The organism is Vibrio sp. 99-70-13A1, assembly GCF_013114625.1.
Lineage (GTDB): Bacteria > Pseudomonadota > Gammaproteobacteria > Enterobacterales > Vibrionaceae > Vibrio.
The window spans coordinates 1-57671 of the sequence record NZ_VTXD01000015.1 but is presented as its reverse complement, the minus strand read 5'-3'; the positions used below and the strand labels follow the sequence as shown (position 1 = coordinate 57671).

General features: G+C 41.3%; 51 protein-coding genes and 2 pseudogenes (1 of these 53 running past the window's edge). 21 read left to right on the top strand and 32 right to left on the bottom strand.

Features of this window, described 5'->3' with window-relative positions:
* From F0226_RS11510 to F0226_RS11500, 3 genes are all read right to left on the bottom strand, one after another.
* Positions 1–753, bottom strand: partial view of a hypothetical protein gene (locus F0226_RS11510; RefSeq protein WP_171735776.1) — the 5' portion only. Its footprint begins 570 nt before the window's first position; 753 of the gene's 1323 nt are visible here — the first part of the coding sequence; the start codon lies at positions 751–753; its stop codon lies off the left edge, out of view.
* Positions 754–867: 114 nt separating this feature from the next.
* The gene (locus F0226_RS11505; RefSeq protein WP_171735775.1) at positions 868–1179 is read right to left on the bottom strand and encodes a DUF3861 domain-containing protein; all 312 of its coding nucleotides are present in this window, start codon (positions 1177–1179) and stop codon (positions 868–870) included.
* Positions 1180–1324: 145 nt separating this feature from the next.
* A complete protein-coding gene (locus F0226_RS11500; RefSeq protein ID WP_171735774.1) occupies positions 1325–1834 on the bottom strand; it encodes a DUF2798 domain-containing protein in 510 nt (169 codons plus the stop codon).
* Between the two features lie 97 nt (positions 1835–1931).
* Here F0226_RS11500 and F0226_RS11495 point away from each other — a divergent pair, with 97 nt between their 5' ends.
* Positions 1932–2363, top strand: a complete 432-nt coding sequence (locus tag F0226_RS11495) for a MarR family transcriptional regulator (RefSeq protein ID WP_171735773.1) — start codon at positions 1932–1934, stop codon at positions 2361–2363.
* 106 nt (positions 2364–2469) lie between these two features.
* Here F0226_RS11495 and F0226_RS11490 read toward each other — a convergent pair whose 3' ends face one another.
* Entirely contained in the window at positions 2470–3369 is a 900-nt protein-coding gene (locus F0226_RS11490; protein ID WP_171735772.1) for a LysR family transcriptional regulator, read from the bottom strand.
* Between the two features lie 556 nt (positions 3370–3925).
* Between F0226_RS11490 and F0226_RS11485 the strand changes: the two genes are divergently transcribed.
* The 9 genes from F0226_RS11485 to F0226_RS11445 all read left to right on the top strand — a co-directional run bounded on the left by F0226_RS11485 (position 3926) and on the right by F0226_RS11445 (position 16068).
* Positions 3926–4918 (top strand): porin, encoded by a 993-nt coding sequence (locus F0226_RS11485; protein WP_171735771.1) that lies wholly within the window; start codon positions 3926–3928, stop codon positions 4916–4918.
* A 44-nt stretch (positions 4919–4962) separates the two neighbouring features.
* Positions 4963–5448 (top strand): copper chaperone PCu(A)C, encoded by a 486-nt coding sequence (locus F0226_RS11480; RefSeq protein ID WP_171735770.1) that lies wholly within the window; start codon positions 4963–4965, stop codon positions 5446–5448.
* 13 nt (positions 5449–5461) lie between these two features.
* Positions 5462–6061 (top strand): NapC/NirT family cytochrome c, encoded by a 600-nt coding sequence (locus tag F0226_RS11475; protein ID WP_171735769.1) that lies wholly within the window; start codon positions 5462–5464, stop codon positions 6059–6061.
* 1 nt (position 6062) lies between these two features.
* Entirely contained in the window at positions 6063–7742 is a 1680-nt protein-coding gene (locus F0226_RS11470) for a DUF1566 domain-containing protein (protein WP_171735768.1), read from the top strand.
* Between the two features lie 395 nt (positions 7743–8137).
* Positions 8138–9502, top strand: coding sequence for an MATE family efflux transporter (locus tag F0226_RS11465; protein ID WP_171735767.1), 1365 nt, complete (start codon positions 8138–8140; stop codon positions 9500–9502).
* 222 nt (positions 9503–9724) lie between these two features.
* On the top strand, positions 9725–10771 hold the full coding sequence (locus tag F0226_RS11460) for an ABC transporter six-transmembrane domain-containing protein (protein ID WP_171735766.1): 1047 nt from the start codon (positions 9725–9727) through the stop codon (positions 10769–10771).
* Positions 10768–11970, top strand: coding sequence for an efflux RND transporter periplasmic adaptor subunit (locus tag F0226_RS11455; RefSeq protein ID WP_171735765.1), 1203 nt, complete (start codon positions 10768–10770; stop codon positions 11968–11970). Before F0226_RS11460 ends, F0226_RS11455 begins: the two co-directional genes overlap by 4 nt.
* Entirely contained in the window at positions 11967–15086 is a 3120-nt protein-coding gene (locus tag F0226_RS11450) for an efflux RND transporter permease subunit (protein ID WP_171735764.1), read from the top strand. Before F0226_RS11455 ends, F0226_RS11450 begins: the two co-directional genes overlap by 4 nt.
* Positions 15087–15165: 79 nt before the next feature.
* A complete protein-coding gene (locus F0226_RS11445) occupies positions 15166–16068 on the top strand; it encodes a helix-turn-helix transcriptional regulator (protein WP_171735763.1) in 903 nt (300 codons plus the stop codon).
* A 94-nt stretch (positions 16069–16162) separates the two neighbouring features.
* Here F0226_RS11445 and F0226_RS11440 read toward each other — a convergent pair whose 3' ends face one another.
* From F0226_RS11440 to F0226_RS11380, 13 genes are all read right to left on the bottom strand, one after another.
* Complete coding sequence (locus F0226_RS11440; RefSeq protein ID WP_171735762.1) at positions 16163–17554, bottom strand: HAMP domain-containing sensor histidine kinase; 1392 nt, start codon at positions 17552–17554, stop codon at positions 16163–16165.
* A 9-nt stretch (positions 17555–17563) separates the two neighbouring features.
* On the bottom strand, positions 17564–18316 hold the full coding sequence (locus F0226_RS11435; protein ID WP_171735761.1) for a response regulator transcription factor: 753 nt from the start codon (positions 18314–18316) through the stop codon (positions 17564–17566).
* Between the two features lie 71 nt (positions 18317–18387).
* Positions 18388–19068 (bottom strand): spondin domain-containing protein, encoded by a 681-nt coding sequence (locus F0226_RS11430; protein WP_171735760.1) that lies wholly within the window; start codon positions 19066–19068, stop codon positions 18388–18390.
* Positions 19069–19077: 9 nt separating this feature from the next.
* Positions 19078–19761 (bottom strand): spondin domain-containing protein, encoded by a 684-nt coding sequence (locus tag F0226_RS11425; RefSeq protein WP_171735759.1) that lies wholly within the window; start codon positions 19759–19761, stop codon positions 19078–19080.
* Between the two features lie 164 nt (positions 19762–19925).
* A complete protein-coding gene (locus tag F0226_RS11420) occupies positions 19926–20372 on the bottom strand; it encodes an isoprenylcysteine carboxylmethyltransferase family protein (protein WP_171735758.1) in 447 nt (148 codons plus the stop codon).
* A 180-nt stretch (positions 20373–20552) separates the two neighbouring features.
* Positions 20553–21143 carry a Crp/Fnr family transcriptional regulator gene (locus tag F0226_RS11415; protein WP_171735757.1) on the bottom strand — a complete coding sequence of 197 codons (591 nt, stop codon included), beginning with the start codon at positions 21141–21143 and terminating at the stop codon, positions 20553–20555.
* A 194-nt stretch (positions 21144–21337) separates the two neighbouring features.
* Positions 21338–21970 carry a type B chloramphenicol O-acetyltransferase gene (gene catB, locus F0226_RS11410; RefSeq protein WP_171735756.1) on the bottom strand — a complete coding sequence of 211 codons (633 nt, stop codon included), beginning with the start codon at positions 21968–21970 and terminating at the stop codon, positions 21338–21340.
* Positions 21971–22225: 255 nt separating this feature from the next.
* Positions 22226–22642: a SufE family protein gene (locus F0226_RS11405; protein WP_171735755.1), complete on the bottom strand. Its 417-nt coding sequence runs from the start codon at positions 22640–22642 to the stop codon at positions 22226–22228.
* Between the two features lie 4 nt (positions 22643–22646).
* Complete coding sequence (locus F0226_RS11400; RefSeq protein WP_171735754.1) at positions 22647–23879, bottom strand: SufS family cysteine desulfurase; 1233 nt, start codon at positions 23877–23879, stop codon at positions 22647–22649.
* The gene (sufD, locus tag F0226_RS11395) at positions 23872–25149 is read right to left on the bottom strand and encodes a Fe-S cluster assembly protein SufD (RefSeq protein ID WP_171735753.1); all 1278 of its coding nucleotides are present in this window, start codon (positions 25147–25149) and stop codon (positions 23872–23874) included. Before sufD ends, F0226_RS11400 begins: the two co-directional genes overlap by 8 nt.
* Positions 25124–25870 (bottom strand): Fe-S cluster assembly ATPase SufC, encoded by a 747-nt coding sequence (gene sufC / locus F0226_RS11390; RefSeq protein ID WP_171735752.1) that lies wholly within the window; start codon positions 25868–25870, stop codon positions 25124–25126. The genes sufD and sufC overlap by 26 nt, the downstream gene beginning before the upstream one ends.
* A gap of 4 nt (positions 25871–25874) precedes the next feature.
* Positions 25875–27338, bottom strand: coding sequence for a Fe-S cluster assembly protein SufB (sufB, locus tag F0226_RS11385; RefSeq protein ID WP_171735751.1), 1464 nt, complete (start codon positions 27336–27338; stop codon positions 25875–25877).
* Between the two features lie 2 nt (positions 27339–27340).
* A complete protein-coding gene (locus F0226_RS11380) occupies positions 27341–27709 on the bottom strand; it encodes an iron-sulfur cluster assembly accessory protein (protein ID WP_171735750.1) in 369 nt (122 codons plus the stop codon).
* A 177-nt stretch (positions 27710–27886) separates the two neighbouring features.
* On the opposite strand from F0226_RS11380, the gene nrdH reads away from it, so the two are divergent.
* From nrdH to nrdF, 4 genes are read left to right on the top strand one after another with little or no spacing between them, the layout of a single operon-like run.
* On the top strand, positions 27887–28108 hold the full coding sequence (nrdH, locus tag F0226_RS11375; RefSeq protein WP_171735749.1) for a glutaredoxin-like protein NrdH: 222 nt from the start codon (positions 27887–27889) through the stop codon (positions 28106–28108).
* A complete protein-coding gene (gene nrdI / locus F0226_RS11370; protein WP_171735748.1) occupies positions 28108–28584 on the top strand; it encodes a class Ib ribonucleoside-diphosphate reductase assembly flavoprotein NrdI in 477 nt (158 codons plus the stop codon). The genes nrdH and nrdI overlap by 1 nt, the downstream gene beginning before the upstream one ends.
* Complete coding sequence (nrdE, locus tag F0226_RS11365; RefSeq protein ID WP_171735747.1) at positions 28562–30694, top strand: class 1b ribonucleoside-diphosphate reductase subunit alpha; 2133 nt, start codon at positions 28562–28564, stop codon at positions 30692–30694. The genes nrdI and nrdE overlap by 23 nt, the downstream gene beginning before the upstream one ends.
* Positions 30695–30712: 18 nt before the next feature.
* A complete protein-coding gene (gene nrdF / locus F0226_RS11360) occupies positions 30713–31687 on the top strand; it encodes a class 1b ribonucleoside-diphosphate reductase subunit beta (RefSeq protein ID WP_171735746.1) in 975 nt (324 codons plus the stop codon).
* Positions 31688–31810: 123 nt separating this feature from the next.
* On the opposite strand, the gene F0226_RS11355 is transcribed toward nrdF, so the two are convergent.
* The 5 genes from F0226_RS11355 to F0226_RS11335 all read right to left on the bottom strand — a co-directional run bounded on the left by F0226_RS11355 (position 31811) and on the right by F0226_RS11335 (position 38045).
* On the bottom strand, positions 31811–32305 hold the full coding sequence (locus F0226_RS11355; protein WP_171735745.1) for a YcxB family protein: 495 nt from the start codon (positions 32303–32305) through the stop codon (positions 31811–31813).
* A gap of 559 nt (positions 32306–32864) precedes the next feature.
* Positions 32865–35129 carry a glycoside hydrolase gene (locus F0226_RS11350; protein WP_171735744.1) on the bottom strand — a complete coding sequence of 755 codons (2265 nt, stop codon included), beginning with the start codon at positions 35127–35129 and terminating at the stop codon, positions 32865–32867.
* 75 nt (positions 35130–35204) lie between these two features.
* Complete coding sequence (locus F0226_RS11345; RefSeq protein ID WP_171735743.1) at positions 35205–36014, bottom strand: DUF2861 family protein; 810 nt, start codon at positions 36012–36014, stop codon at positions 35205–35207.
* Complete coding sequence (locus tag F0226_RS11340; protein WP_171735742.1) at positions 36011–36661, bottom strand: response regulator transcription factor; 651 nt, start codon at positions 36659–36661, stop codon at positions 36011–36013. Before F0226_RS11340 ends, F0226_RS11345 begins: the two co-directional genes overlap by 4 nt.
* Positions 36639–38045, bottom strand: a complete 1407-nt coding sequence (locus F0226_RS11335) for a DUF3404 domain-containing protein (protein ID WP_171735741.1) — start codon at positions 38043–38045, stop codon at positions 36639–36641. Before F0226_RS11335 ends, F0226_RS11340 begins: the two co-directional genes overlap by 23 nt.
* A 182-nt stretch (positions 38046–38227) precedes the next feature.
* Here F0226_RS11335 and F0226_RS11330 point away from each other — a divergent pair.
* Positions 38228–38336 (top strand): annotated as a pseudogene (locus tag F0226_RS11330) (IS5/IS1182 family transposase); the annotation flags it as partial.
* A 228-nt stretch (positions 38337–38564) separates the two neighbouring features.
* Here F0226_RS11330 and F0226_RS11325 read toward each other — a convergent pair.
* The gene (locus F0226_RS11325) at positions 38565–39533 is read right to left on the bottom strand and encodes a nucleoside hydrolase (protein ID WP_171735740.1); all 969 of its coding nucleotides are present in this window, start codon (positions 39531–39533) and stop codon (positions 38565–38567) included.
* 350 nt (positions 39534–39883) lie between these two features.
* On the opposite strand from F0226_RS11325, the gene F0226_RS11320 reads away from it, so the two are divergent.
* Together F0226_RS11320 and F0226_RS11315 are read left to right on the top strand one after the other, a co-directional pair.
* Positions 39884–40429: a glutathione peroxidase gene (locus F0226_RS11320; RefSeq protein WP_171735739.1), complete on the top strand. Its 546-nt coding sequence runs from the start codon at positions 39884–39886 to the stop codon at positions 40427–40429.
* Entirely contained in the window at positions 40426–40815 is a 390-nt protein-coding gene (locus F0226_RS11315) for a DUF3429 domain-containing protein (protein WP_171735738.1), read from the top strand. Before F0226_RS11320 ends, F0226_RS11315 begins: the two co-directional genes overlap by 4 nt.
* 251 nt (positions 40816–41066) lie before the next feature.
* Here the strand turns inward: F0226_RS11315 and F0226_RS11310 are convergent, their stop codons facing one another.
* The 6 genes and pseudogenes from F0226_RS11310 to F0226_RS11285 all read right to left on the bottom strand — a co-directional run bounded on the left by F0226_RS11310 (position 41067) and on the right by F0226_RS11285 (position 47855).
* Positions 41067–42131: a hypothetical protein gene (locus F0226_RS11310; RefSeq protein WP_171735737.1), complete on the bottom strand. Its 1065-nt coding sequence runs from the start codon at positions 42129–42131 to the stop codon at positions 41067–41069.
* Between the two features lie 24 nt (positions 42132–42155).
* Complete coding sequence (locus F0226_RS11305; RefSeq protein ID WP_171735736.1) at positions 42156–42863, bottom strand: DUF2971 domain-containing protein; 708 nt, start codon at positions 42861–42863, stop codon at positions 42156–42158.
* A gap of 274 nt (positions 42864–43137) precedes the next feature.
* Positions 43138–43980, bottom strand: coding sequence for a hypothetical protein (locus tag F0226_RS11300; RefSeq protein ID WP_171329600.1), 843 nt, complete (start codon positions 43978–43980; stop codon positions 43138–43140).
* A gap of 323 nt (positions 43981–44303) precedes the next feature.
* Complete coding sequence (locus F0226_RS11295) at positions 44304–44747, bottom strand: hypothetical protein (protein WP_171735735.1); 444 nt, start codon at positions 44745–44747, stop codon at positions 44304–44306.
* 493 nt (positions 44748–45240) lie between these two features.
* A pseudogene (locus F0226_RS11290) lies at positions 45241–45990 on the bottom strand (IS982 family transposase); the annotation flags it as partial.
* Between the two features lie 41 nt (positions 45991–46031).
* Positions 46032–47855, bottom strand: coding sequence for an ABC transporter ATP-binding protein (locus F0226_RS11285; protein ID WP_171735734.1), 1824 nt, complete (start codon positions 47853–47855; stop codon positions 46032–46034).
* Between the two features lie 336 nt (positions 47856–48191).
* On the opposite strand from F0226_RS11285, the gene F0226_RS11280 reads away from it, so the two are divergent.
* The 4 genes from F0226_RS11280 (at position 48192) to fhuB (ending at position 54023) form a co-directional block, all read left to right on the top strand.
* A complete protein-coding gene (locus tag F0226_RS11280) occupies positions 48192–50285 on the top strand; it encodes a TonB-dependent siderophore receptor (RefSeq protein WP_171735733.1) in 2094 nt (697 codons plus the stop codon).
* Positions 50286–50359: 74 nt separating this feature from the next.
* Positions 50360–51145 (top strand): ABC transporter ATP-binding protein, encoded by a 786-nt coding sequence (locus F0226_RS11275; RefSeq protein WP_171735732.1) that lies wholly within the window; start codon positions 50360–50362, stop codon positions 51143–51145.
* Positions 51136–52059 (top strand): iron-siderophore ABC transporter substrate-binding protein, encoded by a 924-nt coding sequence (locus F0226_RS11270; RefSeq protein ID WP_171735731.1) that lies wholly within the window; start codon positions 51136–51138, stop codon positions 52057–52059. Before F0226_RS11275 ends, F0226_RS11270 begins: the two co-directional genes overlap by 10 nt.
* A complete protein-coding gene (fhuB, locus tag F0226_RS11265; RefSeq protein ID WP_171735730.1) occupies positions 52056–54023 on the top strand; it encodes a Fe(3+)-hydroxamate ABC transporter permease FhuB in 1968 nt (655 codons plus the stop codon). Before F0226_RS11270 ends, fhuB begins: the two co-directional genes overlap by 4 nt.
* 554 nt (positions 54024–54577) lie before the next feature.
* Here the strand turns inward: fhuB and F0226_RS11260 are convergent.
* From F0226_RS11260 to F0226_RS11250, 3 genes are all read right to left on the bottom strand, one after another.
* Positions 54578–55753, bottom strand: a complete 1176-nt coding sequence (locus F0226_RS11260; RefSeq protein ID WP_102541031.1) for a response regulator — start codon at positions 55751–55753, stop codon at positions 54578–54580.
* Between the two features lie 2 nt (positions 55754–55755).
* Entirely contained in the window at positions 55756–56208 is a 453-nt protein-coding gene (locus F0226_RS11255) for a response regulator (RefSeq protein ID WP_102541032.1), read from the bottom strand.
* On the bottom strand, positions 56198–57671 hold a 1474-nt coding region (locus F0226_RS11250; RefSeq protein ID WP_216606610.1), incomplete at its 5' end, for a hypothetical protein. The genes F0226_RS11255 and F0226_RS11250, both read right to left, overlap by 11 nt.

The window sequence follows — 57671 nt, the reverse complement described above, 5'->3', positions numbered from 1 at the left end:
ATTTTCTTGAATACTTTCGTTAATCAATATGTTGCCAGAACCAAGGACAAAACTATCGGCTTCATCTCCATCAGCTAAACCAACCCAGCCATGTAACGAATTAGTTAATAGTTCACTCGCTCCCTTAGGCATATACGCCATACGCCCAGTCCACAGAACTGTATCGTATTTAGGCTCATAGGCAGAAAAATCAATATCATTAAAGATGAAAAACTCTTTGGGCTTAACTATATTAGAAAGGGCTATGTCATTCAGAACTGTATATATTTTTGATAAGTACGGGTAAATACAAAGTGTGTAGATATGTTTAACTAAACCAGAGATATCTCGATCAAACTGACCATTTTTTAACATTTCAAGTTGTATTCTATCTGGGTTGATAAAGCGGAAGTCAAATTTTAGGACTGCAATAGAGTCATCAAAAAAATGAATTTCACATTGCTTTATTTCACATCGTTCCCACCAAGAAATTTCTTCAGAATTTACTAAAAATGCGTCTACATTCTTTAAATCAACTTCACCAGTAAATAAAGGTTGGAAAAAATAAGGATGGTTATCATGATTAATATCACAATATCCATCACTTTTTAGTTTTTCTTTTGGGATGAAAAATTGCTGCAGAATAGAAGACAACCCAACCAAAAAGTCATTGTGCTCATGAGGAGTCAGAGATGCTCTTAACTCGCTGTAGGAATTAATTGGGGTGCGAATTGGTGAAAACGTTGAAAATTCAATTGACTCACATACTTCCATTCTAACTTTCCATGTTCTAAGTTACTTTCCAGAGCAAATATTTATACCTTTTCAATCGTTTCTTATCAATAACACCCTGTTTAGTTCATTATCTATGCGATCACAAAACAATAATTACCCCTTAACCGCTTCCTTCACCACACTTTTTAAGTTGTGCATGAAGTCTTTAAAGTGAGGCATGAAGTTTACAAATAATGGGTGTTTGCGATCTTTCATCATTACGGGTCCTAATAGGCGAAGAGCAACCGCAACTTTCGTTGCTGTTTCTGGCTCTAACCCACTGCCTTTTTTAAGATTTTCGACAACATTGAACACATCTTCACGATCTTGGAATTCAAATTGAAGTGTCTTAGTACTCTGATCTTGCGCATCGATTTCTTCAATTGTTACTCGGTATTGTTTGTCTTTACGGATTTTAGGGATCATAAAATTTACCTTTTTGATGTTAAATACCTATCAACTTTCAATACCCATCAGTGTTAAATAAGTATTAATGTCAAATAACTATCAGTATTAAATAAGCATTGGTGTTTAAAAATTAGAGGGAAGAGTCGGTTCAATACAGGCAGCATTAGCTTTTTAGAAACTTTTCAACTTTAGGTTTAATTGTCATCGAAACGGTGATCATCAATATCAACGCAACAGGCAGAGCGCCGATTATTCCAGCCTTCCACGCGTTCAAAAACTCTACTTGGTTTGCTAGAGCAATACTGCTGTCTAGACCTATATTGTTATATGCGCTAGTGAATGCCATTCCAGATTCCATTATCAAAGCCATGGTCACACCAACTAAAGCATCGCGCGGCTTAGTTGCCATATTCGGTAACAGCTTTTCAGCACCTTTAGTTAGTAGTGCCATCATCGCAAAGCCCAATGGCATTACAGTCAATGCAGCAGTTAAGAAGTTGGTCACCCAGTCAGAAAAGAATGTTTCAGTGAAGCCAAGATTCATGTAAGTCATAGCACCGGTAATTGTTCCGCCCATTAAGGTCATCATGCCCATCACAACCAAGATTTTTTGGATAACAGGTGTTTTGGTTTGTTCAATCACGGTGTTTGGCATTACGGCTTGTGTGTTCATTGGAGTCTCCGCTTGAAATAACTTTCAATTAAGTTGATAATGTCAACTATAGCCATTTAGATGATAAAGTCAACTAGTTTCCAAGGGAGTATTCTTCATGTCTGATAATCGGTCACTCGATAGTTTGTTCAAATTAGTCCATAGCCTTAAAAGAAATATGCAAGTTCAAATAGAGTCACTCGACTTAGATATCGCGCCTATGCATGTACGGGTTTTAAAAATAATCAGCAAGAAACCACAATGTACTGCTATTGATATCGCGCATTTTTTAGATAGGGATAAAGCACAAGTCACTCGACTATTGAGCAGCTTGTTTAAGCAAGAATTGATAGTGAAAGAGCCAAACCCTGAAGATAAACGCAGCCAATGCTTACGAATTACTCCCCAAGGTCAAGAGATAATGGAAAAGATTTCTGGAGTAGATAAAACGATCTTTAAGAAGATGACAAACGATATTACTCACGATGATCTAGAAGCGTTTGAACGTGTCTCAAAGGCTATGGCGCGGAATTTAAGCGGTAAAGATTAAGGAAGGCTGTTAATAAGCGGCCGGTATTCGGTCACAGGTAGTTAACCAGAAAAACAAGCTCGTTAATTACCTGTAATTGTAAATATGAATAGCGTTAACTTACACACTATTCATGAGTTAACTGGCTATACGTTTTGGAAAATTCATCGACAAATATCTTAAAGCGCTTTGGCATGTGCGCATTTTGTTTATACATGACATACATGTGATTTTCGATAAACCATTCTCCATCGAACAACTTAATAAGCCTTCCGCTATCCAAAAACTCTAAAGCCTTATGTGGCGAAATTAAGCCTATTCCAAAGCCTTTATTGACTAGCTCTATCGTGACATCAATAGAGTCTGCAGCCATCACGCCATGCACTTCTAATTCTTTTCTATTCCCTTCTTCATCTCGAAGTACCCAAACACGTTGGTTTTCTACCGCGTTGGTTTGAGTCACACAGTCATGATTAACCAGCTCATCGATAGTTGTCGGCGTACCGGCTTCTTTAAGATATTCGGGAGAGGCATAGCAGTAACGACGGAAACGTGGGAGCCGTTTTGCAACAACGGAATCATCTTCTGGCCAAAATGGGGCGATCATAATGTCCACTTCTTCGAAAGAACTTAAGGTTCTCGGGATCATCGTTTTGAAGTGGATAGAAATGTCGGGAAAACGTTTATGAAAATCGACAATGAAGTTATCTGTAATGAACTTTGCCATAGGATGAAGGCAACCGACACGGATTGTACCGGATTCGTCTTCTCGCTCATTTTGAACAAGCTCAATGGTTTTATCGATTTGTTTAAGAAGCTTGATTGATTCACATAAGAATGTTTCACCTTGTGGAGTCAAACTAATGTGCCCACCCCTTCTATGAATCAAGGTTACCGCTAAGCTTTCTTCCAACATTTTAATCTTTCGGCTTAAGGTTGGCTGGCTGACTAAAAGCAGCCGAGAAGTTTCCGTAAAGTTCAATTTGTCGGCGAGTAAAACAAACATTCTAACGGCTTCAATATCCATTCAATCCTCAGTCGTACTTATCAATGACACGTTAAGTCAATTATATAGAAAAATTTCACAGGTAAAATTTCTTCCCAAAAACGTTCGTAGAAAACGCTCTAAGAATCGATCTTAGAAACACCCGATTGATAACGTAAATACAAGCCTTTGTCATCAAAAATGGTCGTTATATAAAGTTTTATTGATCTCATCCAGAGGTATTCAGATTTTAAATAACACTCATTTATGGACCTATATATTCCAATTAATTCTCATCGATATACTTCTCACAAAACTTATTAACTAACCATTTTGGGGTAGTTAATCCTTCAGTTTAGAGCGCGTATTTAGAACGCGGAATTGGCTTCTTTATAAATCTTGCCCGGTGTTTTAAATAGACAAACCATCTATTAACCATGCCTCCTAATTTTTGCTTCCCTCTTAGGGCAAAGAGATTTACATCATGCTGCCACTCACTTTGTTCTAGAAAGATCGTTCTAAAAATACAGTTTTAGAAACATCAATTATCAGGTCGATACCTGAAATAAATAACAATGAAGAATCATAGGGGTTCAGAGTGAAATTAACTAAATTAACGGTGGCAACAACATTAACCTTAGCAGCATACCCAACACTTTCAGCTGAAATAAACACAGATGATGTGTTCAAAAAACTGGATTTTTTCGGGTCTGTTAAAGGCAACGTAATTAAAGAAGCTAATCACGATCACCAAACTCAAATTCAATTAGCAGAAGTGGGAATGCGCGGCGTGCATGAAACGGATTACGGTAACCTCTTTGTTACCCTTGCCGCTGAATACGCAGATAATGAAACACAAGATAATGATGAAGATATTTATCTTTCACAAGCCAATTTAATTTTTAAATCCCATGACTATGGAACGCTAGTTCTAGGTGATGGTTACAAAGGTGCTTACCTTCATTTATTCAAACCTGTTGATATCTTCGATACCAATAATCAGCACCGTTCTAGTGGCTCAACACTGTTTGTTAACCAAGGTGTGATTGGCACAAATACTCTTTCATACACCACCCCTAAGTTTTTGGGCAAGTTAACCGCAACGGCAGCGGTAGTTTCAGCATTTGATGACAACGACACAGAAGCCGACAACTTTGCGCTTCGTCTTGCCTATGTTGAAAAAAATTATTCCATTAAAGTCCAGCGCTCTGATGCAAATGCTCATGACGGCGTAGATGCAAACGGTAAAGATTTGGATTTTGAACGCTACATCGGCATGGCGGAATACCATAACGACACTTTCGCTATCGCGGCTACTTACGAGTTCGCCAAGGATCATCACAAATACGGTGATGGACGCATGTACGGTACTTCTGGTACTTACCACGCGACAGACTCTTTAACCTTCAAGCTTGGTTACCAGCATTCAGAATTTGATACAGAAATTGGTAAATGGCAGGACGACTCCCTCTACTTAGCCAATGTCTCGTTCGACATCACCAATAACTTCCGTGTCTATGCCGAATACGCAGATTTTGCCGATGACACCCAAGACGACAATGTATCTCTCGGTACTGTTTTCAATTTCTAATCACTTAGGGCAGTTCTTACTGCCCATTATTGTTTGAGGTCAATATGAAAAAAATCTTCTTAGCGCTTGGGTTAGTCACTTCATTTTCTAGCCAAGCAGCACTTGAACTGACGAACTGTGTGATTGCAGAGCCTGCTCCGAATTCAAATGTAACAGGTATCTTCTTTGATATTCGTTTCAACGTTACTGATGAAGTGAAAGATCTTCGTATCCCAGGTTTGGAATCAATCCAAGGTGCAACCATTAAAGGTTTATCTGAAACCGTTGAAATTCATGACACCATAATGGAAGACGGTGTGATGAAAATGAAGCAACTGACTCAATTCAAAATTAAAGAAACCAACACAACAATCAAATTTGAACGAGGCGGTAAGCACTTAATGATTCGTAACTTCGATAAACGACCTGTTGCTGGCGAAGAATACGAACTTTCAATTTGGTCTACCTACCTTGATGAACCAACTTGTATGGCGAAAGTCATTAAGTCAGCGGATATTCCAATGAACATGAAGCACAAGCACAAGCACTAATAAGGAGCGAAAGATGAAATTTTTGAAAGGTGTTAAACGCCAAGTCATCGCTGCACTTTTAGTGGTTGGGACAGGGCTAGGGTTACTGGTTGCATTGCCTGCCAGTGAAGCGATCCACGCCCTAAGTTCCAACGAATTTTGTGCATCATGCCATACCATGGAACCTATGGTTGAAACCTTCGCTAACTCAGTTCATGGCGGTAATAACTCCCATGGATTCGTCGCAGAATGTGTTGACTGCCATATGCCAAAGTCAAACATTGTGGACGAACTTTACGTTAAAGGGACTTCAGGAATGCGTCACTTATGGGGTGAGTATGTACTTGGTATGGAAGCGTTAGATTACCAAGCTCTACACCCTAAACGTACAGAATATGTCTTCGATTCTGGTTGTGTAAATTGTCACAAAGATCTTGAGCGCCGAGCTTCTTTAGCAACGGCAGAAAGCGAGCCAGCAGATTGGACTCATAACCTAGCTTTCGCTAAAAAAGATACCGACCCACAGTGGAAATGTTCTAGCTGCCACTACGATATCGCTCACCCTCAATTAGAAGAAAACATGGCAGAACGTGCCGAAGAAAAAATGCGATTAATGGCTCAAGGGGGCTTCTAACATGACGACTCAGCTATCCGCTTTATCAATCATTATCGGCGCCACTTTAGTATCTGGTCATGCTTTTGCTGATAACCAAACTCAAGATAAAAATCCTGATGTAAATAATGGTCTGCAAGACTACACCATCAATCGCACGATTGACGATTTAAGCTCAGAAGAGAAACAAGCGGCTTATCGAGCATCATTTGGTTGCTTTATGGGTTGCCACCGCCCAGCAAAAGAAGAAGTACCAGAAACCATCAGCCCAAAACTTGCAGGGCTTCCTGCGCAGTACATTTATAACCAATGGTCTGATATGGATGGCACTCGAACATCTGGCCTTTCTGTTCAAATGAAAGAATTTGTTTACTTACTTCCTCCAAAGCTCATGGCGGATGTTTCTATCTTGCTTAGTGAGCGAGAGATGAAATACAGCCCAGACGAAGCTATTGTAGGCGGTGAGTCTTGGAAACATGGTAAAGAGATTTTCGATAAATCTTGTAAAGCCTGCCATGGTGAGCAAGCCGTTAGCACCAACGAACGCTTCCCTTCGTTTAAAGGTCAAATGCCTTATTATCTCTTCGAACAGCTGAAAAATTATCGTGATGGAACTCGTACCAACCGAGATGCTCCGATGATGACCCCATTTGCAAAAATGTATAACGAAGAAGATTACAAAGACATTATCGCGTATGTCACGGGGCAAGAGCTAAAGCAAATTGAACGCACTGAGTTTATTACCGGTATTGGAATGCCAGCACCTGAAAATTTTGTACTTCCTGATTCAGGGCAAATACAAGACTTTACCGATGTGAAGGGTGAAGATTCTGATTACCCAGGTGTTCAACCGAAATTTACTATTTCGGAGTCAGGTCTGACGACTTATGACGAAAATACTAAATTGACTTGGGAACGTGACTCTTCTCGTATCTGGATGACAGCGATTGAAGGTAAAGAGTACTGCGCAGAGCTTAATTTAGATGGTTACTCAGACTGGCGATACCCGTTAATTAAAGAGCTTCATACCATTGCAGATTTCGGTGAATTCCGACCAGCAATCGATACGCATGCATTCTTGAATATGCCTCGCCAAAGCTCGGGTATTTGGACGTTCCCAGTATCAAACCACCCAGATCATGCTTGGCACATCGGTTTCCCTGATGGTCACACTATGGGTCAACATACTGCCTCAACCAAACTGACTCGTTGTGTGCGTGCTGATAATGGTGCGGCTTACCATAACTTAGATTTGGTAGACAACGGTAACGGGACAGTGACTGAGAAAGTGACTAACCGTATGTGGCAACAAAACATTGATTACAATCGACGTGATTGGGAAAGTTCAATCCAATATTGTGAAGCTTTAGATTACGCAGGCTACAACGATTGGCGTTTACCGAACTTTAAGGAAATGATTTCAATTGGTGATTTCAATAAAGTGAATCCATCTATTGATGAAAAGTTCTTCCCGAATACACCAAGTAAGTTCCTGTTTTGGACAAGCACAGCAAAAGTCGGAACAGAAAAACAAAACTTCCGCCCTCTTCCTGCTCGTAAGCTCAAGCAGCCTGAAGAAATGTATGACCTAAGAGGCAAAGCGGGAGGCTCACTTCGCTGGGCAGTGGGTTATGCTGTTGGTGCCGGTTATGGGTTGAATGAAGATATCCCATACTATGCTCGATGCATCCGTAACCCATAGATTAGCTACATAACGATAGAACCGATAGAACCGATAGAACCGATAGAACCGATAGAACCGATAGAATATCTTGAAGCGTTATGATGTATGGAAACGTTAGGATATTTGTAATATCTGAATAGATAGATACATCCAAAGAGCCACAATTTACTGTGGCTCTTTTTAATTCACTCTGAGTGTTATCATAACTGAAAGAATCATTTAAACGACCATTGAAACTTGGTCGCTCATCAATACAAGTTGAATGTTTAAATGTAATCCTGACCTTAATACGCCTAAAGCTTGACCCTAGCAAACAAGGTGTTTATATTGTCGCCGCCTAACGGGCACACCCTAAAATGCACACTCGCTATCCTGCCTTCATTCGTGCATTTATATTGGTGTCTAGAGCCTCCATGTTAACTAAATTTCGTCCTTTTACCCGTGAATCGGGTGCTTTGATGCACCTATCGATTCCCATCATTTTTACTCAAATTGCAACCCAAGCTATGGGGTTTGTCGATACAACAATGGCAGGCCAAGTAAGCCCTGCAGATCTAGCTGCAATTGCTCTAGGTACTAGCCTATGGATCCCTGTTTTATTGCTGCTGCGCGGCATTATTATGGCTTTAACCCCTGTTGTGGCTTATCACCGTGGTGCCCGAGACTTTAATAGTATCTCTGTTGAATTTTTCCAGATGGTTTGGCTAGCACTACTTGCAAGTATTCTACTCATCATCTATTTAGCCAGTGCGAAGCCGATATTGGAATGGATTGGTGTTGCCTCTGAAATCATCCCGATTGCGAGCGATTATGCGCTAGCTTTAGCGTTTGGTGTTCCGGGCATTGCTCTGTTTTATACCTTAAATGGTTTTTGTGAAGGGATGAACAATACCAAAGTACCGATGCTCATTTCGGTGGTTGGTCTACTGGTCAATATTCCTGTTAACTATGTTCTTATTTACGGTAAATTTGGCTTCCCTGAAATGGGGGCTGTAGGTTGTGGCTGGGCCACCAGCTTAGTGTATTGGCTGATGTCTGGAATGTTGTATTCCTATATCAAAGGGCATCACCACTATAAAACCATCATCAGTTTTTCAGATATAAAACCAAGACTGAAGGAAATGCTTCACCTATTGAAACTAGGTTTACCTATCGGGATGAACATTGCGGTTTGTGGCAGTATTTTCTCTGTAATTGCACTTATGATTGGTCGTATTGGTGCTGAAAATATCGCGGCTGCTCAAATTGCCTTGAACATTTCGAGCATGACTTACGTGATCCCAATGAGCATTTCATTTGGTATTACCATTCGAGTGGGTCATGCGCTGGGTGAAAAAGATGAGTTAGGAGCCATTGAACGCAGCAAGATAGGCATTTTGGTAGCAGGGCTGATTTCTTCACTTTCTGTCACTATATTCCTATTGTTCCCTGAATGGATCATCAGGCTCTACACAAACGATCCGGCGATCAGTGCTACAGCGGCTACACTACTCGCCCTAACGGCCATGTACCAATTTAGCGATGCGTTACAAACCTCAGCGAATGGCGCGTTACGTGGCTATAAAGATACGAAAATACCAATGTTTTTGGCGATTGCTTCCTACTGGGGATTGGCTCTACCACTTGGTATGGTTTTAGGATTAACTGATCACATTGTTCCTGCAATGGGTGAAAAAGGCTTTTGGGTAGGAATTCTTACTGGGTTAACCACGGCTGCCATTCTTATGCTCTTTAGATTGCGCTACATAATGAAGAAGCGAGAACTACAACCAGCCTAGAAACAGCAAGTTAAGCTGATCATTGAATATAAAAAGCGCGTTACTGCTCACATGCAGTAACGCGCTTTGTGCATAAAACAACAGAGCCCTTCTAATTTATATCAGTGACGGGCTTACTGAACACACCACTCAAGCGACTCAATTGATTTCAGCAAGCTGAGACACTTTTTATCCATTCACATAAGAAATAATGACTCCTAACTAATAAGTCGGGGCTTTATTTTGCCAGCCATTGCACACTTCACCATCAGGTCAATTCTTAAACACAACAAATCCAAGGTGGCGATTACCTGGTTTTTAGTCGCGCTTGAGAACCTGTTCATGGTGCTGCTTCCCCTTTTCATCGGATTTGCCATTGATGATCTGGTTAAGGGTGAGTTCTCTGATCTTTATTGGCTCTCTGGATTACTCGTATCTCTAATTGTTGTCTCTGTTATTCGGCGCTTTTATGACACACGTATATACGGTCGTATTCGTGTAGAAATAGGGGAAGCAGTCGAGGCTAAAATGCGTAATCAGTTACCGCCTAACAATAGCGTTTCTATTCGAAATGCTAGGTTGGACATGTCTAGAGAACTGGTCGATTTTCTTGAAAATGATACGCCGCCACTTATGACTGCAGGCATTCAACTAACTGCCTCAGTTATTATTCTCAGTTCCTTTCATATCAACCTAGGGATCAGCGCCATTATTGCGGGCATTGCCATGCTTGTGATTTATTCTCAGTTCCACCCTTATTTTACCCGCCTAAATAGCTCTTTGAATCACCGAATGGAGCAACAGGTTTCCATATTATCTCGTCTACCTTTTCGTGGTATTCGTCGCCATTTAGAACGAATTATGCGCCGAGAAGTGTTGATTTCCGATGCGGAAACCATTGTTTATGGATTGATATTTTTTGTTCTTTTTAGCTTAGTGATCGCGAATCTTTGGTTATCCACTCAAATGATAGAACCAACCGCAGGTCAGCTATTTTCTGCTGTGACCTATTCTTTAGAATTTCTTGAAGCCGCGATTTTATTGCCGATTACGCTCCAAACACTTTCACGCTTAACCGATATCAGCCAACGACTTAATCAAAAATGTCAGCTTGGCTATGGTCTTGAAAAAAGCTGTGACCTTGAAAATAGCTATGACCTTGGAAAAAGTTCTGACCTCGAAAATAACTCAAACCTTAAAACTAAGTCAGGGATCGAAATCAACTCTCCCTCACCGACCCAAACCCAAACCCAAACCCATAATGAATTCAATTCGGAGTCTAACCAATGAAAATTAAGAACATCATACCGATTGCTTTGAGTCTTGGGCTGATCGTGGGTGCTATTGGTTTAGTCGATATGCTAGAACCTGAGCCAACCCAAGCCGTCACCCATGAAAAAGAAAAGCAGCCAGTGAGCGTGACATTAGTTTCACCACAAGCTCACCAGCCAGTCATTTCCCTTATAGGAACCAGTGACGCTCGTTGGCCCGTTGAGATAAAAGCGCCTAGCAGTGCCAAACTAGTTTGGTTAAGCAAAAATGCAGAGCCCGGTGTATTGGTAGAGAAAGGGGAAGTCTTAGCCAAAATAGATACCACTCACCTTGAGTCTCAACTCGCGCAAGCTGAGACTTTAATGAAACAAGCGGCGCTCAACTTGCAACGTGAACAACATGAACAAACTGTCGCCCTTAAGATGTTATCGAATAAAAATAGCTCGGCGTATGCTCGAAGAGAACCCCAAATAGCTGCCGCGAAATCTGAACTAAAACAAGCCAAACAAGCGGTTATTAGTGCTCAACAGCATCTGAATGATGCCACAATAAAAGCACCCTTTAATGCGGTTATTTTGAGCAGAGCCATAAGCCCAGAGCAACAATTAGAATCTGGCGATATTTTGTTTACTCTAGCTTCAAGTGACAGTTTAGATATTCATGTTCCCATCCCTGAACCGCAATGGAATATTATCTCTACGGCGTTAAAAACCCCTAAAATTCAAGTGATTGATAAGCAGCAAAAAGAACATATTGCTACAGTTCGCTATATCGCCCCCCGAGTCGATAGCACTACGCGTCAGAGACAAGTAGTACTTACGGTTGAAGACCCATACCGAACCACACCAAAGCTTTTACCTAACCAACAGCTCGATATCGAAGTCACATTAGCCATGCGTGAAGCAGTGATGGAAGTGCCTTTGAGCGCCCTAACAAGAGATGGTCATATATGGACAGTCGACAGTGAGGATAAACTGCGAATTGAAACCATCCAACTCTTGGAAGAGAACGTAAACTCGGCTTATGTCATTTTCAATCACTCACCAGAGCGCGCAAGAAACATAGTGGCTTACCCATTGTTGTCCATGATTTCAGGTACCCAAGTTTCACCTGAGTCTGCTCTTGAAACAGCTCCTGAATCCGTTCCTCAAACAGCTCTTGACTCTGATCCTGAAAACGTTGCCTCAATTGCTTATAACATGGAGGAGTCACAATGAGTTGGTTAACAAAATGGTTTATTCATAACCCTGTTGCGGCCAATTTATTAATGGTCGCTATTGTCGCCAGTGGAGTCCTAACATTTGGTCAATTGCGTGTTGAGTCTTTCCCACAAATAGCCCCTTCTAGCTTGGTTATTCATGTTGCTTACCCGGGAGGAAGCGCTAAGCAAATCGATGAAAGCATCACCCAGCGCGTTGAAGAATCAATCAGTGGCATTGCTGGGATCAAACAAATCACCAGCCAGTCAGTGGCTGGGCTTTCAACAGTGCGTGTTCGTAAAACCACAGAGACTGAGCTCGATAAGTTACTTGAAGATGTAAAAAACCAAGTCAATGCGATAAGTGGTTTTCCGGTTCAAGCGGAGAAGCCTCAAGTCACCCGTGATGAATTTACCAACCTAGCATCTTTCGTGATTGTGTCTGCCCCTAGAACAGATAGCCAGCTCCAGCCAATAGCCCGACAAGTGGCTCAAGCTTTAAAGAAGCATCCTAAAATATCCAAAGTTTCTAACTGGGGAAGCCGAGATCCAATTGTAATCATAGAACCTGACATTGAAAAACTCAGAAGCTTGAAGTTAAACCTTTCTACCCTTTCTTCAATCATTGAGCAATCTTCTTTAGAAGCAAGAACCGGAGAGCTAAAAAGTGTTAAGGGACGAATGATTATTCGAGGTGATGGGTATGCCGATGATTTACAAAAACTAAGTGTACTCGAAATACTGTCTACACCGTCAGGGTCGGTTCGCCTTGGGGAAATCGCCACACTCACAAGAGACTATCAAGACAGTGGTTCCATCGTTCGCAATAATGGTGAGTCTGCCATCGCGCTTCTGGTCAGTACTCGACAAACTGACAACCTCATTCAAGTGAGTGGTGCAATCAAAGAAGTACTCCAAAAAGAACGCGATCGCCTGCCTGATGACGTGTCCCTTTCAACCATGGCTGACATGGCACCTTATATTGAAGATCAGCTTTATCGTTTAGGTGACAATGCGTGGCAAGGGCTGCTTATTGTCATGCTATTACTGGGAATCTTTCTGGAAATAAAACTGGCTTTTTGGGTAGCCGCGGGAATTCCTATCGCTTTATGCGGGACTCTTAGTGCCATGAATTTAATGGACTATAGTGTCAACGACATCACCTTGTTTGGCTTTATTCTGGTGCTAGGGATTTTAGTGGACGATGCCGTTGTAGTAGGAGAGGCGATTCATTCTGAGCGAGGAAAAACTTCCAATTCAAGAAAAGCGGCATGGAAAGGCGTAAAATCAGTGTCTGTCGCCACGGTATTTGGTGTGCTCACCACTATTGCGGCTTTTTCACCAATGCTTTGGATTAACAATGACTTCGCTAAAATACTGGCTGGGTTTTCTGCCGTGGTTATTTTTGCTCTGTTTTTCTCATTGATAGAAAGTAAATTTATCTTGCCTTCTCATCTCGCCGAAATGAAAACGAAAAACACACAAAAGAGCAAAACAGGGATTATTTCTCGCGTACAAAACGGTGCTCAATCAGGTCTTGCTCATGTCACTGAGCATTACTACCGCCCTGTCTTACAATATTCACTGCAAAATAAATTTGCTTCATTACTCGGGTTCAGTGCCTTTTTCATCCTAGCTTATGGCATGTGGGCGAGTGGTACCATTCGTAGTGCTATTTTCCCTGAAATACCGGGCCGCTATATCACTGCAAAAGTGACATTAGAAGATGGCTCTCCTTTGCCTTTACAAGAAAAAGCACTGGATAAACTAGAGCGCACCGCTTTACAACTCAATCAAGCGCTTCAAAAAGAATTCGCACTCATCGATGAGCCGCTTGTTAATTTACTGGCATGGTCTGATGGTTATGGCGAGGTAGAAGTGACAGCCGAACTGAGCAGTGAAGCACTGTCTACTCTACCCAGTAATCATTTAACCAATGAGTGGCGGTCACTTACGGGATCAATTGAAGGTGTATATTCATCTCAATTCACCGCAGCAGAAGAACCCGCAGGTGGTACTTTCATTTCCGTTTCCGCCACTGACCGTGAGCTCGCTAAACGAGTCGCTCAAGAAGTCGGTATGAAACTAGAAGGCTTACCTGGTGTTTCAGATGTATTTAATGATGGCAAAGGCGGGCAAGAGCAAGTTCGCATTACCCTCAATTCTTATGGTCGCCAGTTAGGGCTCACTCAAGACAAAATTGCTCAACTTGCAGGAGATGCATTCGGGCAAAGAGAGATCCATCGGTTATTAGAGCAGGGACAAGAAACAAAAGTCATTGTTCGATACCCAAGAAGTGAGCGCATGACGCAAACTCAGCTTCGATACACTCCTGTCATGTTACCAAGTGGGCAAACACTTCCTTTAAGTGAAATTGCCACCTTTACCGTAGAACGAGTACCTGAGGTGCTGTACCGCCGCAATCGAGAACAAGTAGTCAATGTCTATTGGAATCAAAACCGAGCGGTACAATCGCCAGAAGCCACGATGGCACTCTTAAGTCAATCTATCGACACTCTTCACAACCGTTACCCTGATGTGACCATAAAAGCAGGAGGAGAATTTGAAGAAATGGGCGAAGTCCAACAAGGCTTTCAGTCCGCAATGATTTTAACGCTCTTACTGGTCTACATTTTATTAGCGATTCCGCTGAAGTCTTACTGGCAACCTCTGATTATTATGGCGGTTATTCCGTTTGGGTTTGCCGGAGCTATCTTTGGGCATTACTTGATGGATCTGCCTATTAGTATTTTGTCGATGTTCGGCATGATGGCAATGACGGGAATTGTCATTAATGACTCCCTTGTTTTGATCACGCGTTTTAATTCTGAATTCAGAAATGGTGTACCTCTTAATCAAGCCTTAATTACTGCTGGTACGAGTAGGATGAGAGCTATTTTCCTGACCACAATTACCACCGTTTGTGGCTTGCTCCCATTATTAAGTGAAAGTGCTGAACAAGCGCAATACCTAAAACCTGCGGCTGTTTCATTGGTTTTTGGTGAGTTGTTTGCCACCACTGTCACTCTAATATTGATCCCTGTTTTACTGGGGCTCAGCTGTAAACAGTCCCAAGGAAAAGTTGAACCTGATTTAGCGAATCAGATCGACCTCCAAATTAAGCCAACCACATAAGGTAAATCCAATCGGACAAGTTGCATTTAAAAAGGCGAATCGTCATAGTGAAAGTTCCCGATACTCACTCACATTCACTATGACTGATCCCGCAAATAAACAGCCTTACGCGTTAGTACCTGAGATGGCATTATTAAAACCTTTGCCTGCTCACCACAAAACGCGCTTTGAGAAAGCTTTATTTACAATGCACAACTCATTGGCGGAGAGTTTGTCTTGGGAACAAATCGCGCAAGAGAGTGCCATTTCGCCCTATCACTTTCACAGGCAGTTTAGTCAGTTATTCGGGGAAACCCCGGGGCAATATTTAGGTCGGGTGCGCTTGCAATATGCCGTGTCGCTGCTTTCTTCAGAAACGCCATTAAAAGTCACAGATATTGCTCATGAATGCGGCTATTCCTCATCTCAAGCGATGGCAAAGGTTTTAAAGCGGGAATTAGGGATGACGGCAAAAAGTCTTCATCAATTCGTCGTCTCAGGCACGTCAGCAGATATGGCTCAACTGTTAGATAAGTTGTCGCACCCAGGAGCTAAACAGTCCATTGAAAAACAGCTGGCTCAAGACATGCCAACCGAACTGGTATGGTACCCCGCGAGAGGCATGAAAATTAAAGACATACCTAACTTTGACTGGGATGAAGTATTTGAAACTCATGGCGAAAACAGTACACGATTAATGAGTACGGCACCTATTTCAGAATTAGAACGAAAGTGGAAAGACATATCTTTTACTGTCGGGGACTGGCAAGTTGATAGTGAGCAGTATGATTACTTCATTCCTGAAGGCTATTACCTCTGCTGTGAGGTCTATTTAGTGTCTGATATTGCCTATCTGGCGGCAATTGAGGGCTTATTTAAACAAGCAGAGATTCTAGGCTATCAAGTGAATGAATCTGCCCATTTAATCGAAATGGTTCATCACGTTGATATGAGCGCTATTGGTGGTGTAACTTTCGCTTTTCAAATTCCCATTATTATTTAATACATTTCCAAAATATGAAATTGTGCCAGTCGCCTATGAATGTCGACTGTTCACTCTCACTTGTGAGATATCACTCTGCTGCTGTTAAGTCAGGTCAGGTCGGTGAGTTTAAGTAAAAGCTTTGTTCAAACCTATTATCTACCTGAGAAGTCTGTAAGACACTGTAATGCAACATAAGGATGGATTTAACGATGCGAGTGCCTATCCCCAACGAGCCATTTGGTGCTTCATTATCAATAAAGTTACGGAAGACAAAGTAAATTTTTCCATTGTTTGAATCCGCCGTGATTTGACATTGAATCTCGGCGTCCTTAGGGCTATGACGAAATGCATTGTCCAGTAAGTTCAATATCAAACGTTCTAGTAACTGCTTATCTCCAATGGTTTCCAACCCGTCCTCAACCTCCATCTGCAAACAGATATTCTTACGAATACAATGACTACGCATAGTTTCAGCGCACTCATCAAGTAAAGGTTTTAACGCAACCAATTGATACTCATAACTAGGCAGTTTTGCCTCTTGCTTCGCAGAATCAAGCAGAGATTCCAGTTGAATAGATAACTTGTTGCAATTTCGATAAGCGATATCAATCAATGGGTCTGACTCTGGGTGAGTCATCTTCCAGGTTTCTAGATAACCTAACACGCTAGAAAGGGGGGTTTTTAAGTCATGACTCAGTTGCAATAAGCTCTGTTTTCTCGCTGAAGCTTGATATTCCAACAACAAAAATTGTTGTTGGATGTGTTTTGCCATCAAATGATAGGACTCTGCTATGGGAATTAACTCTGGTACGCGATAGGTAAAGTCGGCATTGAGACGAAAATCATGTCCAGCTTGCTTCTGAAGCTGATCAGTCACTTGCTGAATTGGCTTGAGCAAACTCTGTTTTACAAGCCAGTAAGCACCAAACGCAAAGCCTAAAATGGAAAAAAGAACCAGCGCAGTTAGCGCTGAGTATGGGGTATTCACAATTGAGTTGGCGATCGCCGTGTGGCGTGTACTGCCTATTACCACGTAGAGATAACCGACCGTTGATCCTAACTCTTCAATCGCAGCCACTGAAAATACTTTGTTTTCATCAGGGTTACGGGGATCGGTACCCAAAATGGGAAAGGCTTGATTACCTAAATAGCGTTTGATGGGATTAAGATTAACATAACCCATCAACTGAGCCTCCTCTGGGGCGGCATGAGTGGTAATTTTTCCTTGGCTATCCAAAAAATAGATCTCAAAATCTGGTCCCATCAACATAAGAGTATGAAATATCGACTTCAACGCCTTCGGGTTGTAATCCGTGCCGATCATTAATGGGTTGTCATCTCGCATATGACTGGCAAGATCTTTGTGTAAGCTTTGTTTGGTGAATTGCTCGGTTGTTTCTTTCTGCCAGTTGTAGGTTGTTGCGATCACCAAAGCAGTCAAGCAAAACCAAATACTTGTAAATATCACCAATCGTGATTTAAAACTTAACGGTTTTTGTTTCATCTTGACACCCTATACTCTTGGCTGAAACTTGTATCCAACGCCCCATACCGTCTGAATAAATTGCGTATCTTTTTCCGACTCAGGCAACTCTTTTTCTGACTCAGACAATTTAGTTCTCAAACGATTAATGGTACTGCAAACCGTATGATAATATCCCGTGTGGTTAGTATTCCAGACATGCTCTAATAGCTCATCTTTGCTGAATACCCTCCCAGGGCGATTAGCGAGAAACTGGAGCAAAGTAAATTCTGTAGCGGTCAATGGCACATCTTCGTGATTAAGAGACACTTGATGGAGCTCTGGCGTTATCGTCAGACAACCAAAATCCATTGTGCTTTTAGGTTCAATTAATTCTGGAATATCCGTTGAATTAGATTGATTTCTACGCAGAATATTGCGAACTCGAGCCTGGAATTCAAGCACACTAAACGGCTTCGAAATATAGTCGTCAACACCAGCTTCCAACCCTTCAACTTTTTCTAATTCACTACCGCGCGCCGTCAATACCAATACCGGAACCCAATCATTATTTTGACGAAGTTGGTGACAAATATCCAAACCGTCACCGTCGGGTAAACCTCGGTCCAGCACAAGTAAGTCAAAGGGTTCATCTTGATAAGCAATATGAGCTTGCCGACAACTTGTCACGCGAACGGTTTGATGGCCTTGAAATTTGATGTGCATTTGTATCAGTTCAGCAAGATCATTATCATCTTCGACAAGCAATATCTTGGCACTTTGAGCATTGAGGTTGTTTTCCATGACATCTCCCTATCCCAGTATTGTCATACCCTCATGCAGACCGAGATAGGGAGCATTTTCTTTCATATTAATTATTCAATCCTTGTAATTACAAGCTGAGCTCCAGGGTTTAGAAAGCGATGGTTAGCAGAAAGCGTTGACGAACTAAGACCATCATCTTGGCTAATAACACCTGAATGAAACGTTACTCGGTCATCATCATTTCGCTCGGCATTAAAACCTTCACCGCCACCGGCAGGACCGGGGATCGTCTCAGAAAGCTCATCATTAGCTTCCGTCCCTGAATCCCAAACACTCATGCTCATCGAGTAACGACCACCTACCTCCAAACCAGAGACATCTATACCGGTTTCTCCGACAAATGCATCATTAGTATTGACTAGCATCGAGGCAATCGATAAGTAGGGATAATAAGACGTCACCGTCAGTTCGACACTATCGGTGGATCCAGGTAACAATAAGCCATTGCCAGAAACAGAGGCTCCAACGCTTGATTCAGAATCTGACAATGCAAGGAGCTCCGCATTGCTTCCTCCTTCAGCAAGATATTCCAGTTCCATCGATGCCGCGCTTCCTACTTCAAATAAGTTGTATTCCTCTGTGTGAGTCATTATTGCAAGAGGGGACATAGGTTGGTTAGCGGTAAGGTTCGTGACGCTAATGCTATAACGCGCTTTTGTTGTGTCATTATCATCACCACAACCCGCTAATGTAATAGCGACACATGCCGCAATTAAAATTCGCTTATTCATACAGCCCCCTTACTTAACAACGATAGTGATGGTTGCAACAGGGTTCAACCAACGATGTGAGCTGCTATCTAAATCACTCATTCCACCAGCATTGTCACTATCACCAAGATTACCAGGGTGGATATGAACCGTATTATTGCTATTAGCAGTTTCTACCCCAGTACCACCAGCCCCAAAAGTTATAAAAGGAGGGTTAGGCATACTGCTTGCCAGCTCATCATTCGCCTCAGTACCCGCATCATAACCATAAAGTGAAGCCTTATATGTGCCAGCTTCAGAAGGAATAGTCCAACTGTCTAACCCAACAAATCCATCATTAGTTGGCAACAACATTGCACTTAATGATAAGTACCCCATATCTCCACTGTCTAAATTGAATGTAGTCGCCATACCTGGATCCAAAATACCCGAAGCAGGATTTTCTACTACCACTCCACCCGCATTGCCAACTAAAGAAGATAAGCCAGAGATGTCACCACCCTCAGCCATCGCTTCTAGTTCTGAAGAAGCGCTTTCACCAAGCCGGAACATACGTGCATCACCACTGTGCGCAGCGACTATCAGAGGGGTAAAATAAATGCCCTTTGTTGCATTCGTAACCGTAATTTCCATTTCTGCAGCCTGAATAACGTTGATATTCATAGCTAGAGCAGAAGCGGAGATAATAAGTCCAAGTTGAGAGAGTTTTAACATATCGATTCCATCCATTTTGTTGAGAACACTTATAGGATGAACCTCAAGTCTCACGACCCGTTCATGTAATTCTCATAAAAATCTCACAAGTTAATCACGGCCATCGTGCAGCGTCTACTATTTAGAGGCGCCTGCAAATAGAAGCGCCTGCAGACTTCTAGGCTTTAAATCCACCGACGCACTTTTCGACAGTATTCTTCGTAATCTTTACCAAACTTAGTGTGCATCATTTGTTCTTCAAATGAGATATACCACCTGTCCGTTATAAATAGGAATATGACCGCCATTAATAAGGACACAACCGAAGCCCCCATGAGCATTGAAAAACCGAGCATTGCAATAGTAAAGCCCAAGTACATAGGGTTTCTTGTGTATTGGTAAATACCTTCTGTGACTAACATGGTTGGCTCATCAAACGTCATAATATTGGTTTCTAGTTTCTTAAATAACTGTTTACCTGTCATCGCGAGCATCAAACCCGCACTAATGATAGGTAAGCCAATAAGGTTAAAAGGAAAGATAAGTAAATGAGTGGCGCTAATACTCCAGCACATTAAGCCCATTGCAATGATAAAAATTAAGAACAGAACTGGTGGTAGTAGTTTTTGCATGTCGATACTCCGTTGTCGAAAACGAGAGCATATAAAAATCAAATTAACGCCACCTTAACCTATGTTAAGCCCAACGAATCTATGTTTAGTCCACAGTGCCTATATAAAGCCCACCTAACCTGTGTTAAGCCAACCGAATCTATAAAAAGCCTACCTAACCCCTGTTAAAGCCTACCGAACCTAGGTTAAGCCCATTTCGCGACGGATACGCGACAAAGTAACATCGGTGATGCCTAAGTACATGGCGACATGACGAAGTGGAATTTCTTGGCTGTCTGCACCAAACTCTTTTAGAAATTGTAAGTAGCGTTCCTTTGCCGACAGCATAAGAAACCCAGCCTCTCTTTTTTCTTTCTTTAGCACTAAACGCTCGAACATCTTACGAACAAAATCTCCCCAATTATTGTTTGATTTAGAAAGCTCCACCAAATTTGAGTAGCTTATCGAAGCAATAACACATTCGGTAAGAGCCTGAGCAAAGAATGGACTAGGGCTACCTTCAACAATCGAACTGATGCTTGCAAAAGCGCCGCCTTTTCTAACCAACGATTTATTACGCTCGATGCCATTTTGATCAATATAAAAATATCTACCAACGCCATTCAGAACAAAATGGACATCAAGTGGAAGCTCACCGCTTAAAAAGAGGTACTCTTTCGGGTGGCAATAGCGAAATGTAAAATAAGGAAGTGCTATATCCATATCGGATTGATTTAATGAGATAAAAGCCGAGAATGTGTTTTTCAGCAATTGTTGATTGGTATTTTCCATATTCCTACCTATTACGAGCAAACCAGAAGCATGGTACCTATTAAGTGACAGATCGGTCACAAGCCTAAGGCACAGGCTATTTTTCCAAAACCGATATTGCATGCTAAGACTTGCGGTCACACTCCAAAAACCTGCTCTACACTCCAAAAATTAGCTCTAAAGTGCCATGTGTAAATCATCAGATAAAATGGGTATTACGTACGAATTAACGTTTTCCAATAATCATACAGACCTTCAATATTTGATGAACACATTAAGCTCATGGCTCCCTTCACTTGCTCATCACTCCATTCCCACCATTTCATCTCTAATAATTGGGCTATCTCGCCTTCAGAGAATCTGTAACGAATATGTTTCGCTGGGTTCGAACCCACAATTGAATATGGAGCAACATCTTTAGTCACGACAGCACGGCTTGCGATAATTGCGCCGTCTCCAATAGATATACCGCTCATGATCATAGCTTCCGTGCCAATCCATACATCATTACCAATCACCGTATCACCCGAACGCTGAAAGCCATCTTTTGCATCCGCAAAGCTCTCATTATCCTGATAGAAAAATGGAAACGTGCTGACCCAATTGTTTTGGTGCCCTTGATTACCAGCCATCATAAACACCGCACCAGAACCTATCGAGCAGTAACGGCCAATAATCAGCTTATCTATATCAGTCCTATCCGCGAGTAAATAACGCGCACAATCATCAAAACTATGATTATGGTAATAACCAGAATAGTAACTATGCTCACCCACGATAATATTTGGGTTCGTGACTTGTTCTTTCAGAGATTTACCCACAAAAGGGCTCTCAAAAAAATTATTCAAACTGTATTCCTTTGGAAACTTATAACGTTTTTATGAGCTTGACCGGCATTAACCCTGGCTAGGAACGGGTAGTGTCGTCCACAATTAACTACCCTTGATTATGCGGGCATGTACCACAATTATACTACTCAGTGGTACATGCCCGCATAAATTTAATTAATTCTCTTTCTATATCGTTCTTGACCAGAAGTTTTCCTTAAACCGCAAGGATGAATCCTTGGCAGATTCCAAGATGCAGTAAAATGTAAGGTAGGTTCAATACACTTCCAGTGTACAACGAGCTGTTTCTTGAATTTTTTCAATGATCGCATCCAGCCCTTGCGTTCTACCTGGCGTTAAGTGTGATTCTAAATCAAGAGATTGAAACCACGCTCGAATGTCATAATTCAATACCTGTTCTACCGTTTTTCCGTGATACGCTATTCTCAACAAAGCCAGTAAACCTTTCACAATTGCGGCATCACTCAATGCCGAAAACATGAAAGTTTGAGATACATTATCATAGTCAAATCCCAGCCATACCCGACTCTGGCAACCTGCTATCAAATAATCATCATTCACTTTCGAATTTGGGTAATTAGGGAGTTTTTCTCCCAATTCAATAAGATATAAATACCGTTCTTCCCAGTCACTGCAACGCGAAAAATTGCGAGAAATTTTGTTCGGTGTCATCTGCTCATCTCAACAATTGGTTAATTCTGTTCAATCCCAATACAAGCGCATCAATATCTGACGACTGCGTATACATACCAACAGAAGCACGGCACACTGAATTTTGCCCGAGTCTTTTTATCAATGGCATTGCACAATGGTGACCAGTGCGAATCGCAATTCCATATCTATCTAGAAATGTCCCAACATCAAATGAATGCTGCCCCTTCATGTTAAAAGACACCACACCAGTACGATTACTGTCGTCACCATACAACTCTATCCCTTTCACTGTTTTCAGGCTTTCCACCATGTAACCCATCAATTGGTTCTCATAAGTAGAAATACGCCTGATGTCAGCAATATTGATATAATTGATTGCAGCCCCTAACCCTAAAATACCCGCAATATTTGGCGTTCCTGCTTCAAATCGCCATGGCGCCTGCCCGAAAGAGGTGCCCATCGGTAGTGTGACTTGATCTATCATGGCTCCCCCACCTTCCCATGGGACCATATTATCTAAATGCTGTGATTTGGCGTAAAGCACGCCTGTACCTGTCGGGCCATATAATTTATGCGCAGAAAAAACATAAAAATCACAGTCTAGCTTCGCGACATTAACCTGCTGATGCATCACTGCTTGTGCGCCATCAACGAGTACTGGAATATTTTTTTTATGTGCAATAGAAACAATGTCTTTTATCGGATTCACCGCTCCTAACACATTCGATACATGCGTTACGGCAACCAACCGTGTTCTAGAAGTAATCCGTTTCTTTAAATCAGCAATATCGAGCTCGCCGCTTTCATTCATTGACCAAACTTTAATAACCGCACCACAAAGTTCAGACAGTATCTGCCATGGAACTAAGTTAGCGTGATGCTCCATTTCAGTAACAATAATCTCATCACCACGTGACAACAAAGGTCTTAAGTAGCTGTTCGCGACGAGGTTAATTGCCTCAGTTGTCCCTTTCGTAAATATAATATTTTTCGAAGATTCGGCTTGAATAAACTCTGAAACTTGGTGTCGAACGAGTTCCATATCCTCTGTTGCTTTACCACTAAGGTAATGCGTCCCTCGGTGAACACTAGCGTAATCCTGCTGATAAAAACATGTCATTCGATCTATGACGCAACTTGGCGTTTGAGCCGTCGCTGCAGTGTCAAGATAACGTAGAGGCTTTTCATAGACTTTCGTTTTTAGCGCTGGAAAATCATCAAACCAAGGGCTTTCAATGACAGATTGTTCACTCATTATGTTCTCCTTGGGCGAATGAATTTTCTAACTTATCCAGTACAAAGTCTTTAACTCCTGGATGACGAATTTTAAGCGCCACTTGAGAGGCAAAAGCAAGAACTAACATTTGTCTAGCCTTAGATTTTCTGATCCCGCGAGCGCGCATGTAATCAATCTGTTTTGGGTCTAGCTGACCCGTTGTTGCACCATGACTACACTTCACGTCATCCGCATATATTTCTAATTGGGGCTTACAATTCACTTGCGCATCACTGCTTAGAAGCAAATTGTGGCTATCCATTTGACCATCTGTTTTCAGCGCATCAGGTGTGACATATATCATTCCATCAAACACACCATTCGATTCATCTCGGGCGATCGTTTTATGCAATTGTTCACTTTGGCAATGTGGCGCGAAGTGTTTCAAGTACGTCCGACTATCAAACGTTTGTTGATCTTGAGGCATAGACAAACTGTTCATTTCTACAAAGCCATTCTCACCTTGCAAATCGCAACTTGTTTGGTGACGACATAATGAAGCCGATAACATAAAGCAATGAGAATACGCACTTGCATTGCGCTGTAACGTAATATCATTGTGACCAAAGTGATGCTGTTGGGTCGATTCCTCAATCAACTTAGCGTGACGCATATGCCCACCTTCACCGACATAGCTCGTCATTCGAGAGAAAGTTACCCCACCACCTTGAGCTAATGAAACGTGATGCTCGATGACTTCACATTCAGATAAATAACCCAACTCCAAATGATGACGGTAACTGCATGAATCACCTGTATTTCCACTGCTGATATGAAAGAGGTAAATAGGTTTTTCTACAACACAACGTGATTCAATCTCGATTAATACTCCCGCTGTTGCGATAGCATCCGTTAGATAAGTAAATGCATCTGGGCGAACCGATTTAGACAGTTCGTAAGCTTCAACGCCTGTCAGATTTTGCAGCGGCGTGACCGTCACCTTCGGGATCCAATCGGAACAACGAACTAATAACCTGCCGTCCAAAAATACAATTCGATAGCAGTCAATGTTTAAGCAAAGCCCTTCAAAATCAATATTCTCTATTGATTGATGAGCCGCTTTTTGGATTTCTAGGGCATTAAACGAAGACAAAGAGGTATATTTCCAATTTTCATCTTTGTTTTGAGGAAAGCCTAAGCTTAGAGCTTTTTTCCACTGACTTCGCTGCCAAGATTCAGGCTGAACCATCTCCGAAAAGTTATCTATGGCACCAGTCTCTTGGTTATTCTTCACCGGTGATCCAACCATAGCCTTTGTCCTCCAATTCTTTCGCTAAAGTATGGTCACCCGATTTCACGATCTTCCCGTTATAAAGCACATGAACATAATCAGGTTGGATGTAATCTAAAATGCGTTGATAGTGCGTCACTACAATGAATGAACGCTGGTCATTCCTTAGCGCGTTAACCCCAGCAGACACAGCTTTAAGTGCATCAATGTCTAAGCCTGAATCTGTTTCATCTAAAATACACAAGTCAGGTGATAAGACCGCCATTTGAAGTATGTCATTGCGTTTCTTCTCACCACCAGAGAAACCCTCATTAACAGAGCGATGTAATAAGTCGGCTGGCATTTTCAGTAACTGCGCTTTCTCTTCCAGCAAATCTTCAAAGTCGAACCGATCGATATCTTCTTGCCCACGATATTCTCGAATGCCATTTAAAGCGGTCTTTAAAAACAACTTATTGCTTACCCCAGGGATCTCCACTGGATATTGAAAGGCAAGAAAAACCCCTTCACCTGCGCGTTCTTCGGGGTCTAAGTCGATTAAGTTTTTGTCTTTAAAAACAATCGAGCCTTGCTCAACCTGATATTCATCTTTGCCTGCTAATGTTGATGACAACGTACTCTTACCAGACCCGTTTGGTCCCATAATGGCGTGTACTTCTCCAGGTTTGACCTCGAGGTTAATCCCTTGAAGGATCAGCTTTTCTTCAACGCTGACATGTAGATCTTTGATTTGTAGCATTTGTTTACCCCACGCTATGTTCAAGGCTAATTGAGAGCAACTTCTGAGCTTCAACTGCAAATTCAAGCGGTAATTCTGAAAAAACGTCTTTACAAAAACCATTAACAATCATTGAGATAGCATCATCTTCACTGATTCCCCTTTGAACACAATAAAACAGCTGATCCTCCCCAATTCTTGAGGTGGTCGCTTCATGTTCAACTTGGGCTGTTGGGTTTTTGACTTCTACATAAGGAAAGGTATGAGCACCACACTGGGTGCCAATAAGCATGGAATCACACTGCGTAAAATTACGAGCCCCCTCGGCTGTTGGTAATACTTTTACTAGCCCACGGTAACTGTTCTCACTTTTCCCAGCGGAAATGCCTTTAGAGATAATGGTCGAACGCGTATTTTTACCAATATGGATCATTTTGGTGCCAGTATCGGCTTGTTGAATACCATTGGTTAATGCAACCGAGAAAAACTCACCGACCGAATGATCGCCTTTTAAGATAACGCTAGGGTATTTCCATGTAATCGCAGAGCCGGTTTCCGACTGCGTCCAAGACATTTTGCTGTACTCACCTTCACATACAGCACGCTTAGTTACGAAATTAAGGATCCCACCTTCGCTCTCTTCATCACCAGAGAACCAATTTTGCACCGTTGAATATTTCACTTCCGCACGCTTGTGGATTATCACTTCAACAACAGCAGCATGAAGTTGGTAGGTATCACGCATTGGGGCTGAACAGCCTTCGATATAACTGACATATGAGTCTTCATCTGCTACCAGAATGGTTCTCTCAAACTGACCCGTCTTCGCTTGGTTAATACGGAAATAAGTGGATAACTCCCTTGGACACCTAACACCCTTAGGTATGTAGACAAAGGTTCCATCAGAAGCAACGGCGGCATTTAACGCGGCAAAGAAATTGTCATCAGCAGGGACAACTGAACCTAAATATTGTCGAACCAGTTCAGGATAGGCATGAATAGCTTCGCTGAATGAACAAAATATAATGCCCTGCTTTTTTAATTCTTCTTGATACGTCGTCGTTACAGACACAGAATCAAAAATCGCATCCACAGCCACTTCAGAGCCTTCCCGAACTGGTACACCTAACTGTTCAAATGCATCTTCAACTTCAGAGGTTAAGTACTCATTTGAACCATCTTTAGCGGTTTCGCTATCACATTTAGAACATGATGGCGCTGAATAGTAGCTGTAGCTTTGATAATCGAGATCAGGATATTTCGCTTTTAGCCAATGAGGCTCTTCCATTTGTTGCCACTTACGAAAAGCATCTAAACGAAAGTCCAGCATCCAACTTGGTTCTTCTCGTTTTGCAGAAATCGCACGGATCACTTGTTCATTAAGCCCTGTCGACAAAGTATCAGAAGATAATTCCGTGTAAAAACCTTCCTTATAACCGCTGGTTTGCAGTATTTCTTCGACCTCTGGCTGCATTTCAACCGCACACATTTTTAAACTCCGAAGCTTTCACCACAACCACACATATTCTTAACGTTGGGGTTGTGGTAGACCAAATTGCTATTCAACCCTTGTCGAACATAATCGATTTCCGTTCCATCAATCATTGGTAGTGCACTTAGTGCAATATAGAAATCGACACCTCTTGAATGAAACTTCACATCGGACTCTTTGGGCTCATTTATCAACTGCACGTTATAGGCAAATCCTGTACACCCAGACGGTTTTACGCTTAGGTGAAAAAACTGACCATTTGAAGATAACTGAGTAATTCTGCCAACCGCCGACTCAGTGAGCTGTATGCCTTGCCACTCCATTTCATGGATAGAAATTTCTGCTGAACCTGAATTTTGGACGCTCATTCTACATTCCTCGTTCGACCCTGTATGTGAGAATGATATTGATTACCATTTAAATATCAACCATTAAGTTTATGTGGACTAAGAGAGCAAGCACTAGATGTTGACACGCATTAAAAAGTAAATACTATATATAGAAATTAATTGATAATGATTATTATTAACAAGAAGGATTCGGGAATGGATGTAATCGTTTACTCAAAACCTCAATGTGTTCAATGTACCGCGACAGTAAAAGCACTTAGCACAAAGGGAATTACTCATAAAGTCGTGGATCTCACACAAGATGATTCAGCTATGACGGCCATTCAGTCCTTAGGCTATAGGCAGGTGCCCGTCGTCGTCGCAGGGTTGCAACATTGGTCTGGATTTCGCCCTGATATGATCAGCCAAATACGCTAATGCTTGTTTATTACTCAAGCGCTTCAGGTAACACACAACGTTTTATAGAGCAGTTAAAGCTACCCGCGATCCGCTTACTCGATAGCACAAGTGGCTCACTACCTGAGATCGCCAAGCTAGAACCTGAGATCACCAAACAACAACTTGAAATTACCAAGCTGCAACCGGAGATCACCGAGCCTTTTGTTTTAGTCTGCCCGACTTATGCTGATGGCTTTGGTCAAGGTGCCGTCCCAAAGGCTGTAATTCAAGCGCTTAATCAACAACATATTCGGTCTTTACTACGTGGGGTCATAGCATCTGGGAACCGAAATTTCGGTGAACTATTTGCTCATTCAGGCACCGTCATCGCTAAAAAATGCAACGTTCCCGTTCTATACAGATTTGAACTTGCAGGGACACCTCAAGATGTACAAGCGGTACGTCAAGGGCTAACAAAGTTTTGGAAACACAATGGACAATCAATTCACTCATGAGCCACTGGATTACCATGCGCTCAATGCCATGCTTAACCTTCTGGATGAGCAAGGTAAGATTCAATTTGAATCCGATCAGCAGGCTGCTCGCCAATTTTTCCTTCAACACGTCAACCAAAATACGGTTTTCTTCCACAACTTAAATGAAAAACTGGATTACCTAATTAACGAAGGCTATTACGAGCCCGAGGTGATAAAGCAATACAACTCAGAATTCATTCAAGATATTTGGGGGCAGGCATATCAGGTAAAATTTCGTTTTCGCACTTTCCTTGGTGCTTATAAATTCTTTACTTCATACGCACTAAAAACACGTGATGGAAAACGCTACTTAGAACGCTTCGAAGACCGAGTGGTAATGACCGCACTAACATTAGCGCGGGGCGATGAAGACTTCGCACGTCAGCTTATGTTTGAAATCATTCAGCAAAGATTCCAACCCGCAACGCCTACTTTTATCAACTCAGGTAAGCAAAGTAGAGGTGAGCTGATTTCATGCTTCTTACTTCGTATTGAAGACAATATGGAAAGTATTGGCAGAGCGATCAATTCTTCATTACAACTGTCTCGCCGAGGTGGAGGCGTCGCACTATTACTCAGTAACCTTCGAGAGCAAGGCGCTCCAATCAAAGGCATATTGAACCAAAGTTCAGGTGTCGTGCCTGTCATGAAGTTACTTGAAGATAGCTTTTCCTATGCCAATCAACTTGGTGCAAGGCAAGGGGCCGGGGCCGTCTACCTCAACGTTCACCACCCAGACATCATGCAATTTCTTGATACTAAGCGAGAAAATGCCGATGAAAAAATCCGCATAAAAACCCTCAGCCTAGGCGTTGTGATCCCAGATATTACGCTTGAGCTCGCTAAACAAAATAAAGATATGTATCTCTTTTCACCGCATGATGTAGAGAGAGTTTATGGCAGACCTTTTTCTGAAATAAGCGTGACCGAGAAATACACGGAAATGGTCGACGACCCACGAATTCGTAAAAGTAAGATTAGCGCGCGCAGCCTGTTTCAAACCCTTGCGGAAATTCAATTTGAGTCTGGCTACCCATACATCATGTTTGAAGATACGGTCAATAATGCCAATCCGATTGAAGGTCGGATCAACATGTCCAATTTATGTTCAGAGATCTTACAAGTTAACGATGCGTCGCATTTCAATGATGATCTGAGCTACGCCCACCTTGGTCGAGATATTTCATGTAACTTGGGCTCAATCAATATAGCCAAAGCACTTGATGGCGGCGACCTTGCCCAAACGATCGATGTGTCAATCAGAGCACTCAACGCCGTGTCAGAGATGAGTGCCATTGACAGCGTTCCCTCAATTCGTAAAGGCAACGACGAGAGCCATGCTATAGGGCTGGGGCAGATGAACCTTCATGGGTTCCTTGCCCGAGAAGGTATTCTGTATGACAGTAAAGAAGCCATTGATTTCACGAACGTTTATTTTGCAACCGTACTATTTCATTGTCTCACAGCGTCTAATCGATTAGCTCGACAGAAAGAAGCGACCTTTCACGGCTTCGAAAACTCTACTTATGCGAGCGGCGTCTTTTTCGACGACTACTTAGAAACTGAATATCGACCATGTACAACAAAGGTCACAGAATTACTGAACCAGTTGAATTTGCCTCTTCCCAACCTAGATGATTGGGCGAGTCTGAAGGCGCAAGTAATGGAGCATGGTCTGTACAATCGTAACTTACAAGCCATCCCACCTACTGGCTCCATTAGCTACATCAACGACTCCACCGCCTCCATTCATCCTATAACGGCGAAAGTTGAAATACGTAAAGAAGGCAAGATAGGCCGAGTGTATTTCCCTGCGCCTTACTTAAATAACGATAACCTTGAATATTATCAAGATGCCTATGAGATAGGGCCCAAAGCCATTATCGATGTCTATGCGGCAGCCACTCGCCATGTCGATCAAGGCTTGTCACTCACCTTGTTTTTTAACGACAACGTCACCACTCGTGACATTAACAAGGCGCAGATATATGCATGGAAAAAGAAAATCAAAACACTTTATTACATTCGTATGCGCCAAAAAGCATTAGATGGAACTCAGGTTGACGGCTGTGTTTCTTGTACGCTTTGATAAAATGGAAAACCCACAATGACAACCATTACTGACCCGAAACCAGTCCGAGCCATCAACTGGAACCGATTACAAGACGACAAAGATCTGGAAGTTTGGAATCGACTCACTGTTAATTTCTGGCTTCCAGAAAAGGTGCCACTGTCTAACGATATTCAAACATGGAAACAACTGACACCAGAAGAGCAAACGCTGACCATACGTGTTTTTACTGGGTTAACATTACTCGACACGATTCAAAACACTGTTGGTGCTCCTGCACTCATGGCTGACGCCCGAACGCAACATGAAGAAGCCGTGTTAACCAACATCGCTTTCATGGAAGCCGTTCACGCGAGAAGTTACTCGTCGGTGTTCTCAACCTTGTGCACAACGCCTCAAATTGATGAAGCATTCCGCTGGGCAGAAGAAAATGAGCTGCTTCAGAAAAAGGCTCACATCATTCTTAAAGACTACAAAGCCGATGAAGATCCACTCAAGAAAAAGATCGCAAGCGTCTTTCTTGAAAGCTTTCTGTTTTACTCTGGTTTCTACTTACCAATGCACTGGTCAAGCCGAGCCAAATTAACCAACACTGCCGATTTGATTCGGCTCATTATTCGTGATGAAGCTATCCATGGTTACTACATAGGGTACAAGTTCCAACAAGCATTTAATGAGCTCAGTCAAACTGAACAAGAACGTATAAAGGATGAGGCATTTTCTCTGATTTTTTCGTTATATGAATTGGAGATCCAATACACTGAATCTTTATACGATGAGTTAGGGTTAACTGAAGATGTGAAACACTTTCTTCATTACAACGCGAACAAAGCGCTCATGAACCTTGGGTTTGAGCCACTTTTTCCCGATGAACTGTGCCAAGTTAGCCCTGAAATTATGGCTGCCCTTTCACCCAACGCCGATGAAAATCACGATTTCTTTTCAGGATCAGGCTCTTCTTATGTCATAGGTAAGGCTGTCGCAACGGAAGATGAAGACTGGGATTTTTAAAAACAAAAAATGAGAAGCATATAAACATGCTTCTCATTCCATAAAAGCCGAAACGCTTATCAAAGGTAAAATTAAAGACCTAAGCGTTCTCGTTTTATTACATGAACTTTTCGCACATGAACACTAATTCGTTTTCGAGGCTGCGTGCTGTTCTACAATGAACACGATCGCTTCATCATTTAAGCAAGACTTACTGACATATTGGCGCTGCTTACCCATATGAAGAATAAAACCTAAATCGGTTTGTTGAAGTTGGTCAATTTCATTCCAGGTGATGCTACGATTATTCTTACCATTTTTATAACTCACACCGCTAGACCCAAGTTTAAATACCACCTTGCTACCTGCGCCCGAACTGACCGTTTGTCGCCATATCCACCATGTTCTCTTGCAATAAACACTGAACGCTTCAATAACACTCAAAACAATAAAGAACCAACCAACGTAAGCGCTGGGTAATAGCTCAAATTCTAATAAGACCACACCAAAAAAAAGAAAGAGTATTCCTTTTAAATAGGCTTTTGGAAATTTAGCAGGGAGGCTAGTTTGATCATAGCACTCTGCAAAAAAGGGCTTGTCGAGGGTGTATTCTGTAGTGAAATCGAAATCTTTAGACATATGTGGCTGCTTTAAGGTTTTCTGTGAATGAGTATTCTATGCTGCGAGATCACAGCTCAAGCATTGTATAGCTTCTCGGAGCTTTTCTTTAGCTATTTTGTACCTCTTTTGTAAATCAATGATACCGTCAAAAACAGCTTACGCCAAAGAATCAACATATCCAGCTAAGCCACCTTTTATAAACATTGAATACTACCCTGCATAGCAGCTACTCGTATTTATTTCCTCAGCATAAACTATTTTCACGCAGTTAAAATACGGGAAAGAGGAACACGCTGGAATGTAATTAGAAGTTAGAAGTTAGAAGTTAGAAGTTAGAAGTTAGAAAGCTTAACCACCAGCGATAAGTATTGATGGAAGTGCTCTATTATTGGCTCTGAGTAATTCAGCTCGAAATAGTTTTATAGTCTGGGGACTGTTTTAGACAGAGATGTGCCAGAGCCTTTAGCAAATAAGTGAACAATGGATTATCTCAACTATAGGAAATGACACCAACGCTCACTCACTTAGCCACTTAGCCACTTAGTCACTTAGTCACTTAGTCACTTAGTCACAATGATTATCGACTTTGCCACTTAATAATATCGCCATTACCCAATTTGGCTAGAATTGAATAAGCATCAATTAACGTTCCGTTATATTGAAATGGAACGGACAGGAAGTTAGCAGTGATCGTACTACCATCAGCAAAAGTTGTTTGCTGAACGTCACCATTTTTATCTAACCACGAATGGTTGGTCAAAGCTTGGTTCCAAAGCTGTTGATGAATAGGGGCGAACCCATCTTGATAGTGCTTTAGCTGAGCAATGCGGTTACTGCTTGCTGAGAGAGCTTCATCGCGAGTCAAGTGAACCATTGCAGGCGTGTTGTAGAGCATTGCAATCAAGTCTCGTTCGATTTTTACATTACTAAATTTCAAGCTATCGCTGTGCCAGTGATGTGTATTGATAATCTCATCATGAAAAACCGTTTGATAGAGCGGAATGCGATACTGCGGTGCAAACAGCAATGTGCGATATGGCTCTTTAACCTCAGCTGATTTAAAAAAGTATTCGGGTTTATGATCTGGATACCAACGACCCAAATAATATTTCGATTGTTTATTCTTGGTCATATCATTATCAACCCAACCAAACCCCACGGTTTCTAAACCATGGGCAAACGCCATGCCCTTACTGGTTAGGCTATTGCCATCTTCTGAACCCAGTACAATACCTTGTTGCTCAGCAAGCCAATCTAATCTGCGATTAAATGCCGTTAACATAGCTGATTGACTCGTGCTATCGCGATAATCTTCGCGAGCCATTCCAGTTGCATCAACATCGAGAAAAATGCTGTTAAATTGCCCGTAGCGTACAATATCAAGCATTCTTTGTTTGACGTAATCAAAGTGACAATTTGGGTTTAAGTAGAAGCCATTACCTCGAAACCCTGATTTTTGTTCACCGTTAGCAAGCTCAATAGCGCAGCCTAAGCGCATTTCTTCAGGAAGATTCGCGGTTAGCCAACCATCGTTGCTTCCTTTAATGAGTGCAGTATTGTAAGAGTCATAAACTCCAACTAAGTAACCTTGTTGCTTGGCTTGTTGCGTGATTTCTGGGTGATAAAAACTTGGCATCCAGTTATCAAAACCTAACCAAAGTTGACTTAATCCTGCTTTTTTTAAGCTATTGAGCATATCGCTTGAGAGTGCTTGCCCCCATCGGTTCGGTTGAATCAAATAGTTACCAGCGTGTCGCTCTAGCCAAGCCGAAATAGACTGAGCGGCATGGTATTGCTCACCAATAGCATTATTGGTCATCGTGGGGTAACTCACATTAAACTTGTTAGTTAGAGAGTCACTAATCGAATCCAAAAGTAATTGTTTGTGGTATTGACTGAACCAACCTTGTTGCTTATCAAAGCCGAGTAATTCTCGTTTTACATTATTGGATATAGTTAGATCAGATTTCTCTAGATACCAGTCCTTTAATCCCAACCAATCTTTGACATCACTGATGCTAAGAGGATCTTTACCAAACAGATAGACGTGACTCGCCCCAATCAATTTTTTCAGATCCGGATTGCGGCTGAGTTTATTGCTAAGTGGATCGGCTTGACCTATTTTCTGACGATATTGTCGATAATTGAGCGCACCACTGAGAGGGCTGTCACCAAGAGTAACCTCCAGATTGAATGACTCCTCAGCGCTGAGTTGGGTGAACTGATGAGATGCTAACATATCGATCTGACCGTCGACTGAATTAAACGTTAGCGCATTATTTGTAGGCGTGGTCAGGAGATAATTGATAAAGCGACCACCTTGTTCAACGGTCCAAAACGGCATTTTCAAATCTTGAGTGGTATTGGCACCTGAATAATTATCGATAAGAAAGCGTGCCCATGTTGAATTGCCAAGTGGCACTCGCATCCCTTCACTAAAAGGTAAATAGAGCGTCTGGCTTTTACTTTGATCGAGGTTAAACCACTGCACATCAATAGGGTGTTGTCTAGGAACAAGATGTTTGCTTGGTAATGACAGTGAAAGTGAGAGCTTGCCATCAATCAAAGAGGCAGAAATGTGAAGCCCTGAAGGCTGTACTTTCCAAGTTGCTTCGTTGTCGGATTGCGCCAAGATTTGATAATTTTGAGGCGTTTTTTTCTCAACATTCAGCACCGACTGATTGATTGATAGTGTATTCCATTCAATGGCTAATGTTTGTGGCGAGACAAACACCGAGTCGTTGCCATTTTTTAGTTGAATTGGGTTCGCGTAACTGCTGCTAGTAGCAATAAGAAGAGGTAAAGAGCACAGCACACTACGTGCTAGTTTGTTCAATGACATGGTATAACTCCAATAAAACGATAGCGTTATTTAAACGAAGTTTTATCAATAGCTTGTCACCTATATGTCTCTATTTTATTGATAGGGTATTGCCAACCGTTGAATGTACTCGATACGAATACCTTGTTGATATTCAACAAGTTCAACACTGGCACTAAGAAATTTAGCTTCTGTTTTCACTTTAGCATCATCAGGTAATGATTCTAGACTTCGGTTAAAAGGGATTTTGCCATCAATAAGATTGTAGTTTTTGTCAAACCACTGCCAACTAGCGACCGCTTGAGGACACGATGAAACATGCTTTGGTAGAGTTACCTGTACCAGTGTTTGGTTAGATTGGTTGAGTAACATCAGCCAAGAAGCATTGTTAGGAAACGCGAGTAAAAGTGACGTTTTATTTTCACCAACGACGAGTGTAAAAAGACCTTGGGCTGGTTTTTGTAACAATTCAGCGCTTTCGATCTCTTGATAGCCGTTATGAGCAATAAAATCATCTAACAGCAAAACATTGCCCTCAGGTGACGTGAGGACCACACGTTGAGGTTGGTTGTTATTTTCAGTCGCTAGTCTGAATTGATAACCTTGGGAGGCAAGCCCTGAACGTTTAATTAGGCTAAGGTGGAATTGAGTATCCATTATCCGTGTCGAAGTTAATTTGCTGCCACAGTCTGTTTGCGCCAGTAGTTCATTTTTGATTGGTAACCAGTAGCGGCTATCGATGCGGTGCTGATTTAACGCTAAGGTAAGTTCTTGCCAAGCAAGTTGAGGCTGGTTGCTAAGCGTTGCTTGGTAAGCATGTTGCAACGGTGAGTTGGTAAACAGAGCCGCATGCCCTGATATAGGCAATGCCAAACTTGTTATACCGAGGAGTATTCTTCTGTTCATGTTTGCGTCTCAATCAATCTATAACCAACCCCACGATGCGTTTGGATATTGAGGCTAGGAAGTTTTTGTCGTAAATGCAGTATGTGATTATCAACGGTTCGAGTACTGGGGAACGCTTCATAGCCCCAGATTTTGTTCAAAAGCTCATCCCGATGGAAAACTCGCCCCTGATTTTGTATCAGTAACAGCAAAAGTTGGAACTCCTTTGGTTTGAGCGCAATCTCTCGCTGATTTAGGCGTGCAACTCGCTGTCCCAAATCGATATCTATATCAGCGTAAGTCATGATACTGGAGCCAATCGGGCGCAGCTGCGAGTGAACTCTGGCGAGCAACTCTTCACTTGAAAATGGTTTTGTGACGTAATCTTTTGCGCCAGCCATTAAGCCTTCAATACGTTGTTCAACCTCTATTTTTGCCGTTAACACGATGACGGGAACGGCTTTTAACAGCAACCACTGTGATAAATGCTGCAAGCTATCGCCATCGACTAATTGTCGATCTAAGATCACCAAATCGGCTTTATACCAAAGTTGAGTGGCTTGCTCGGCATTGGTCGCCCAGATGCAATTAAATTGATGTGAACTGAAAAAGCTCACCAATCCTTGACCGAGCAGTTGATCATCTTCAATCAGCAGAATTGTGCTCATAAGGCAGCTCCAAAATACAGCGAGTCGGGTTGTGAAGAATGATAATTTTTCCATTCATGATTTTGATGAGATGTGCGACTATTTCTAAGCCAATACCCATATTGTTTGAATCACTTCGCTTGTGTTGAAGTAACCTCTGCCACCGTGAAGGAAACTTCCCATGATCGCTTACCTCAATACTCAGGTTTGTCGACACTGTAGCCTTAACCATCACTTCTCCTGCACCATGCTGTTTGGCATTCTTAATTAAATTTTCCAGACAGATAGCGAGCCAATAATAAGGAAGATAAAGTTGCTCATCTTGATTCAAATAATACGTGACCTGATTTTTTTCGCAGTGGTAATCCAGCCAACCTGCAATTGAGGCGCGTTGGCACATCAGCCCTTCTTTTTTTGAGGCACTTAAGTAGGTTTTACTGTTTTCAGTCAACTGTGCCAGTCGTTGGTAATCAGACACTAAACGCCAAAATATATCTTGAGAGCTTTCATCCAAGTTATCAAAGTTGTGGCGAAACATATCGACAGTTAAGCCCAAACTCGTAATAGGTGTACGTAATTCATGGGTTAACAGTTGTAAAATAAAACGTCTCTCACGGCGCTGCTTGTGTTTCAACAATGCCAAACGGGTAAGAAAGCATGCGAAAAGTAGAGTGACGATCAGCAATATCATTTGCAGCGATATTGTTGATGGTGATTTTTCACTGATACATAAATTGCTGTAACCTAAGGTACAACTTTCCCCGTTCAACGTTAGATTGGCTTGGTTTGCCAATGATTGCCAGATGGTCGCTGGCACTGCTTTCCAACCGGTTTCACCTGCTAGCCATAAAGTCTCCGCCTCCAACCATGCTCGGTAGCCATTGAGGAGTGCATCACGCCCTGATACAGACAACATTACTAGTTGGCTGTGTAAAGGATGCAAAGGGTTGGAAAGAGTCGTGAATTTCAATAACTCAGTAGGTAAGTCAGTATTAGAAATATAGTGTGATTCTAAATAACGATCGGCGAAACTGCCGCCTGCTGGATGGTGGTGTTTATTGGCATTAAACCAATCAACAGACAGTATTTCTTGATTACAGATCGAGAGTTCAAACTCAAGGGCTTGTTGTACAACAGGTTTGTCCGATAAAGCAAATTGGCAACTAATGGCAACATGATTGATAAGACGTAGATCCTCCCAACCAACCTGCTCAAAATTTGGATACACTGCACTACTTTTTAGCAATGCAGTTGGGTATTGGCTAAGCTCATTTTGCGTCAGTGTATAACCCGCTTTCTGCCATGTTTTTTGGTATAGATCTTGCCATTGATTTTGTATGTTTTGTCCATGAACAAAGTGGGAAAAAAGACTAGCAAGAATTAAAATATAATTACGCCACACCATGGAATATCTCGGCTTTGATTAATGTGCGAATCTTAGAGTAATTTTCAATGGGTTTGTAATCTATATGTCAACTCAGGTAAGTTATTTGACTATATTTTTATACTATTGACAGGATTTGCTGCGTAATTCAATGGAACTAAATCTACAACTTACGATCTGAACAGCAACATTCGTTACCCCTTATTCCTAAGCCTAGTATAAATCAACCAACTGGAAACAATACAATCAACCACTCATTAATCGTGGTTCTCTGACTTTTGGATTGATAAAGAAGCGATAAGCGAATGGACGTAAAGCAAACAGAGCCGGCGCATTACGGACAGGAATGAGCTAGCAAATTTAGTAAATGAAGTTACTTTTTAGTATGGAAAAACACTTAGCTCGGTGTTTTGTATTGATAGTGCAGATCAGTTTAAATTGGAGCAGATGAAGCTGACATTGCCTTTGAGCGTTTCTACGCATTGTATCTAGAGGAAGAGCCTGCCGCGCATTTCACAACATGTACGACAGAGCCAACTATTACTGCTGTGAATAGTGTATTAATGTCTCTCTGTAGAGTGAGAGTAGAGTAGCGCTATCTACTTGAACACCAACCCGTTGTGCCGGAAATAAGCCCCACTCATCATTCATATAGTTACGTTGATCAGCTTTCTGAATAGTCATCCCTTCCGCTGGTCCATCTGTGACTACCCTGACAGGACCACTACGACTTGTAAAAAGAGATGGTTGGATAACATAAGCAATCGCTGATGGGTCATGAACATGACAACCCTCCATTCCTACTTTTTCAGAATAAAACTTTAAGTAGTAACGGCTAACATCCCAAATAAACTGCCCGACTTCTCCAGCATCATCTCGCAACTCATCAAGGTATTGACTGGTAAAAAAGCTCTCCTCCGTCACATCGAGCCCTATAATGACTACTGGCCATGATGCCGTAAACACCTTATCGGCAGCATGAGGGTCATCATGAATATTCGCTTCTGCAAATGGTGTCACGTTCCCTCTGTGGTCGTTTTCGCCGAACGCGCCACCCATAACAACCACCTCTTTTACCAAGTCAACGATATCAGGAGCAGCTTCAAGTGCGAGTGCCAGATTAGTAAGAGGACCAACCGCCACAAGAGTAATCTCTCCCGGCTCAGCTCGAACACTGTCGATAATGAACTGATAAGCCGGCTTATCAATAGCTGTAACATCTAATGAACTTGGCGCTTTCACATCCCCAAATCCAGCCTCGCCATGCACCACAACCGTGGCTCCAACGGGATCTCTTATTAAGGGCTTATCCGTTCCCTTAGCCACCAGCGTCTTCATTCCAAATTTCTGCTTCAGATAAAGGGCATTTTGAGTCCCGTTGTCTATCGTCGCATTACCATAAACAGTGGTGATCCCCATCAGCTCAATATCTGGATGCGCTTCTGCAAATAGGATTGCCATTGCATCATCGATACCCGGATCTGTATCTAGGATGATTTTCTTTGCCATATCAGCCTCTAATTAAACATTTGAAAAGAGTAGACAATACCTAGAAAAAACACTGATAAACGTGACTTAAATCGCATGACGAGAGCATATTAATTTAAACACTTAAGGTGTGAATTGTTCGTATGAATATTGTGCTACGACCTTTTTTCCTTATGCTCTGGAAAAATTAGTTAAATTTTAATTCCTTTAACTAATCATGAATAACTATAGATATGTAAAGTCCAAAGGCTCTTAGTGGCTCCCTACTTGCTCACTGATGACAAATTCTTAAGCGATTACGGTCTTTAACGTGATCATTTTAAGTCGATCAACCGTAACAATAAATACGCCAACTAAAATGAGTCAGACCTATGAAATATTCGCTGCTGTGCTCCACCGCCCTAATCGCGAGCCTAACAAGTCCATTCGCTTTTTCAGCAAGCTGCCCTGAGATACTTAACGGCAAACAAAGGCTGTTAAATTCAAACGAAGAGATTGAACTGTGTGAAGAATTTCAAGGTAAAACGTTATTGATTGTAAATACGGCAAGTCAGTGCGGTTTCACTTCTCAGTTCAAGCAACTTGAGCAGCTTCACCAAACGTACAAAAATAAAGGATTCACGGTTGTTGGTTTCCCAAGTAATGATTTTCGCCAAGACAGAGGAAGCGAGGAGCAATCTGCTAAAGTCTGCTACCTAGATTATGGCGTGACCTTTCCGATGATGGCGCGTGCATCACTCTCTGGAACAGACGCAAACCCAGTCTTTGCCGAGATCCAACAACAAGCTGGTATTAAACCGAAATGGAATTTCTACAAGTTCTTAGTCAGCAAAGAAGGCAAAGTGATAGCAACCTTCCCGAGTTCTACATCGCCAACCAGTACTACCCTCAAAAATGCTATAGAGCAGCAGTTATGAGGTCAGGGTTCATTGAGAAAACTCAAACACGCAACACCATGGTCAAGCTCGGTTATATGGGTTTAATCCCCTTTTTATTCGGTCTATTGTTATCGCTCACCGACAGCCAACTCTTTAGCTTGAGCGGCGAAACGCTATTCATCATCTATAGCGTTGTTATATTGAGCTTTTTGTCTGGCATCTTGTGGGGCAATGGAATTGAGAACTTCGAAAACCAATCTAGTAACAAAGCTCTGATTCTGATCTTAGGCTACATTGCGGTTTGGCGAGCGGAAAGGTCAATGAGAGAAGAGAACCAAAGTGAAGGTCCAGACGGCTATTTTGACATGCGAACCAGATTAACCTCTAGCGTGGTATTAATGCACGGTATAGTGATGTTGACTTAAGCGAGTGACGCCTGCATCACGTATAAAAAAGGAGCAGGTCTTGAGTTTTGACACGCATTATTTTTTGTATATCGAAACTAGCTCATTAACTGTAACGTATTAGAAACGTAACAAGCTTTTGGACAAAAGTTTGTCAGCGACTCTGCTAAATTAGTAAGTCATGGATTACTTCAGGTATCGAAAGTCGCTTTACTTTGTGTACAATATTGATAGTACAGATTTGTCCCCCCATTGACCAACCTTAGTGCTTGTTAGGCAAATGACTTAACACCGTACTTTTCACTATTCTTTTGCATACGTTCAAGCGTTTCGATTTCTGAGTAATATTTATGCCCATTACCCATTTCAATTTCCTTGCAAACAATTAAACGTTCGTATGGCTCTCTAGTTGGTTCTGAAAAGTGGCAAAATATATGGGGAAAACAGTCGTATTCATCACCATCAAAGTTAATAGTAACAATGTTAGAAAATGGAATTTCTCCTATTAGGAAAACCCTCTCATCACCTTTTTCATCTTTTGAGTGATTACGAAATCTATATGTGCCATCATCACATAGAGTGATAGCACCTACCCTCAAAAGAACTTGAACCCCTCTGTGATAAAGTTGTGCCAATTCAACTTTAAACCAAGGTGAAATACCCTCATCTTCAGTCACTTCGGGATAAGACTCAACACGGTCGATATCTCGAATTATAACTTTACGGCGCAATCCCTCATTATTGATACTTTGTACATAGCCACCTAGCTGTTTTCTAAATTCTTCTGAATGTTTTATCTTTTCAACATTATTTTTAAAATCTGGTTTTGTGACTTTTAGTTGTATTGCAAACGGCTTGATAGCATGCACAAGTAGTGTAATTAGATCTCTTTTAATTTGAGGCTTTTCAGAAAGATTACCAGAACTTAAATTGTAAGTGATAGGCCAACGTTTATGCGCTAGATCAAATGGAATTTTGCCTTCAGGTTCGCCAAAAGCGGTATTCATAATATTAATAATCCTACCGCTACCTAGCGCGTGCATAGCATAACCCAACTCAATTAACACATTGGGGTTCGAAAGGGCTCTTTCACGCTCAGAATGACAAACGAATGTTATGTCAGCCAGAAACACTTCACAGCTTTCTATTTTACTAAGAATCGTAGATGCGATATCTGGAGAACCAGTGATTCCCTTTGTGTCATGATCTTCGCGAATAGGCTCATCTAACTCTAGTTCACGATTAATTTTTTTAACCGCAGCCTTGAGACAATCTAGCTGAAAGTGACGATTGAACTTAGCTTCAGTGTCACTTTGCCATGAATAAAAAACTTTCATACTACTTCTCACAAACCTGTTTTTTTAGTATTTTTCAACGGATATTTTGAAACTATTTTCTTTCACCCGCGCTTCATAAATATCAATATTAGGGTTAACTTTTCTAGCAACTTCAATAAAAACATCCTTAAGCTCCGTCGAATGGAATTTTGAACCGAAGACTATTTTTTCCAATGATTCTGGACTGTATTCAATTAGACCAGTGCTATTTGATATAAACCGATACTCACTTTCATACTCAAAACACTTAGGTTTGTTAAAAATAAATGACTTCATCAATCGATTTTTATTGATACTTAAAAAGTCTATTCCAGCAACACGTTCTATCCCCATATGTTCACCAACTAATTGGTCTTCGGAAATAAGCTTTGGGTAACCATACGTAACTTTTTGATGCAGTGTGCAACCACTTTGCGTAAAACTTTGTTTCAACTGTGACTCATTAAACACTAAGCAGATGCCTGAAAGCTGATCTCCGTAATGAGTCCACATTAGTAAGTTTTCCTCGACAGCCCTGTCTTTTCCGTCAGTCGCCATACACAACACCGAGCATTGTTTTAGCTTTTCAGCATTAGGTATGCAGTCACCGCTCACAGGAGTTTCACTAGGTAACAAACCAAACATTATTTCTGTCGCGTCGTTAAACTTATCAAGTGAAGAAAAGTACAGGGAGTGCTTCTTTAATGCTGTAAGTGCATTCAAGTTAGCTGTTTGAAATTTGTACAGTGCCACTTTACCTCCTGTTCTCATAACGGTAATAAGCCGTTTATATTCTAACCATCATGCCGATTTTTGGCTCTTACTTCAATTTATAATCAGTGACTTAGTGAAAGGTAACTAGTATTAAATCGCTAAATGGAGAATAGTTTTACTATTTCGCTAATAGTAAGTATCTTAAGACAACTTTTCTTAGGGCAAACCTACAATTGACAGTATGTGAATGAGTAAAAGCACTAAGCAGTAATGGGGAAAAGTTTGTTTTCGGCGATGAAAAAGGAGTGCTCACCTAAGTGTAAATAGGTCGATAACGATACTTTAATTCATCTGTTGTCGTACCGAATAAAGTGGCACACGCTATAAAATCTAATGGTGGGCAAGAGGATAGGAGTGACTTTGAATCTGCGCTATCGGGCAGCTCGTATCTCAACATTCCACCATACCTTTTACGATTCTGCTCAGTTATGAACTCGTCGCTAACATTAGGGAATGCAATCAAAAAGCAACTTATTTCTACAAGAAGCTGATCTGTAAGAAGTAAGGTTTGTTCTGTAAGGTCAATCAACTTACAGAGCGTTTCTCTACCTAGTACATTAATCACTTGTGAATTATTTAAACCGACTCCCATAAGTCCGTTTAGCTGTGGTTGAAGATTTAGCTTTTCATTGGTTAATAACTTCCACTGCTGTACAGCATTATCGAAATTCCTGAATAACGTATCTATGTACTCTACACGAATCCATTTGTGTTCATCCAAACTCGCCAGTGCAACCTTATCTGCGAGAAAAGATAAGTCTATAGGATTAAATTGAGGAATAACTGGTGAACTTGCCAAAGGTGGTATTGCTAACACCCGTTGTATAGGGTGAGATTGCAATTTTCCATGATAATTACCTTTAATCGCCATTAAAGAGTTGCGCATTTGATTAGCAGACAGCAATGTTTGATTGAGAACTCTAATTTTATGGATGTCTGCTTTTACATCTTCAGCGTAGCGAACCGCATAGAATGATGTTTTTAATCCTATAAAAGCAGAAATTGCCAATGTTCCTATTGGGAAAATATAATCTTTAAATACGTTAGATTTTAGCCCATTGATAGCCTCGACCACCAAATCAACATCACTTGCCAACTTTCAATCTCCATAATTGATTACTTAGAATTAATTGAAACAATACAGGCATGAGAAAAAGTAAGTCAAATCTTTCTTGGTTTGACTGATGTGTTTGTCTGACGAAACACACAAAGGGTCAGAAGTGCTTCAGAGTAATTTTTTGCACCAGGCTCTGGCAAAATTGGGGCGGATTTTGTCCAACAGTTTGTTGGCCAAATCAATCTTATTATGGTTTTCTGGTAACTAAACTTGTCTTGGGGCAGATCTGCGCTTTGGTGATCTACCCAGTAAACACTGAACTGGACAAAAGCTTCAGTATTGTGAGCACAGCACTATTTAGTTTACTTTCGGCATTTGTATGTTCCACTTGCTTGAACGGTTGTTCCTTCTGGTACATTTGTGAAATCAAAATAATTGCTCACTCCATCAGGTTTAACCACAAATGCGAAATCACCTCCAGAGGTACCACCCCAATCCCAACGATGATTTAGCCCAACACGGCGATAGATTGTTCTTTCACCAACACTCGACCCATCATACAAAACAAATCCACGCATATACTTTTGCTCTTCGAGAACGCCAACTTCAACAATGATATTTTTTTCACGTACATAATCTCTGCACTTCCAAGACGTGTACGCTTCATTTGTTCTTTCTCCATCTAATGTCAAGAAGTTAGAATTGTTTTTAGTGGGCGTTGCAGAGTTTGTTACAGAAGAGGTTGATTTGCATCCGAATAAAGTAAGGAGTGCAACAGAAGATAGTATGAGCTTAGTATGTTTCATTGTATTGGGCATTTTTGATGACAGGAACGCTTATTATATTGAGATGAAAGCTCGTAAGCTATAAAAACACTTGAGAATAATGTGTAATTATGTTTCGCAGGATAGTGTAAAACATAAAGTTACGACCCTATAAATAATTCTGTGTAACTGCTTTTGGTTACAAGTATTCAGTAAGTCTGTCTTCGATATTCCCCATAAATATAACGCTAATTAGACGACTAACAGTCACCTTTAACTCTCACGTGATGCCGACTTGTAATGAATTACAAGTCGTATCTTATCAACAATGCAAGGAAGTTAGAATGCTAAGAGGCGCATAATTCCTAGGTGAGCGGAATTCAGATAACTTAATGTAGGGTAAACTCACATTAACAAGATATGAATGAGCACTTACTCTAGATGACTTTGGGGCACTTTCGAGTTAGAAAGTGCCACGAGTCAAAATTAAGGTCTATGAACCCTCTGGACATAAATATGTTAGCAATTTTACTAATTTAACCTGAGAGATGTTTTTCAATTGGTCATTTATGGTCTCGATAATGAAGCGTTTCGACAACATCGCTCTATCCCAAGCAGCAAGTACTTTAGGTTTCATATTCTTTCGATGAGTGGTTATTAGCGTAATGCCGTCATCTTCTAAATCTTCTGTGAGTGCTTTACTGATATAGCCTTTATCAGCGTAGAGCTTGTCGAGTAAACCTTTAGATAGCTCACGAACGGGCTTTCTGTCATCGCTATTTGCTGGCGTGAGTTTAGCTGCAACAATATCACCAAGGTGATTAGTGATGATGTGCAGTTTAAAGCCATAAAACCAGCCCATCGTGCCTTTACCTCTTGCAGCCGTCCCTTTGAATACTTTGATCCTTGGGATACGTAAATTATGACAAACCTTAATGCTGGTAGAATCAATAAACTCAATACCTGTTGGGTCTCTTTTTACATAAGTGAAGAAGGAACTGAGAGGAACAAGCACAGAAGGCATCACTTCAAGAAAACGTGTGTAGCTAAGCAATGCTGGGAATTCACTTTTATGGTATCGGTGGATAATACCAAGATAGAAGTTCTTGAAATCACGCTGGTGTGACATATGAAAAGCAATAATGATGGTCATTATTTCACTTTCAGACATGCGTCCTTTACGGTTCCGCTTACGCTCATCGCTCTCAAGTTGAAGTTTTTGCCACTGAGGTAGAAAAGCCTGACAAAAGTCGTCGACATGACAAAATAGCGAGTCAGCAGATATATTGCTGACTCGGATATACTGTAACGTTAAGAGCGTTTAAATCATCCTAGAAACCCACCTGTTTGATGTTTCCAAAGCTGAGCATAAACGCCTTTTAACTCAAGCAGCTCTTTGTGAGAACCTTGCTCTATGACTTGACCTTGGTCCATTACAATCAGGCGGTCTAGTGCGGCAATCGTAGACAGGCGGTGCGCAATCGCAATGACTGTTTTACCATCCATAAGTACTTCAAGGTTTTCTTGAATCGCCGACTCAACTTCTGAATCTAGAGCCGATGTAGCCTCATCCATAATCAGGATAGGCGCGTTCTTCAATAGAACACGAGCAATTGCGACACGTTGACGTTGGCCACCAGACAGCTTTACACCACGTTCACCCACTTCTACATCGTAAGCTTGGTTGCCGCTTTCATCTTTTAGTTCTTGAATGAAATCGTGAGCATGCGCTTGCTTCGCGGCATCGACCAAATCGTCCATAGATGCATTCGGGTCACCATATAAGATATTCTCTTTAATAGAGCGATGCAGCAGTGAAGTATCTTGGGTGATCATCCCAATATACTGACGCAGAGATTCTTGCTCGACTTGAGATATATCCTGGTCATCAATGCGAATCGTACCGCTGTTCACATCGAAAAAACGCAACAGCAGATTTACTAACGTTGATTTACCAGCACCAGAGCGACCAACGATACCCACTTTTTCACCAGGTTTGATGTTCAAGTCTAGTTTGTTAAATACCGCTTTTTCTTCACTGTAGTTAAAACACACGTTATCGAATTCAATCGCGCCTTGTTTAAGGTCGAGCTGTTTCGCATTCGGGACATCTTTCACCTCAACATCATTCGAGATGGTATTCATACCATCGACAACCGTGCCGATATTTTCAAATAATGAGCTCACTTCCCACATGATCCACTTCGACATGCCTTGAACTCGAAGGGCTATACTGATTCCAACCGCTATCGCCCCTATCGTTACACTGGCGTCTAACCACAACATAATAGAGGTAGCAGCAATTGAAATAAGCAACAGGTAGTTAATTGCGTCCACACTTAATAATAAACATGTCACCATTCGCATCTGACGATAAACGGTTTTCAAGAAGCCTTTCATGCTGCTTTCAGCATAATCTAGTTCACGCTGAGAGTGCGCAAAAAGCTTTACTGTTGAAATATTTGTGTAGGAATCCACAATGCGTCCCGTCATTATAGAACGAGCATCCGCTTGCACTGTCGCGACTTGTTTCATTTTTGGGATAAAGTAAAGTTGAATAAAAATATACAACACTAACCAAATAAGAATCGGCAACATCAAAATTAGGTCAGATTCACCCATCATCCAAATCATTGAGATGAAATAGACAGAAATATAAACCAGTACATCAAGAAGTTTCATCACGGTTTCGCGTACCGCTAATGCACTTTGCATTACCTTTGTAGCGACACGACCCGCAAAATCTCGCTGGAAAAAACCAACAGCCTGCTTAAGTAAATAACGGTGAATTAACCAACGAATCGACATTGGATAATTACCTAACAATGACTGATGCATAATCATCGAATGTAAAAAGCCTAGCATTGGCATAATGATGACCACAAGGATCAGCATATTTTCAATACGGTCACCTTGGTCTTGCCAAAATGTCTCTCTGTCTTGGTTCGCTAGTATATCAACCAACTCCCCGAGGTAGCGCAATAAAGCAACTTCTGAAATAGCGATTAATGCACTTAGAATTGCCATTAATACCAAAGGCACTTCAAAACCTCGGGTATAAAAACGACAAAAACCAAATAAACTTTTTGGTGGTTTTTCGGTCTCGTGAGTTGGAAATGGCTTTGTAAGGTTTTCAAACCAATTAAACATAAGTAGCAATACCTGTCTGCTTCAGTCGGTGACGGGGTCGCTATTATCAAGATTTCCTCGAACTTGTGTAGCTTTTTCTTCAAATCCATCAATAGGCGATAATACATATAAATTTGTAATTAAATAACAAAAAATCGACTCACACTCACCAATCAAGTAAATCCCACCACAATTAAGTGATACATATCACTTAATTATTTTATGAATTACCACTTCAACGTGATCCAGGTCTAATTATGATTATTATCAACTATGTATAATCATAATCAAAATAAGAACCATTATCGCTACCGTTTGCATTAGAAAATGCGCAACCAATCAGTACAGTGGAAAATAATGACCATCCTAAAACCAAAAACGCTTAGCCTTGCTGTTAAGCGAAGCCTAGCAGTGGGCTCAATTCTTTTACTTCCGACTCAATTTGCCTTTGCGACAGACATTTCAACTGAAGAAGTCGAAACGATCACCGTTACTGCTCAGGCATTGAAAATAGAAACCCCTGCAAAAGAAACACCGAAATCTATTTCAATCATATCTGAAGATGAATTACGTGTTCGAGCACCACAAAAACTGGATGAAGCACTGCGCTACACATCAGGTGTAACAGCGCAACCGTATGGTGCTGATAATGACACTGATTGGTTCAAAATTCGTGGTTTTGATGCTGCGACTTATCTAGACGGCAACCGCCTATTTCGAGATGGTTACTACACGTGGTTAGTAGAACCATACGGTCTAGAAAGCGTTGAGGTGATTAAAGGTCCTTCTGCTGTTCTTTATGGTGAGTCTGCACCTGGCGGCTTAGTTAATGCTGTTCAAAAGAAGCCAACTTTCGCACCTCAAGGCGAAGTTAAGATCGAAGTGGGCAACAATCATCATCAAGCGGTCGGATTCGACATTGCTGATGACGCTAACGAAGATGGCCGTGTACGTTACCGTTTAGTCGGTTTAATGAAGAGTGAAGATGGCGAACTAGACGGTACAAGCAATGAACGCTTCTACATTGCGCCAAGCTTTGAAATTGATATTTCTGATCGCACGATACTCACCGTGTTAGCAAGCTACCTTCATGATGATGGTGTTCCAACGAACCCTTTCTTCCCGGCAGCAGGAACATTGATCGACTCTGACTTTGGTAACATTGACCCGTCAACGAACCTTGGTCAACCTGATTATGACAAGTATGAACGCACTCAATTCTCATTGGGCTATTTGCTAGAGCACGAACTTAACGACACGTGGAAGCTTTCTCAAAACCTGAATTATGGTTCTAACGAGCTATACCTTCGCAGCTCTTACGCTTTCTCAAACAACGATCCATCTGTTGAAGAACTTACTCAAGGCATCGTATTCCGTGATGGTAAAAACGAGAGTATCACCTTCGATAACAATGCAGTCGGTAACTGGACCGCTAACAACGCTGAACACACGGTGCTAGTTGGCATGGATCTCCAGTACCACAAAACTGATGGCTTAGAGCAAGACAACTATGCGTTTGGCACCATTAACCCGTCAAACCCAGAATACGGCAACTTCACCCCACTTGACTCTGCAAACAACATCAAGCGTGAGATCTCGAAATCTCAGGCAAGTATGTACTCACAATACCAACTTAAATTACACGATCAATGGATTGGTAACGTAGGCGCTCGCTACGATTGGGTTAAAACCGAGAATACAGGAAAAGGCACAAACGTTGATCAAAGCGAATCTCGCGATGATGGTGAATTATCTTTAAGTGCTGGTGTAATGTACCTTGCAGAAAACGGCTTATCGCCATATGCAAGCTACTCTCAATCGTTTGAAGTAATCAGCACTATCGATGCTTCAACAAACGAGCTGTACAAACCACTTGAAGGTGAACAAGTAGAGGTTGGTGTTAAATACGAGCCTAGCTTTATCGATGGATTTGTTAACGTTGCATGGTTTGATATTTCTCAGAAGAATGCGCTGGTTACAGACCCTTCTACTTGGATAGCAACACAAACAGGTGAAATAACATCAACAGGTGTTGAAATCGATGGTGCAGCTCAGCTTACAGACTCTGTAAAACTGATGGCAAGTTACACCTATACGAAAGCAGAAACTGATGAAACATTTGGTCAAGGTAAACAGCAAGCAGCACTTATCCCTGAGCATCAAGCATCAGCTTGGATTGATTACAGTGCGCAAGAGTTTATCCCGAACCTCAATATCGGTACTGGTGTTCGATACGTTGGCGAATCAAAAGACAACCCTAAAAGCTCAGATCTAACCGTTCCATCTGTGACACTTTGGGACGCATCGGTAACTTATGACATCACTTACCAATGGCAAGCACAGTTAAACGTGAACAATATTCTTAACGAAGAGTATGTGTCTGGTTGTGATTACTGGTGTTACTACGGTCAATCTCGCTCTGTAATGCTAAATGCAAACTACAAGTGGTAACCCGCTCATAGCTCACTAAATATATCTCCCCCTCCTACGAGGGGGATTTTTCGTATCTATAGACAACTAAATTTATGTACCAACTATCTAATATCAAAGTTTGCCGCGGTGGACGTACCATTTTTCAGGTCGACGACTTATCAATTCCAACCAACGAACTCACCATCGTGCTTGGCCATAATGGTTCGGGTAAGTCGACGTTAGTGAATCTGCTTTCGGGTCAGATGACTCCAGACGAAGGCAGCATTGCTCTTAACTCGAACCACCTTAAAGATTACAAAACCAAAGACCTAGCCAAGCAGATTGCTTACCTCCCGCAGAAACTGCCGACTTCGGCGGGTCTAACCGTTTGCGAATTAGTAAAACTGGGGCGATTCCCTTGGCGCGGCGCGCTAGGTCGCTGGAACAGCGAAGACCACACGATTATTGACGCAGCAATGGAACGTACAGGTATGACTCGCTTCGCCGATACGCTAGCAGACCAACTTTCCGGCGGTGAGCGACAACGCGCTTGGGTATCGATGCTACTCGCACAACAATCGCCGATTCTTATTCTTGATGAACCGACTTCTGCATTAGATGTACACCATCAATTCCAATTAATGGAGCTGTTATCTGAGCTAAACAGAACCGAAAATGTTGGCATCATCGTAATTCTTCACGACCTTAACTTAGCACTTCGCTATGCCACACACATTGTCGCGTTGAAGAAAGGTCAAATCAATTTCGAAGGCGCTGCCGATATTTTACTTGATGAACAGCGTCTGTCAGAACTCTATGAATCATCTATCAAGCTGATTGATCACCCAACCCCAGGTGAAACGGCAACCAGTAAGAAGGTAGCTGTTGTATGCGCCTAATTGGTCAATCGTTCCGCCTGTTTTGCATCTTGCTGACCTTATTTATTTCAAGCTTGGCTCATGCTGTAATCACTGTGAATGACGCTACAGGCTCACAACAATTTGAACAAGCTCCAAAAAAGGTCGTTGTGCTGAACTGGGATTTACTGGGACAAGTTATCGCACTAGGTGTAACTCCTGTTGGTGCTCCAGAGCTTGAGAGCTACCGACTATGGGTAGTAAACCCAGAAGCCCCGGCTAGCATTACCGATATTGGTTCGCGTTCAGAGCCAAACCTCGAGCTCATCGCAAGCCTAAAACCGGATGTGATTTTGGCGGCATCGCCACAGCAAGACCTTTTACCTATCCTAAAACAGATTGCACCTGTGGTGTATCTACCGAACTTTACTGAGAATGAAGATGCCGCAGAGAGTGCCATCGCTCATTTCAAAACGATCGCCAAACTACTCGATAGAGAGCCTCAAGCTGAGCAGCAATTGGCTTACATCGAACAGCGTTTTGCTGAATTAAGAGAAAAGCTAGCTCCGCACTATGCTCCCAATTCTGATTTGGTGGTGATGCGTTTTTCTACCCTCAATTCAGTATTCCTTTATTCAGATAACTCATCGACCCAGTACGCTGTGTCTAGGCTAGGTTTTAATAACCCAATTCACGTAGAACCGCGAGCTTGGGGTATCAAGCAAACACGAATCAACACGCTACAAAAGGTTGATGATGGCTATGTGCTTTATGTGTTGCCATTCCCGCAGGAAGAAAAGCTTAAAGATGCTCGTCTATGGCAAGCACTTCCGTTTGTAGAAAAAGGCCACGTTAATTCTGTACGTTCCGTTTGGAACTATGGCGGAGCGATGTCGCTGCTTTATTTAGCAGAAGCCATCACAGACAGTTTGATTGAACTGAAGGAGGCACCATGAACATCAGAACGCTAATGCTTTCTCTTATCGCTGTTTTCGGTTTCGCGCTGTTTAGCTTGCAAATCGATACTTCACTATCGCCTTCTGAACAATTTGGGTTGCTAACCGCGCCGAGTTCAGCGACTAACTTTGCTGAGATCTTCTTTGTTAATTCGCAGTTACCTCGTTTCGCGATGGCCATTTTGGTCGGTGCGATGCTTGGTTTGGTTGGTAGCTTGATGCAGCAACTGACTCAAAATAATCTTACCTCTCCCCTCACTTTGGGCAGCTCTTCTGGTGCGTGGCTGGCACTGGTGATCATGAACGTTTGGTTTGTTGACTACGTCGCTGATTACTCTGCAATTGCTGCCATGGTTGGGGCCCTCGTCGCCTTTGGTTTGATTGTGGCGATTGCTGGCATCAAAAACATGACCGGTCTGCCTCTGGTTGTGTCAGGTATGGTGATTAACATCCTACTTGGCTCCATTGCCGCTGCGATTGTGGTACTAAATTCTCAGTTCGCACAAAACGTATTTATGTGGGGCGCAGGGGATTTAACCCAATACAGTTGGGAGTGGTTTGAGTGGTTACTGCCTAAAACTACCATCGCATTGATTATCCTATTGATCGCACCACGTATACTGACCATTCTTCGCTTAGGTCAAGAAGGTGCAACCGCGCGCGGTTTATCGGTCCTGCCTGCCTTTGGTTTGTTAATGCTGATGGGCATTTGGCTGGTTTCAGCATCCATTACCGCTGTTGGTATCATCAGCTTTATTGGTCTGTTGACACCAAACATCGCGCGAGCATTAGGTGCAAGAACACCAAGGCAAGAGCTGATCTCTAGTGCAATTCTTGGTGCAGGCTTACTGATCCTGACCGACACACTCGCGATGGCACTCACCTTCTGGTCAGGCGAAACCATTCCAAGTGGTGTGACTGCTGCTGCCATTGGTGCGCCTGCTTTGATGTGGTTTAGCCGTAAATCGCTCACCGCACAAGACCAACTCAACCTTTCTATGGGTGATGGCAAAAGTAAGATCTCTCTACCTGTCGTCAGCCTAATTGCTCTGGCTTGTATAGCAGGTATCCTGCTATACATGTTTGGCGCAATGAGCAGTGACGGTTTGGCATTCGCATTACCTGGAGAATATCAATGGCAATTGCGCCTTCCAAGATTGGTTACGGTAATTTCGGTTGGTTTAGCGCTTGCTGTTGCGGGTGTTATTTTACAGCGTTTGGTCTACAACCCACTGGCGAGCCCTGATATCTTAGGAGTTTCATCCGGTGCGACGTTTGCCATCGTCACAACCAGCATTACCGCTGGCAGCGCCTTTGTAGGGTTTGAGTGGAGTGTGGCATTTATTGGCAGTATCACGGTGTTAATCGCGTTACTTCTGCTTGGTAAGAAACACAACTTTAACCCATCGAATTTTATTCTTTCGGGTATTGCACTTACCGCGATGCTAGAAGCGTTTATACAGTTCTCACTTGCGAAAGGAACAGGCGATAGCTACAAAACACTGCTTTGGCTGACTGGCTCTAGCTACCGTGTCACGCAAGATCAAGCACTACTGCTGTTTATCGCAAGTTGGGGGCTAGTAACAGCTGTACTGCTATTATCTCGTTGGTTAACTGTGATTGCCATCGGTCGACAGTTTGCTAATGCACGCGGTCTAAACGCCAACCTAGTTAACGTCGTCGGGCTTTCTTTGGTCGCACTACTCTGTGCCTTCTCAACCGCGACCATGGGGCCGGTTGCCTTTGTTGGCTTAGTTGCGCCACATATGGCGATGATGCTTGGTGCAAAACGAGCGAAATCTCAGATTCTGATTAGTGGGTTGGTCGGTATCACACTCATGATATGGGCAGACTGGTTCGGGCAAGTAATGATTTACCCATTCAATATTGCAGCAGGAACACTGGTCGCAATTATGGGCAGTGGCTACTTCTTACTGTTAATGATGAGAAGTCGTTTTAGTTAAGCAGATAAAAGGTGGCTAGTTTAGCCTCCTTTCCCGTTATATAGGATTAATTCAGATAGACAGCAGATAGAGCATTAATAACTTCATATGACTGTAGTGGATTAGTAAATTTGGCCAAGTAGTTAGATAAGGAAAAGTAAGTCAAATATTGCTTTGGTGAAGTGTGTGTCGGATTAGTTGAAACAAAGAAAGGGGCATAAATAAGCCAGCTCTAGCCTCGTTGACTCGAAGAGCTACTAGCCGAAGAAAGTATCGGTCATGATGGTTTAACCAACATATAAAACAAAAAAGCGAGCCACTTGGGCTCGCTTTTCATTATCTGATTTTCTTAGAATCTATTACAGAAGCTCTACCGACTGTTGAGCAATCACGAATTCTTCATTGGTTGGGGGGGAATTCGTACTGCAAGCAAAATTAGTGAATAATCATTCTTCATGTACTTTAGTAAAAAAAGCCACAAGATTGTGAAATTAATCACGAAAAACTAACCATTAAAAGGCTCGGTTAGATAACTATTGTCATTTAGGCTTACTATTACATGTCAATATACCTATTTAAATAATAAGGTCTCTAGCTAACCATACTATCAAAATTAGATACGCTAACTCCTTTATTTTTCCCAGAGCATGAACAACTTTTTCCAGATTACGAGTAAAGAAACCACTACCCAACCTATCATCAACTAACTCTAACTCTAGTTCATTGGAAAATAGAGGTAGCCAATAATTTTCGATAAAGTTGTTCCCGCCTTCGAAATAATGGCTATGTCCTCCAGAAAAATATCTATTAGAAAACCTTTGATTATTAAGACCGTAAAACCCTACACGCCCAGCCATGCCTGTATTAGGTACAAAACCCTCTGACAATAATAAGACATTGTCGCTATAGCCACAATCATTCACAATCTTCATATTCGTAGACGTAAGAATATTAGAAAAGTCATAGTTAGACCGTAGAACACTCCCAGCTAAAACCAATTTAGCTATTTTATTACAATCAACCCCTTTTTTGATAAGAGATTCTATTGCATTTACAACAATATACGTACCAAAACTATGGCAAAAAATTATAATTTCATCATCATCATTTCCCAAGGTTTTCTCTAGAGCTGATTCAAACTTCCGAACTTCGAGGATACGAAGGAATGGAACAAAGAAAGAGATAACGGTGAAGTAACCATATTTATAATGTTGAAAACCAACAGAATTAATATGAGACTCTACTGTTTTCTTTAAGTCTTGCTGCCATTTACCAAGGGTTCTTATCCCATGTACGGACAAACACGTAACCTTGTTATTTGTAGTGTGCTTAGATATATTTTTAACAGTTTCAAATTTAATCGAATCTAGTATTTTAGCCTTCCAAGCTCTATTCTTATGCGAAGCTTCAATCACCACTTCGCAATACTTATCAAACTCTTCTTTAAAAGAAGAAATGTCGTCAGTATGTGCAGTTATACCAACAATCTTACTTGGCTTTAAAATCTGAGGTCTATTTTTAATTTCACTTAACAATGCTAAGCCAAATTTTGCTGATGGAGTTTCATCTCTCTTTGGCAACACAACATCAAGTATTAAAAAGTCAAAATTAATGTTCCTCATCATTTTCTTTGCCGATTGAGTATTGTGGCACGTGTATATATCTTGAACGTTAATGCCAGCAGATAATGTCAATAATTTATTTATTTCTTCGCATCTGGAAAGATTGTCATCTACAAGTAACACTTTCATTATTATAGCTCTCTCATATGCATTATTAACTCTTCTCGCCAATCACTTGCTGTATTACTATATAGAATAAGACCAAGGCATTCATCTTCATATTGTAATAGTAGTTCATCTTTTAAACCTTCGAAAGAAAGAGAGCTAGTACTATCACTAAAGCTTTTGTATTGTGTAATAAATACAAATTTGGTAGAAATAGCACGTCGTTTAATTTTTCTTGCAAGTTCCCGTCCACCAAAAACCCTAAATGTTCCGCCAAGATCGGAGTCTGTCTTATCAAAAGTTGGTATACTCATATCTAATAATATGAGGTCAAATTTATTACTAGAAATCAACTTCCATGCAGAAGTAAAAGAATAACATTCTGATATTTTACAGTCAGGGAACTCAGTACTAATTAATTCTTTTATTCTAGTTCTTTTATATTCATTATCTTCTACAATTAGAATTTCATTTGGCATACTTTACCTCCACATTGAAACGGTCGCCCACAATACTTGGAGTGATTGTGTAATCGTCAGATACCATCCTCAAGCCATGCAAAGACTTATATAATCCAGAACCACCCTCATTGACCAGTAACTCATGATTATTCATACTAACTAATTGCTTGCTAATAGAACTTAATTTCCCATCCAACAAAGCCTGCTTGGATTTAGTATCAATAGTATTAGTTATATTTATAAGAAAACCTGACAAACCAAATCTTTTTATAGCTACGTCTATTTTACTGTTGCCAAATGAGTGTTTGAGACAGTTATTAAAACAGTTAATAAATGTAAAAACCAAAGCATATAAATGACTTCCTTCAACGAAAAGACTATCCTCGTAATCTATATCAACATTTACATCAATATTGTTAATTTGTTGAAAACATCTTTCAGATAATTTAACTGATTTGTCTATTTCAAATGAATCTATTTCTACATTTTTCCTTAAAGAGAACCACTCACAAACTGTACGGATATCTTCTTTAACTTCAGTGTTTGCTAGCTTAATTTCACTGAACAAATCACTTAATGCCGTCCCGTGTTTGCAGTGATTAATATCTTCAATAAGACTAGAAAACAAACAATCTACATTAAACATGAAATCTTCATTAAGCTTCTTCTTCATTTCCTCTAAACATTTCAACAGTTTAATATTGAATACATCAAAAATTTCATTGATTACCTCATCGACACTTCCTTGTGCATCTAACACTGAACGTACTTTATTGAAATCAATGGTTGTAAAGTCAAACCTAAAAATTCTTTCAGGTTCATCACCATTTAATGATGTTTTCATCCATTGTTCTGCAGATTCAATTAAACTATTAAAGTCATCGCTAAATTTAATCAAAACACCGTCTACTTCATCAAGTATACTACTATTTACTATCTTGTAATATTTCTTCCAATAATCATTCGATTTATAATTCCCACTCTCATCCAGCTCAGTTATCAGCTGTCGTTTTTGAAGATTAGAGCACATTAAGTTACTGAAGAAACCGTGTCTTATTTCTGAACTCAAGTTCTTGTCTAGACCTATTTCTTTATTATCCATATACTCAACTAATAACATTTTGAACAATCGAGTTAGAGTTTCATTTTTGTTACCTTTCAGTATTGTCATGTCCTCAAGTGTAACAAGATCCTCATGATTATCTCCATTATGAGAGTGGTACTTTAAAACCAAAGATTCGATATCGCTTCGTCTTTTATCTATAATAAAACGAGTATCGACATATATTTTTGAGTCATTAAATTTAGCAGCTTCACTTTCTATTATAATATCATCGACAATTGACTTACATTCCATATCAATATCTGATTGATTAACATAATTATGAGAAACCAACTTATTCAAAATATTAATTCGTTCAATCTTGAGGTCATTATCATCATCAAAACTTCCTAAATAATCCATAACATCTATTTTAGAA

Excerpts from the sequence above, each read along its gene's own strand:
- F0226_RS11505 (WP_171735775.1), bottom strand. The coding sequence starts at position 1,179 with ATGATCCCTAAAATCCGTAAAGACAAACAATACCGAGTAACAATTGAA.
- F0226_RS11500 (WP_171735774.1), bottom strand. The coding sequence starts at position 1,834 with ATGAACACACAAGCCGTAATGCCAAACACCGTGATTGAACAAACCAAA.
- F0226_RS11495 (WP_171735773.1), top strand. The coding sequence starts at position 1,932 with ATGTCTGATAATCGGTCACTCGATAGTTTGTTCAAATTAGTCCATAGC.
- F0226_RS11490 (WP_171735772.1), bottom strand. The coding sequence starts at position 3,369 with ATGGATATTGAAGCCGTTAGAATGTTTGTTTTACTCGCCGACAAATTG.
- F0226_RS11480 (WP_171735770.1), top strand. The coding sequence starts at position 4,963 with ATGAAAAAAATCTTCTTAGCGCTTGGGTTAGTCACTTCATTTTCTAGC.
- F0226_RS11475 (WP_171735769.1), top strand. The coding sequence starts at position 5,462 with ATGAAATTTTTGAAAGGTGTTAAACGCCAAGTCATCGCTGCACTTTTA.
- F0226_RS11470 (WP_171735768.1), top strand. The coding sequence starts at position 6,063 with ATGACGACTCAGCTATCCGCTTTATCAATCATTATCGGCGCCACTTTA.
- F0226_RS11465 (WP_171735767.1), top strand. The coding sequence starts at position 8,138 with ATGTTAACTAAATTTCGTCCTTTTACCCGTGAATCGGGTGCTTTGATG.
- F0226_RS11455 (WP_171735765.1), top strand. The coding sequence starts at position 10,768 with ATGAAAATTAAGAACATCATACCGATTGCTTTGAGTCTTGGGCTGATC.
- F0226_RS11450 (WP_171735764.1), top strand. The coding sequence starts at position 11,967 with ATGAGTTGGTTAACAAAATGGTTTATTCATAACCCTGTTGCGGCCAAT.
- F0226_RS11445 (WP_171735763.1), top strand. The coding sequence starts at position 15,166 with ATGACTGATCCCGCAAATAAACAGCCTTACGCGTTAGTACCTGAGATG.
- F0226_RS11440 (WP_171735762.1), bottom strand. The coding sequence starts at position 17,554 with ATGAAACAAAAACCGTTAAGTTTTAAATCACGATTGGTGATATTTACA.
- F0226_RS11435 (WP_171735761.1), bottom strand. The coding sequence starts at position 18,316 with ATGGAAAACAACCTCAATGCTCAAAGTGCCAAGATATTGCTTGTCGAA.
- F0226_RS11430 (WP_171735760.1), bottom strand. The coding sequence starts at position 19,068 with ATGAATAAGCGAATTTTAATTGCGGCATGTGTCGCTATTACATTAGCG.
- F0226_RS11425 (WP_171735759.1), bottom strand. The coding sequence starts at position 19,761 with ATGTTAAAACTCTCTCAACTTGGACTTATTATCTCCGCTTCTGCTCTA.
- F0226_RS11420 (WP_171735758.1), bottom strand. The coding sequence starts at position 20,372 with ATGCAAAAACTACTACCACCAGTTCTGTTCTTAATTTTTATCATTGCA.
- F0226_RS11415 (WP_171735757.1), bottom strand. The coding sequence starts at position 21,143 with ATGGAAAATACCAATCAACAATTGCTGAAAAACACATTCTCGGCTTTT.
- F0226_RS11405 (WP_171735755.1), bottom strand. The coding sequence starts at position 22,642 with ATGACACCGAACAAAATTTCTCGCAATTTTTCGCGTTGCAGTGACTGG.
- F0226_RS11400 (WP_171735754.1), bottom strand. The coding sequence starts at position 23,879 with ATGAGTGAACAATCTGTCATTGAAAGCCCTTGGTTTGATGATTTTCCA.
- sufD (WP_171735753.1), bottom strand. The coding sequence starts at position 25,149 with ATGGTTGGATCACCGGTGAAGAATAACCAAGAGACTGGTGCCATAGAT.
- sufC (WP_171735752.1), bottom strand. The coding sequence starts at position 25,870 with ATGCTACAAATCAAAGATCTACATGTCAGCGTTGAAGAAAAGCTGATC.
- sufB (WP_171735751.1), bottom strand. The coding sequence starts at position 27,338 with ATGTGTGCGGTTGAAATGCAGCCAGAGGTCGAAGAAATACTGCAAACC.
- F0226_RS11380 (WP_171735750.1), bottom strand. The coding sequence starts at position 27,709 with ATGAGCGTCCAAAATTCAGGTTCAGCAGAAATTTCTATCCATGAAATG.
- nrdH (WP_171735749.1), top strand. The coding sequence starts at position 27,887 with ATGGATGTAATCGTTTACTCAAAACCTCAATGTGTTCAATGTACCGCG.
- nrdI (WP_171735748.1), top strand. The coding sequence starts at position 28,108 with ATGCTTGTTTATTACTCAAGCGCTTCAGGTAACACACAACGTTTTATA.
- nrdE (WP_171735747.1), top strand. The coding sequence starts at position 28,562 with ATGGACAATCAATTCACTCATGAGCCACTGGATTACCATGCGCTCAAT.
- nrdF (WP_171735746.1), top strand. The coding sequence starts at position 30,713 with ATGACAACCATTACTGACCCGAAACCAGTCCGAGCCATCAACTGGAAC.
- F0226_RS11355 (WP_171735745.1), bottom strand. The coding sequence starts at position 32,305 with ATGTCTAAAGATTTCGATTTCACTACAGAATACACCCTCGACAAGCCC.
- F0226_RS11350 (WP_171735744.1), bottom strand. The coding sequence starts at position 35,129 with ATGTCATTGAACAAACTAGCACGTAGTGTGCTGTGCTCTTTACCTCTT.
- F0226_RS11345 (WP_171735743.1), bottom strand. The coding sequence starts at position 36,014 with ATGAACAGAAGAATACTCCTCGGTATAACAAGTTTGGCATTGCCTATA.
- F0226_RS11340 (WP_171735742.1), bottom strand. The coding sequence starts at position 36,661 with ATGAGCACAATTCTGCTGATTGAAGATGATCAACTGCTCGGTCAAGGA.
- F0226_RS11335 (WP_171735741.1), bottom strand. The coding sequence starts at position 38,045 with ATGGTGTGGCGTAATTATATTTTAATTCTTGCTAGTCTTTTTTCCCAC.
- F0226_RS11325 (WP_171735740.1), bottom strand. The coding sequence starts at position 39,533 with ATGGCAAAGAAAATCATCCTAGATACAGATCCGGGTATCGATGATGCA.
- F0226_RS11320 (WP_171735739.1), top strand. The coding sequence starts at position 39,884 with ATGAAATATTCGCTGCTGTGCTCCACCGCCCTAATCGCGAGCCTAACA.
- F0226_RS11315 (WP_171735738.1), top strand. The coding sequence starts at position 40,426 with ATGAGGTCAGGGTTCATTGAGAAAACTCAAACACGCAACACCATGGTC.
- F0226_RS11310 (WP_171735737.1), bottom strand. The coding sequence starts at position 42,131 with ATGAAAGTTTTTTATTCATGGCAAAGTGACACTGAAGCTAAGTTCAAT.
- F0226_RS11295 (WP_171735735.1), bottom strand. The coding sequence starts at position 44,747 with ATGAAACATACTAAGCTCATACTATCTTCTGTTGCACTCCTTACTTTA.
- F0226_RS11285 (WP_171735734.1), bottom strand. The coding sequence starts at position 47,855 with ATGTTTAATTGGTTTGAAAACCTTACAAAGCCATTTCCAACTCACGAG.
- F0226_RS11280 (WP_171735733.1), top strand. The coding sequence starts at position 48,192 with ATGACCATCCTAAAACCAAAAACGCTTAGCCTTGCTGTTAAGCGAAGC.
- F0226_RS11275 (WP_171735732.1), top strand. The coding sequence starts at position 50,360 with ATGTACCAACTATCTAATATCAAAGTTTGCCGCGGTGGACGTACCATT.
- F0226_RS11270 (WP_171735731.1), top strand. The coding sequence starts at position 51,136 with ATGCGCCTAATTGGTCAATCGTTCCGCCTGTTTTGCATCTTGCTGACC.
- fhuB (WP_171735730.1), top strand. The coding sequence starts at position 52,056 with ATGAACATCAGAACGCTAATGCTTTCTCTTATCGCTGTTTTCGGTTTC.
- F0226_RS11260 (WP_102541031.1), bottom strand. The coding sequence starts at position 55,753 with ATGAAAGTGTTACTTGTAGATGACAATCTTTCCAGATGCGAAGAAATA.
- F0226_RS11255 (WP_102541032.1), bottom strand. The coding sequence starts at position 56,208 with ATGCCAAATGAAATTCTAATTGTAGAAGATAATGAATATAAAAGAACT.